Genomic DNA, 57671 nt, shown 5'->3' with positions numbered 1-57671 from the left:
GATTGGTGCCTTCGGCGTTGGGTTCCTCCGGGGTGACGTCGATCTCGGGTTCGTCGTCTTCCACCACCACCTGCCAGGTCGCTTGGCTCGTGTCGCCGTCATTGTCGGTGATGGTATAGAGAATGTCAGCGGTGCCTTCGAAACCGGCCGCCGGGGTAAACGTGACCTGACCATCGGCAGAGAAGCTCAGCGTACCGGCCGCCGGATCCACGAGTTCAGCCGCAGTCAGGCTGCCACCATCGGCCCCGAGAGTGTCGGCGCCTTCGGCGTTGTTGATGACGTTGATCGTCACCGCGACATCATCGGTCGTGTTGGACGTCGGATCGTCCACCGCCTGGGGGGCATCGTCGACGATCAGAATGTCGAGCGACCCGGTCGCGCTGCTGCCATCGACGTCGACCGCCACCACGCTCAGGCTGTCAAGGAATCCGCCATCAGTGGCACCGGCTTGGCTGTCATTATCGACATTGTCATCAAGAACATAGGTATAGGAGACGCTGCCCCCTTGGGCGGTCCCGGAGAACCCGGTCAGCGTCAGCACCCCATGGGCGGTGGCGATGGTCTGAGGGCTGGTCCCCAGGGCATTGAGCTGGGCAAGCGTCAGCTCACGACCACCAACGCTCAGGGTGGCAAGCCCATCGCCGGCGGTAAAACCGAAACTGCCAGAGCGGGTCAGCGAGGCGGCATCGGGCGAACTGCCACCGGAAAGATTGGCTTCGAACAGGGTCTGCTCGGCGCTACTCGCACCGATCGGCAGACCACCGGGGTCTCCTGGGCCACCAGGACCACCAGGGCCGCCGGGGCCGCCGGGGCCACCAGGACCACCGGGGTCTCCCGGACCCTCGAGACCGGTCAAGGTGACACCCTGATCATCGGCGTCAGGATCGGCATCATCGATGGCATCGAATTCACGGAACTCGATGTCCTCGGCGCGCTCAAGGCCGAACTCGAAGGCTAGCGGGTCGACACTCTCGACAATGCGCAAGAGACGCACGAAGGTGCTGCCCTCATCGCCGGCGCCAGCCGCACCGCCGACGCCACCGGCGGCCGGCGCTTCCAGTTCGTCGAGAAGATCACCGCTGCCAGAATCGATGGCCGCCAGCAGATCATTTAACTGCTGATCGCCAAGCACGTTGTCGGCCTGTTCGGCGAGTTCGGCTTGATCGGCGCGAGGAGTACCGCTACCCGCCGGCGCTTCGGTCTCGGAGATGGCAGCCTCGACGGCGTCCATACGCGCATCAAGATCACCTTCACCAGAAGGGAAAAAACTGACCTGACCCGTGCCGCTGAGCACCGCAGGCTCCGTATCTCCACCGAAGTCGATGACCACGCGACCGCCGCTGGACGTCGTCAGACGCTGACCGTCTTCGAGGGTATCGCCGGGTTTGAGCTCGCGCCGCACCCCATCCTCACCCTCCACCCAGGCTTGACCTTCCACCATCATGACCGTCGCGTTCGCCATCTCGTCCTCGCTTCGTCAACTGCGTTGACGTCGTCTATTTCGTCGAATGGGCAAAAAAAGATCCCACCGGCATCTTTGTGATGCCAGAAATAGCGGAGAACTGCGCTGATCAGCATTGTACTGAAGTACATGTAGCGAACCCGAGGCGCGGAAACCGCCTGCATGAGACTACTTTCGACGTCACCTAGTACGACGTACTCCATGCTAATGAGCCGGGAAGTGCAAAAGATCAGTCAGGTTTTTGTGCCAAAACTCTCACCGGAACATCGGTGGCGCATCACTCCGCCTTCTTCCGGGCACCGGCCAGACCATCACCGACGGCGCCCGTTCAAGATCGCCAAGAGTCAGCCAAGTGGATGAAAAAAGGACGGTTGTTGGACGTCGTCAGTGTTTCCTCCGAAGCCCGCCGGCAGCGCGGATGGTTGACTCATACTCCATCCACTAGGCCGGACACGCCGCGCCACTACGCGACGCCTTCAGCGTCATCATGGCCCTGACGCTCGATTCCAGGACTGAGATTTCCCGTACACAAAAAACCGCCAAAGGACTGACCGATGACGCTGACGAAAAAGGCCCGACCAGACAAAAACCCAATAAACATATTTAAAACAATGAATTGCAATAAAACAGCGCCAAGCGTTGTCTATTAGCTACATATAAACACATGATTTATAACAATTTTTTATTATCCCTCTCATACTGTCTCTAAAAGGAGACGTTTTTCTCGCATCGAATGCCCCCCCAGGCCACGGCCATCCTGCCTCAGTCCATACAAAACACTGTTCAAAAACAATTTTTTCCTTGTTGGACTGCATCTTGCGTTAATGCCGTCCTGACATCCCAAGTCAACGACCGACCGTCACTGCCCCAGGTTGGGTAGCGGAAGAGGTCATGCCGTTGGCCCATGAAAAAAACGTGACTGCATCGCAAGGAGATCGACCATGAAGATCACCATTCACGGTTCTGGCTACGTCGGCCTCGTCACCGGTGCCTGCCTAGCGGACGTCGGACATGAGGTCATGTGCGTCGACGTCGACGAGATGAAGGTCGCCCGCCTGAGGCGCGGCGAGGTGCCGATCTACGAGCCCGGGCTCGAAAGCCTGATTCGCCACAATCTCGACAGCGAGCGTCTGCAGTTCAGCGCAGACCCCGAGGAAGGCGTCGCGTTTGGCGTGCTGCAATTCATCGCTGTCGGCACCCCGTCCGATGAGGATGGCAGCGCCGACTTGAGCCACGTGCTCCAGGTCGCCCGGACCATCGGCGAGAACATGACCCAGTATCGCGTCATCGTCGACAAGTCCACGGTACCGGTCGGCACCGCCGACCAGGTCAGCCGGGTGATCGGCGACACCCTCGAGGATCGCGGCCTGGCCCTGGAGTTCGATGTCTGTTCCAACCCTGAGTTCCTCAAGGAAGGCGCCGCCATCGAGGACTTCTCGCGCGGTGCTCGCATCGTCGTCGGCACCGAGAGCGAGCGCGTTCGCCGCCTGATGCGCGAATGCTACGCACCGTACAGCCGCCAGAAGGACAAGCTGATCTTCATGGACGTGCGCAGCGCCGAGCTGACCAAATACGCCGCCAACGCCATGCTGGCGACCAAGATCAGCTTCATCAACGAAATCGCCAACCTGGCCGAGCACCTGGGCGCCGACATCGAGCACGTGCGCCATGGCATCGGCAGCGACCCGCGCATCGGCTATCACTTCATCTACCCGGGCTGCGGCTATGGTGGCTCGTGTTTCCCCAAGGACGTCAAAGCCCTGGCGCGTACCGCCAGCGAGGTCGGAGCGCCAGCGCGCATGCTGCAGGCGGTGGAAACCGTCAATGCCGACCAGAAGTCGCGCCTCTTCGACAAGCTCGAGATGGCGCTGCACGGCAACCTGGAGGGGCGCACCATCGCCCTGTGGGGCCTGGCCTTCAAGCCCAATACCGACGATATGCGTGAAGCCCCGAGCCGTACCCTGATGGAGAAACTGTGGGCCGCCGGTGCCCGGGTCCAGGCCTTCGATCCCGAAGCCGCCGCCGAGTGCCACCGGATCTACGGTGAGCGCCCGGACCTGTGCATTGCCAAGCAGCGAGATGCCGCCCTAGAAGGCGCCGATGCGCTGGTCATCTGCACCGAGTGGAAGGCCTTTCGCACCGTCGACTTCGCGCACATCGCCAGCACCCTGAACCATCCGGTGCTGATCGATGGCCGCAACCTTTACGCCCCCGAAGACGTCCAGGGCGCCGGGCTCGAGTATTACGCCATCGGCCGCGGTGACTCCCTGCACACCGTCACCCCCTGAGGCGCCCCATGTCGACTCTACCCAAGCACACCTCCGTGGCCAGCAAGGCCACGGAGCTGACCACCCTGCTGCTGATGCTGTCGCTGTTGATCGTGCTGCTCAGTGAGTTGCCCTCGGAGGTGTTCTCGCCTGAATCGAAGAGCTTCTTCTTCGCCGTGGGCGCCGTGGGGGCGTGGCGCTATTCGTGGTGGTTCGTCCAGGCCCTGAGGTCGGTGTGGTACAACCGGCGCCTCTTTCCGCGCATGCGCGCCAAGGCCGACGCCCTTGGCGCCGACGGCAAGCCGTCGGAGCTGTACGTGCTGTGCACGTCCTTTCGCATCGACCCCGACGTCTGCTATCGGGTCTATGACGCCCTGGTGCGGGAAACCCGCGACTACGGTGTGCCGACGACCGTGTTTGCCTCGGTCTCGGACCAGACCGACGTGGACATCATTTCACACGTGCTGGAAGACCACGGCTGGCCGTCCAATGTCGAAATGCGCTACATGTTCCAGAAGGGTGACGGCAAGCGCTCGGCCATGGCCGAGGTACTGCGCGCGATCTCCCGTCGCGCGCCGGCTCCCGGCGCCTTGCTGGTGTCCATGGACGGCGACATTCTGCTCGAACCCGGCACTCTCGATCGCTCACTGGGCTTCTTCGCCCTGCGCGATGACCTGGGCGCCCTGACCACCAACAATAGCGCGATCGTCACCGGCAACGACGCCACCAAGGAGTGGTACGACCTGCGCTACGCCCAGCGTCACCTGGTGATGAGCTCGATGTCGGTATCGGAACGCCTGTTGGTCCTCACCGGACGCTACAGCGCCTTTCGGGCCGACCTGGCGACCCACCCCGACTTCATCGAGATGGTCGAGAATGATCACGTTGACCACTGGCGCTTCGGCAACTTCAAGTTCCTCTCCGGTGACGACAAGTCGACCTGGTACTGGCTGCTGAAGAATGGCTGGAAGATGCTGTATCTGCCGGATGTCTACGTGTCCGGCTTCGAGGAGCTGCCCAATCGACACCGCTTCTTCGCCTCCACCACGGATTTGATGCGGCGCTGGTACGGCAACATGCTGCGCACCAGTGGCCGCGCCATCGCCCTCGGGCCGCGCCCCATGGGGCTCTTCACCTGGTGGAGCCTGATCGACCAGCGCCTGTCGATGTGGACGACCCTGATCGGCCCTCTGGTCGCGATTCTGGTCACGCTGTTTATGCGCCCCTCGTTCATCTTCGCCTATGCCCTTTGGATCCTGTTTACCCGTGGCCTGTCGACGCTGATTCTGGCCTGGCAACGCGGTCGCTTCAGCCTCTTGTGGATCCCGCTGATCTACTACAACCAGGTGTTTGGCGCCGTGCTGAAGACCTGGGTCAGCTTTCGCTTCAACCGCCAGTCCTGGTCACGCCAGGGCATTTCCGCCGGGGAGCCGACGTCTGCCAGCGCGGCCCGACGCCAGCGTCGCATGGGCCACGTGCTGCACGCCTTCCATGTCAGCCTGATGGTCTTCGTGCTGATGCTGGCCACCGGCGTGCTCAAGGTGCCCGACGCCACCTCGCTAAAGATCCTCGACATGAGCGGCATCAATCCCGCCGCCGACGAGGTCGATGCCGATGCCAGCCGCTGGCTTTCCAAGCGCATCCGCGACGGCGCTCCGGATGGCCGCATCGAGCTGCCGGCCGGTGCACTGAGCCTCAGCGCCAGCCTGCTCGACGACTTTCACCATCCCGGGCCTGGCGGTGAGGCCGACCGCCGCGATATCGCGACCACGCTCCGTACCGGCACGGTTGCGGGTGCCGACGACACCGACGCGGCAGCGGGTGCCGACGACACCGGCACGGCAGCGGGTGCCGACGACATCGACGCGGTGGCGGGTGCCGACGACACCGGCGTAGTTGCGGGTGCCAACGACGTCGACGCGGTGGCGGGCGCCGACGACACCGGCGTGGTCGCGGGCAGCAACACCACCCTTGCCACCATTCTCAGCGGCAGTCCCCAGGGCGGCACCACCCTCGAGATCGCCCCCGAACTCGGCGCCTACTTCGTTGACTCACGGGGCCGCTCACCGACCGCCACGACGCCGCTGGCCTGTTCGGCCACCCAGGGCTGTGCCCTGACCCTCGGCGATCAACAACTGTCCCTGATCGATCTGCAAATCAGAGTGCGCGAACGCCACGGCTAAGCGCACCGCCGGTACTCCCCCGGCCAGGAGGAAATACGCAATGAGCGACTACTACACCCATGATGACCGTGAGAATCAATCTGGCCATCCATCGGAAACCCCCAGCCAGCAAGGCCCGATGACGCCCTCTAGCGCGGATCAGCGCCGCGAACCCAGCCTGGGCGATGCGGCCCCCGGCCCCACTTCCGACCGAGCGCGCGCCTCTTCCGACGCGTCCTCGGCCCCCGCCTCCTCCGCGGGTGGCCGAACGCCGGCGTCGGCCCAGCCAGGACTGGCCCACGAACGCCGCGATGAGCGGCGCTACATTCGTGTCACCCCGACGTTCGAGGTGCGCTTCGACGACGGCAACCGCTTTCGCGGTATCGACCTGTCCCAGGGCGGCTTCGCCCTGGAAAGCCCGCGCCAGATGCGCGATGGCGCTCGCATCAAGGGCGAGATCGCGATCCAGACCGCTTCCGCCGAGCTGCTGGTACCGGTAAGCGCCGTGTGTCGCCACAGCCAGGCCCTCGCGGGTCGCGGTGGGGTCCACCAGGCCGGCTTCGAGATCACCGATATCAGCCCCTCACATCTTGAACTGCTGCGCCAGGTGGTACGGGCTCACCTGGCCGGGCGCCCGCTGGATGTCGAAGGCATGCTCCAGGGCGAAGACCCGCAGACGCCACGCAAGCGTCGCGGTGCCGGCGGTACTCCGCAGCCGGCGAAACGTCCGCCCAAACCGCTGGGTCGGTACGTCGCGCTGTTCATGGCCTTTGCCGTGCTCGCCGTGGTCGCGGCCGCCACCGCCTACCGCAACTTCATGCTGATCGAACCGAGCTTCGCCGCCGTCACCGCGCCACGCATCGACATTCGTGCGCCGAGCCCCGGCATCCTGATGGCCCACGATCTCAAGGCCGGCGACAAGGTCGAGCGCGATGCGAACCTGACCAGCGTCAAGGACGTCGACCTTGAGTCTGATCTGATCCTGGCCCAGGCCGCCCAGCGCTATAACAGCCAGTTGATCGACAACCTGCAGCAGCACCTCGACAACGCCGATGGGGGCCAGGTCAGCCTGGCCAACTCGGCTCAGCCGGCCAGCGGCGAGACGGTCAGCTTCGAAACGGTATCGCCGGACATCGCCCGGGCGCGTATCGAGCAGTTCGAGACCGCCCGTGACTTTCAGAGCTCCCGGGTCACGGCGCTCGAAGCGCGTCAGTCCCAGAACGAGATCTACAGCCCCTGCAACTGTCTGGTGGCCTGGGCACTGTCCAGCGCCGACGGCACCTACATCAATGAAAGCGAAAAGATCATGACCCTGATTCGCACCGGCGATGACGAGGTCATGGTGGAAGCCCTGGTGCACATGGACGACATCGATCGCATCGAACCCGACCAGCTCGCGTACCTGTCGCTACCCAATGCCTCTGGCCCGGTCAGCGCGCGAGTCCGCAGCGTCGCGCTGGACATCGAGCGCCAGCCCCGCGCCGGCTTCCCGAGCTGGGTGCGCCAACAACAGAACGTCGCCAGCGTGCTGCTGGTGCCGGAAGACCCGCTGCCCACCGAGAGCGTTGGCACCCCGGTGGACGTACGTTTCACCGAGGCCCCGCTGCTCGGTGCCACCGCCGAGTGGGTGTGGCAGAGCGGACGCGCCGTGGTCCAAGGCGTCAGCCATCTGTTGTCGGGCCTGACCGACGACGATGACGAGACCGCCCAGAACGCGGGCTAACGCCGCCCCCTCGAGTCAAGGCAACGACATCAAGGCACGCCATGGCTTCCGGCCCCGCAGGGCCGGGAACCATTCGCCCCAAGGCCCCTCGCGCCGCGATGGGTTCTCGATGGGCCCACAGACGACATCACGGCCCTCAGCCATGAATAAGGAGAGCACAATGCGCAACCCAGGCTCCCTGGCCAAACGCACCTCATGCCCCCGCGACACCCGCTCGGCGAGTCGCCCACGGCTGTCGCCGGCCTGGATCGCCGTGCTGGCAGGACTGCCACTGGCGGCTCAGGCTGTATCTGCACAGGCGGCCTCGGACAAGGACAGCCACCTCGGCGTCCCCAGCGTCGCCGCGTGCTCCGAGCGCTACCCGCTGGTCGCCTCGCCGACCCCAGCCCTCGGCCTTCAAAGTGCCGACGAGGCGATTCGCGAAGGCTTCTCTACCACTCGCACCTGGGGCACCGAGGATAACGTCGAGCTGCTCGGCGGTGGCGCCTCACGCTCCACCGCACTGCGAGTCGGCTACCCGGAAGGCACCTCGTCACCGGGGGATACCGAGGTCGGCGGCGCCGGCTTCTACTCGGCGCCCGAGGGCTTCTCGGGTCGTGATCATGCCTGCCTCAGGTACGCAGTGCGCTTCGAGGACGGCTTCGATTTCGTCAAGGGCGGCAAGCTGCCCGGCCTCTATGGCGGCGAAGCGCCCAGCGGTGGCGACAAGGTCACCGGTGAAAACGGCTTCTCGCTGCGTTACATGTGGCGCGAAAACGGACAGGGCGAGCTCTACGAGTATGTCGCCGACAGCCGCGAGAGCGATGACGACTCGGACTACGGCGACTCCGTCGGCCGTGGCCTGTTCAGCTTTCCCACCGGACAGTGGGTGACCCTCGAACAGGAAGTCATCCTGAACGATCCGGGTCAGGAAAATGGCGTGGTTCGGGTCTGGGTCGACGGCCGCCCGGTGCTCGAACAGCAGGGCATGGTCTACCGCACCAGCGATGACGTGACCATCGACGGCCTGATGTTCTCGACCTTCTTCGGCGGCCACGGCAAGGACTGGCGCACGCCCCATGACCAGCACGCCGACTTCGCCGATTTCCGCTTCTACGCGCCGAGCTCGTAAGGCCCAGCCGTCTATCCACCGCCATCAGCGCGCCCCTCTCCCTGGGGCGCGCCCAAGGAGATTTTTGCGATGCCCCTGACGACCGCGACGTCCCGCGCACCTGATGTCCCCCTCGCCAATTCCCCTGGCGCTGCTGGACTCGGCTCGACGTCTCCCTCGGCGCCAGGGACTGGCCGGTCCCGAGGGCCTGTTCGGCGCTCCGCCGTGGGTCTGTCGCTAGTTCTCGTGGCGAGCCTTGCGTTCGGTACCAGCCCCGCGGCCCAGGCCATGACCCTCGAAGAGCGCGGGGAGCTCGATCTCAGCGCGTATCGCGTCACCGATACCGACGCCTCGTACTTCGATGTCGAGGCGCGCATGTCCGAACTCGGTGGTACCGACAACTCGATCCTGCTTCAGGAGAGGGACAAGCTCGAGAACGGCCCCAGCTGCCAGCAGTTGCTGTCGCTCGCGCCGATCACGACGCGCCTGCGCATTCCCGGCTACTACCCGAGTCCCAAGGAGTGGGAACTCGCCTCCGAGCCGCTGTTTCAGTTCGAGGACAGCGTGTCGATGCTCGCCGGATCCTATGTCGCCACCGGTGACGACTACTACGCCGAGTGTCTGGTGTCGTTTCTCGACCGCTGGGCCCAGGATGACGCCCTCACCGACTTCCACTACGACCCGATGGAACCCCAGGCCTGGTTCGCCACCGAGTCGATGATCTTCGCCGCCGGCATGGCCTACTCCCTGGTCCGTCCGGACATCGACGGCCAGCAGGAAGAACGCCAGCGCATCGAAACCTGGCTCAACGACCTGGCCCACAAGCACGTTGCCATCCCCGGCCAGCCCGGCAACAGCTGCTGCAACAACCACTTCTACCGCCGCGCGCTCTACGCCAGCATCATCGGCGTGGTAACCGAAGACGACGAACTATTCCGCTTCGGCGTCAGCGCGATCTATTCCGCGCTGTCCGACATGACCGACGAAGGCGCCTTTCCGCTGGAAGTCGCCCGTGGTCGACGTGCCACCCACTACCAGAACTACGCCCTGCTCTACCTGATCACCAACATGCAGGTGATCGCCCGCCAGGGGTATTCGATCTTCGATCTAGAGGTCAATGGGCACCGCATCCACGACGCCGTCGACTTCGCGCTGACCATCTTTGAGGACCCGACCCAGCTCGGCGACATGGCGCCCCACGAGCAGTACACCGGCTTTCTCAAGGACAACCAGTACTTCGCCTGGATGGAAATCTACCAACGCCGCTTCGACGAGCCGCGGATCTCGGATTTCCTGGCCCAGGTCAGACCCGTCTACAACCGCAGTGCCGGCGGCTACGCAACCCTCTACTTCATGCAGCCCGACGCCCAGGACCACCTGGTCATGGACGACGAAAAGCGCGAGACCACGGCCTTCAAAGGCCTTGAGGACAACTCACCTTCTGAATAAGAGGCTCGCTTGATCATGCAGACTCCCACCATTGCTCCCCGCTGTGCCCCCGCGCATGACCCACGCCAGCGCTGGGCCAAGGCATTCCCGCTCACCGCCACCACCGCCCTGGCGCTGTGGCTCGGCGGGTGCGCCACCCCCGGCGCCGAATTCGCCGGGCCCGGTGTCGCTCCCCTGCCCGCCCAGTACCAGGACTGGTTCGACGGCGGTCAGCCGCATAACCCCGAGTGGATGCACAAGAACACCATGGACGAGGCCGACCGGCTACTGGCCGAGGGCGACAGCCGCCAGGCCATCCTCGAGCTCCGCGGACTGGCCAACCAGGACATCCCCCAGGCCTACTACGAGCTCGGCAAGATCTACGATCAAGGCAAGGGCGTCGATCCCGATCCGGTCAAGGCCGCCGAGTACTACGAGCAGGCACTCGACGAACCGTCGTACATTCACGGCCATGCGGCCTTGAACCTGGCCAAGCTCTACCTCGAGGACGAGGGCGTCCCTCGTCAGCCGTTGGTCGCCTACTACCTGCTCGAACAGGCCATGAAGGAAAACATCGGGCGTGACGAGGGCCTGGTCATGGCCGGACTGCTGGCCCGTGGCGGCGACGGCGTGCAAGCCGATCCCGACCGCGCCTTGCGGCTCTACACCCACGGCGCCGAACAGGGCAACGGCGAGGCTCAGCTGGCCCTGGCCTATGCCTATGCCGACGGCGGCTGGCTCCCCGCCGACAAGGCCCGTTCGCGCCAATACGCCGAGGACTACGCTCAGGACATCCGCCTGAAGGCCGGTGGTGGCGACGTCTCGGCGATGACCGAGCTCGCCTCGCTGTACGCCGACGACGGCCTGCTCTCCGGCCAGCCCGAACAACGCGTGCACTGGCTGACCCAGGCCGCACAGGCCGGCGATTCGGATGCCCTGTCCAAGGCCGGGCGCGAAATGCTTAAGGGCAGAAACCCTGAACAGGGCGTGGCCATGCTGACCAAGGCCGCCGAGAACGGTGATGTCGACGCCATGGCGCGTCTGGGCAAGGTCCTGCTGCGGGGTGAAGGCGTATCGCCTCGTCCCATCGAGGCCCGCCGCTGGCTCGAGGCCGCCGCCAACGAAGGCAACCTGGACGCTGCCGTGACCCTCGGCCGCGCCCTGGTCGACGGCGACGCCTTGCCGGCGGAGCCACGCCGCGGCATCACCCTGCTGGAACAGGGCGCAGCACAGGACGACGCCCTGGCGCTGACCGCCCTCGGCAAGGTCTATCTCGACGATGCGCTGGTGCCGACCCAGCCTGGCCTGGCCGTTCGTTATCTGGAGCGCGGCCACGAACTCGGCCACCCCTACGCGACCGAGTTGCTCGGCGAGCTGTACCTTTCCGGTCGCGGCGTGGTCGCCAACCCGCGCCGCGGTGAGCGCCTGCTGAGAGACGCCATCGACCAGGGCCAGAGCGGCGCCCTGCGCACCCTCGGTGAGGCCTACCTGGCCGAGGACGGCCCCTTGCCCTACCACCCCTCGGAGGCCAAAACGCTGCTCGAACAGGCCGCCACGGAAGGCGACGCGAGCGCCAAGACGCGTCTCGGCGAGGCCTACCTTGCGGGAGAGTTCGGTGAGGCCCAACCCGAGCGTGGCCGCCAGATGCTCGAGGAAGCGGCCGGTGCGGGCGATGCCTACGCCATGGTCGTGTTGGGCCGAGCCTATCGCGATGGCACCGGCGTCGACCGCGACTTGACCCGCGCCATGGACTGGCTGAACCGCGCTCAGGAGGCCGGCCACCCCTCCGCCGCCGAGGCCCTGGCACGCACCCAGCGTGATCGCGGTCAGGCCGGCAACATCCAGGCGCTGATCGCCTCGGCCCAGAACGGCAATCCCGGCTCCATGGCTGACCTGGGGCGAGCCTACCTCGACGGGCAGGGCGTCCAGCGCAATCCCTCAGAGGCACGCCGCTGGCTCGAACGCGCCGCCCGCCAGGGCCACCCCGGCGCTGCCGCATCGCTCGGCAGGATGTACCTGGAGGGCGACGGGGTCAGCAAGGATCCGGCCAGGGGAGCGGAGTTACTCAAGGTCGCGGTGGCCGCAGGCCACGCCGGCGCCCGCGCCGATCTCGGGCAACTGCTGTTGACCGGCAATGGCGTCGAAGCCGACCCTGAACGAGGCAAGCGCCTGCTCGAAGAGGCGGCGGCGACGGGCAATGATTTTGCCGCCCAGCGCCTCGGCGAGGCGTATCTCGAGGGCCTCGGCGTGAGCGCCGACCCCGCCTCGGCCAAACGCTGGCTGACCCAGGCCAGCGACGCCGGCAACTTGTCTGCCCGCACCCAACTCGGCACCGCTCTGGTCCGCGGCGATCAGGGCATCGCACAGGATACCGCCAGCGGTGAGCGCCTGCTCACCAGTGCCGCCGAAGGCGGCAACGCCGGCGCCCAGGCGAGCCTTGGTCGCGAGTACCTGCGCGGGGAAAACCTCCAGCAAGACCGCACCCAGGGCGCCGACTATCTGCTCGCCGCCGCCCGCCAGGGACATGCCACCGCCCGCCTGGCATTGGCCAAGGCCTACCTCTCGGCCAATGGCCTGGAGAATGCCAATCGCGAACAGGCCCTGCTGTGGCTCGACAGCGTCATGGACGGCGATTCCCAGATGGCCTCCCAGACGCTCCACGACCTACTCTCCAACGACGAGGCCGTCGCCGCGGCCCAGAGCACCACTGCCCAAGGTAGCTGATGCTCGAAGGCCAGGCATCGCCGGCGCAAGAATCGTCGGCGACGCTTGGCCTCTCTATCCTCTCCATCCTCCTATCCTCCTACCCTCCTATCCTCCGTCTTCTGCCTTCTGGCCCGCTGCCTTAGCCTGTTCCAGCGCCTGGCGGCCTGGCGTCTAGCCTTCGGTAATCAACCACACCGTGGCGTAGGCCAGCGCCACATCGTGGTCATCGTACTGCGTCACCTTCGCCACCTCGCCGTCCTCGAAGCAGGTCAACCACCAGTCTAGCCTGACACCGGCGGTCACCGAAAAGCTCACCTCAGGCATGATGTCGTAGTCCCGTTCCCTCATTGCTGACTCCTTGCCGACTCGCGGCTGCCGATACACGCTAGTGAACACACCATTCCCCACCTGCAGGGAGACTCGGCGTTGTCATCCCAGCGTGGAGGGAGACCCGGTGCCCTACCCTTCGCTTCGAGCCATTCGGCACTCTTTCGCAATGCGTTGCTCGGCCGAGCTCAGAGTTCACAGGACAACATGCCGCGCTCAGCGCCATCACGCCGGGCCGAACCGCCGTTGCACCAGCGCGACAAAGGCACTGAGCTTGGCCGACTGGCGCAGCGTCGGCGGATAGATCATATAGATGGTGCGGTCGTCATCGGCATCCTGCTCGAGCAGTGACACCAGCCGACCCTCGGCGATCTCCTGCGCCACCAGGTAATCCGCCACCCGAATAATGCCTCGCCCTTCCAGCGCCATGCGTTTCAGCAGGCGGTGGTCGTTGACCGCCAGCGGTCCGTCGGTAGCCGACTGCCCGCCGCCAAAGGACCACAGATCCCCGTGCCGATAGTGCAAGCAGTCGTGCTCATTGAGCTGATCCGGTCGTTGCGGCGTGCCGCGTCGAGCGAGGTAGTCGGGCGATGCACAGCACCGACTGCGGTAATGCAACAGCGGCCGGGCAATCATGCTGTCCGGCGGCGTGCGGGTAGAACGAAAGGCCAGATCGAAGCGATCGCGGCCGAGGTCATGGCTGGTGTAGCTGACATCCAGATGCAAGCGTAGCTCGGGATGCTCGGTCTGGAATTCATGGCATAGCTCGAGCAGAAAGCACTGCGTGAAGAGCACCGGCGCCGTGATGTACAGCTCCCCCGAGAAGCCCTGATCGGCATGTTCGAGCTCGCGCTCGAGATCCACCAGGGTGCCACGCACCTGGCCCATGCGCCGGCGGATGCGCTCGCCCTCCTCGGTCAAGCGCACACTGCGCGTGGAGCGAATCAGCAGCGCCACGCCCAGCTCACGCTCCAGGCGCTTGACCTGTTCGGACAGATAGCCCTTGGACACCCCCAGCCGTTCGGCCGCCCGCGTGAAACTCAGGGTTTCCGCGACCTCGGCAAAAAGCGCCAGGCTCTCGAGTCGCTTGTGTTCACGCATCATGGCTGAACCACCATTGCTCGGAAATATCGATCAATACTCCCCAGTATTGTTTTCCATGGCAAACGATCTGTTCGTCGCGGCACCTTCACCGTCAGCGGTCATGTCGCTAGAGTGAAGGGCTCGGCTATCCACCAATGCGCCACCAATGCGCCCGCGCGCCCGCGATATCCCGAACCCGTCCGCGATGCCCCTGAAGGAGTCCACGATGAGCTACCGTCCCTGCGATCAGCGCTATGACGCCATGCGTTATCAACGCTGCGGCCGCAGCGGCCTGAAACTACCCGCGCTGTCGCTGGGCCTGTGGCACAACTTCGGCCACAACGCCCACGAGAACAATGCTCGGGCGATCTGCCGCACGGCCTTCGACCACGGCATCACCCACTTCGACCTGGCCAACAACTATGGCCCGCCGCCGGGCAGCGCCGAAGAGATGTTCGGGCGCATACTGAAGACCGATTTCCGCGGCTATCGCGATGAACTGGTCATCTCCACCAAGGCCGGCTATCACATGTGGCCCGGCCCCTACGGCGAGTGGGGCAGCCGCAAGTACCTGCTGTCGAGTCTCGATCAAAGCCTTACGCGCATGGGCCTCGACTACGTCGACATTTTTTACTCGCACCGTTTCGATCCCGAGACGCCGCTGGAGGAGACCATGAGCGCGCTGGACCACGCGGTGCGGTCCGGCAAGGCGCTATACGCCGGCATCTCGTCTTACAGTGCCCAGCGCACCAAGGAGGCGGCGGCGATCCTGCGTGAGCTCGGCACGCCGTGTCTGATCCACCAGCCGAGCTACTCGATGATCAATCGCTGGGTCGAGGACGACGGTCTGCTCGACACCCTCGACGAACAAGGCATGGGCTCGATCGTCTTCTCACCGCTGGCCCAGGGCCTGCTGACCAACAAGTACCTGGGCGGCGTGCCCGACGATAGCCGCCTGGCCCGCGGCGGCGCCATTCGCGAGAGCCACCTGTCCGACGACAACCTGCGCCGCGTACGCGCCCTCAACGAGATCGCCGAACGCCGCGGCCAGACGCTGGCCCAGATGGCCATCGCCTGGGTGTTGCGTGGCGGCCGCGTGACCACCGCCCTGATCGGCGCTAGCCGTCCCGAGCAGGTCAGCGACTGCGTGAAGGCCCTCGACAACCTCGAGTTCAGTGCCGATGAGCTCAGGGAAATCGACCAGTACGCCGTCGATGGCGGCGTCAATCTATGGGCTGCCTCGACCCAAGGCTAATGTCGCTGCCCTTGGCGCTACCACCGTGTTGCCCACCCCAACGCCCCGCCGCTGGGGTGGGAAGCCGATGCATTGGAGCGCCACAGCAACGGCATCCCGGGTAGTCACTGTGGCCCTCTCTCGCCTTCCTTTCCCGCGCCGCTCTTTTTTGCCCCTACCGCGCCGCTCCCGACGGCCGCCCTGCTCCACACGCAGCCCGCTCACGGCCACGTCCAGCGCCATCGGCTGTCTGCGGCCCGGTGGCTTGCGGCTTGCGGCTTGCGGCTTGCGGCTTGCGGCTTGCGGCTTGCGGCTTGCGGCTTGCGGCTTGCGGCTTGCGGCTTGCGATCAGGGTCGGTGAGTCGATACGCTAGATTGTGCAATTTCGTGCACGGCGAGGAAGCCCTCGCCCATCGAAGGAGCCCGATCATGAGTTCATCACCTGGCACCACCGCTCGTGTTTATCGCATGAAGACCGCCGATCATCTCTGCCCTTTCGGCCTGAAAACCCTGGATCTTCTGCGTCGCAAAGGCTTCGATGTCGACGACCACCCCCTGACCAACCGCGACGCCATCGATGCTTTCAAGCAACAGGAAGACGTCGACACCACCCCGCAGGTATACATCGAAGGCGAGAGAATCGGTGGCTACGAAGAACTGCGCCAGCACCTCGGCATCGATTCCACCACGGCGTCGGACACCCGCTATCGGCCGGTACTGGTCATCTTCGCCACCGCCCTGGCGATGGGGCTGGCGGTGACCTGGGCCGCCACCGGCTCCCTGCTGTCGCCGCGGATGCCCGAGTACGCCATCGCTATCGCCATGTGCCTGCTCGGCCTGCAGAAGACCCAGGATGTGGAGAGTTTCAGCTCCATGTTCCTCAACTACGACCTTCTGGCACAGCGCTACGTGCCCTACGCCTATTTCTATCCCTACGCCGAAACCCTTGCCGGCATCCTGATGCTGGCCGGCGCGCTGGTCTGGCTGGCGGCGCCCTTGGCGCTCTTCATCGGCACGGTCGGGACGATCTCGGTCTTCAAGGCCGTCTACATCGATAAGCGTGAACTCAAGTGTGCCTGCGTCGGCGGCGACAGCCAGGTACCCCTCGGCTTCATCTCGCTGAGCGAGAACCTGGCCATGGTCGCCATGGGCCTATGGATGCCACTCCGCATGCTGCTGACCTGAGTCCGGGCGAGGAGCCGGCACCCCAGGCGCTCTCGGCGACGCGGACCGATGCCATGTCACAGCGGGGCCAGCGCGATCATTGTGCTAGGGTAGCAACAAGCCCGCGCGATCTTGCGACGCCGCCTGTCGTGCCGGCCGCGCTTTCGTCTTTCTCTGACCAGCAGGCCCCCCATGGCTGTCTTCCCGCGTACTCTCCTCGTCCGTCCCGCAGCCCTTGCCTGCGCTCCACTCGCCTGCGGTCTGCTGACCACACTGACGCTCACGACGGCGGGCTCGGCATTCGCCGAGACGACGCCCACAGCGCCTCCAATCCCGGTCAAGGTCTTCGTCGCCAGCATGTTCGAGATCGGTGACAACAGCGGCGACCGGGCCGGGGAGTTCCAGCACTGGTATGAGCGCTACTTCGCCAACGCCGACCCCGTCACCGTGCGCGGTGCCGCCCACGACCTTTACTGCAACGACAGTGGTGTCTGTGGCTCGGTGCTGGGCATGGGCAAGGTGGCCTCGTCATCCTCGATGCAGGCCATTCTGCTCGACCCGCGCTACGACTTCTCCGATGCCTACTTTGTTCTCAGCGGCGTCGCCGGCACGCCGCCCTCCAAAGGCACCATCGGCATGGTCAGCTGGGCCACCTGGCTCGTCGACTACGACCTCGGTCATCGCTGGGCCGCCGAGGAAGGCGAGCCCGGCGAGCCGGTGTTCATGCCTCGCTCTGGCTATGAAGACATCCGCGTCTACCCGTTGAATCCCTCGCTGGTGAAGCGCGCCATGGCGCTGAGCGACGATACGGCGCTCGAGGACTCCGAATCCGCCCGGCAGTACCGCCTGCGCTACCCGGATGAGGCCGCACGCCGTGCGCCCTTCGTCGCCACCGGTACCCACATGACCGGCGATACCTTCTTTCATGGTCCGGGGCTTTCGCGCCAAGCGCAGTACATGACCGAGCTGTATGGGGCCGACGACTACCTCATCACCGAGATGGAGGCCGCCGCCATCACCCAGGTCATCGATCGCCTGCATGGCACCGAGCGTATCTTGAGCCTGCGTGGCGCGGTCAACTTCGATCAGGGCAATCCCGACGAAACCACCTTGCAGCACCTGGACCCGGCCCCAGGCGAGACCGCCGGCGGCTTCGCCGAGACCGTCGCCAACATCGAATTGGTGGGCAGTCGCGTGGTCGACGACATGGTCGATCACTGGGACCAATGGCAGCGAGGCGTGCCGGCTAGCGAGTAATCGCCCCATGGCCCTTGTCGATGGCGCGCCTTGTCGATGGCGCGCCTTGCCGATGACGCGCCTCGGCGAGGGCTGAAGCGCCGTTGGCGCCAAGGTGATCAGCGGGAATCGGCGCTGCCCGCGCACCGCACCTCCCAGCCACGGCAATGCCGCACAGGCATCAGTGTTTGAGCACAAACTAAGCCGTAAAAAGCGACAACCGCTTACCTCTTACCCCAGGCGCCGCAGCAAGGCCTGGAGACCCGAACCCCCTCCCCATCGTCACCTCTAACCCCCTGCCGGATAAGCGTCGCCGGACAGCCGCCCTCGGACACGATCCTCGTTGAGCCGTCTTGCGCCACACGAGCCGCGCCTGAGGCCTCGACACCCGCGCTGTCCCATCAAGCGCCCTCTCACCAGTACGGTCCGGATTTGACAGGGAGTAGCGTATGGAAAACCGGCTTCAACAGGCCGTCCTCGCGGCCAACCGCTTCGGCCTCGGCGCCAGGCCGGGCGAGCTTGTGGATATCGCTCATGATCCCAAAGGCTGGGTGCTGGCACAGCTCGAGGCCGCTCCCGATGACGCCTCGAGCCTTCGCGGACTCCCGGGAACCTCCGACTATCTCGCACGGTTCTCCCGGTTTCGCCTCGACCACCGCCGCGCCCGCGAGCGCATCGCCCGCGGCGAACCCGACACCGGCGCCGCGGGCGCCGCCCTGCCTACCCTGATCGAGCGCTTCGGCGCCGACAAGCAGGCCGAAATTGGCCAGCGGGCACGCCAGCAGTGCCTGACGCAAACGCCGGTCGTCGAACGCCTGACGATGTTCTGGAGCAATCACTTCACCGTCTCGGGCGATGGCGGCAGCGTTCAGCTGCTGCCCGGCGCTTTCGAGCGTGAGGCGATTCGCCCCCACATCGGCGACGACTTCGCAACGCTGCTGCTGGCCGCCGAGCAGCACCCGGCCATGTTGTTGTATCTCGACAACGCCAAGTCGATAGGCCCCGACTCTCGGCTCGGCCAACGGCGCAATGCCCGACAACGGCAGGCCACCGCCAAGCCCGCGGGCCTCAATGAGAACCTGGCCCGAGAGATCATGGAGCTGCATACCCTGAGCGTCGATGGCGACTACCAGCAACACGATGTCATCGAACTCGCCCAGGGGCTCACCGGCTGGCGCACTCGGCTGGAAGTGCCAGGCACCCCCAGTGGTAGAAACATGCCGACCCTGACGCCCTACGGCAGCGTCTTTCAACAGATCGCCCATCAGCCGGGACCCCGCACGCTGCTGGGCACCCGCTTCGGGGAGCCCGGCGCCGAACAGGGCCGAGCCATGCTGCGCTTTCTGGCCCGCCAGGACGACACGGCCACGTTTATTGCCAGCAAGCTGGTACGCCATTTCGTCGCCGACACCCCGTCCGGCGAACTGGTGGCGCAACTGGCCCGAACCTTTCGCCAGAACAACGGCCAGTTGTCCGCGGTTTACCGGGCGCTGTTCAGCCACGACGCCGCCTGGCAGGACAGCACGCGAAAATTCCGTCGCCCCGAGGAGTTTCTGATCGCCCTGTATCGCGCCCTCGCGATAGCGCCCGCCCAGGGCGAAACCGCGTGGGGGCAGCAGCTACGCCTGCTGGGACAGCCCCCCTTTCAGGCCGGTGCACCCGACGGCTGGGGCGACACGTCAGCCGACTGGATAGGCGCCGACGCACTGTGGAAGCGCCTATTGATCGCGCAGCGCCATACCGATCGCCTGCCGACGACACGTGACCCCATGGAACTTGCCCAGGATAGCCTCGGGCCGTGGCTCGGCGCCGACACCGCCGTCGCCGTCAGCCTTGCCCCCCGCAGTCAGGCCATCGCGATCGTGTTCGCCAGCCCCGAGTTTCAGTGGCGCTGATACGGCGGTGACAGTGACCTCGTGGCGATGCCCGCCGAACGACATGGCCGCCGCAGCGCGTTGCGCCCCCACCACCAGGAGTCCCCGGCATGTTGAATAGACGTCAGTTCCTCGCTCGACTCGGCGCCAGCGCCAGCCTGTTGCTTTGGCCACCGCTGGCGCTGCTTGCCGCCGAGGGTCAGCCCCCGAGGCCCCAGCGGCTGGCCGTCGTGCTGTTGCGCGGGGCGCTGGACGGCCTCGCCGCCGTGCCAGCCTACGCGGAGCCAACCTTCGCCGCGCTGCGCGGTGAGCTCGATCTTTCCGGCAGCGGCGGCACGGGCCTGCTCAAGCTCGACGGCACCTTTGCCCTGCACCCCGCCCTGGCGTCTTGCCATCGGCTCTTTAGTGACGGCGACTTCGCCGTCGTCCACGCCTGCGGCCTGCCCTATGAAGGGCGATCCCACTTCGATGCCCAGGAATGCCTGGAAAACGGCAGCGACTCCCCGACCGGCAGCCGAACCGGCTGGCTCAACCGTGCCGTGGGCGCCATGCAAGGTAGCCAGGGCCTCGGCATCGCCTCCTCGCGACCGCTGATTATCCGTGGTGATGCGCCGTTCTCGACCTGGTCGCCCACCCCCGGCAGACAAAGCCCCGCCGCCCTGGCCAACCGCGTCGCCGAGCTGTACGCCCGAGACCCCGCTCTGGGGGCCGCCTTCGCCCGGGCCGTCGCCGCCCAGCAAGTCGTCCCGGGAGACCTTGCCGGCGGCGGCCAGCTCGACGATGTCATGGCCGCGGCAGGCGAATTTCTCGCCGATGCCCAGGGCCCCCAGGTGGCCCTGGTCCAGGACGATGGTTGGGATACCCACGCTCAGCAGAACGCGGTGCTGTCACGCAAGCTCGAGCAGCTAGACAGCGGCATGCGGCGTCTGCGCGAGACGCTCGCTCCGCGGTGGCGCGACACGGCGGTAATCGTGGTGACCGAGTTCGGCCGCACGGTACGCATCAACGGCACCCGGGGCACCGATCACGGCACGGCAAGCACCGTCCTGCTGGCCGGAGGCGCCATCCGCGGGGGCAAGGTGCATGGCGAATGGCCGGGGCTTGCGCGGCTCAAGGACGGCCGCGACTTGGTCACCACCCGAGACGTCAGAAGCGTGCTCAAGGGCGTGCTGCGCGATCATATGCACATCGATGAAGGCGCGCTTGGCGATCACGTCTTCCCACGCAGTCGTGGCGTGGCGGCGCTGGATGGCTTGATTGCCTAGCGACGCCGGGCACCCGTCGACGACACCGGACCAAAAGCGACGGGACGACTCGCTGCCGCGTGGCGAGGTGACGAGCACAAGACGAAGGCACGGACCGCGCGCCGGTGCCTTCCGCCGAGAGTGGCAAAGCGCTAGGGTAGGCCTACGCCCCTTCAGCCGCCGACACGGAAGTTCCCATGCCATCGTTGTCACGATTCCGCCATCCCGCCCAGCGCCACGGAATAGCGCTTCTCGTCCTGCTGGCGCTGTTGCTCACTGGCGGATGCCAGTCCTACAGCCACACGCAAACCACCGCCTCCGCCGATACTCGCCAGACCGTCGACCGCCTGCTCGGCCTGATCGACGAGCGCCTGGCCATCGCCGCCGACGTTGCCATGGCGAAGTGGAACTCCGGTGCCCCCATCAATGCCCCCGAGCGCGAAGCACAGATTCTCGCCAGGGTGGTCCAACAGGCCTCGGCAGCCGGTGTCGACTCGCGCTTTGCCGAAGGCTTCTTTCAGGACCAGTTCGACGCCAGCAAGACCATCCAGCAGGCGCTGCATCAGCAGTGGACACAGCAGTCACGGGCGCCGTTTGACGATCCCCCCGACCTTGGCCGCGATGTTCGCCCCCAACTGGATGAGCTGACACCGCGCCTGTTCACCGCGCTGAAGGCCTTTCAAGCCATCGCCGACGCGCCTGGCGCGGGTGACTATCTCACCGCCCGCGGAGAGGCGCTTGCCAAGGGCGCTAGCGAGAGCCAGCATCCGAGCCTCGACGCGGCCTATCGCGTCGCCTGGGGTGACGCCATTCACGTCGCGCTCGAGTCGCTGACCGCCTCCACCGCGCCTCAGTGAATCTTCAGGCGTGGGCCCACGCGACGGCCAAACACATCGCTGATGGCTTCGGCGGTCCCCTTGACGGCGCCCAGCAGAATGAACTGGTGCTGTCGCTGTAGGCCGTTATAGGCCGCCCGGGCCAAACGGCCACGCAACTGCAGGTCGTCGCCGAACAAGCCGCGCACTTCCCCTACGCTGCCGGCATCACCCAGCGATAGCAGGGTTCCCTTGTCCTTGAATTCGAAAGGCTCGAGGCGCTTGTCGGCCAGATATCGCGGCAGTTGCGTGGCGAGGTACTCGGCCTGTTCGCTCGCCGCCTGGGCAGTGGGCGGCGCCGGTTCGTCATCGATATAGCTGCAGTCGCCGAGTACGAAGATCCTCTCCGAGTCGATGCTCTGTAGTGTCGGGCGCACTCGCCACTGACGCTTCTTGTTGGTCGACAGCCCCGCGATCCGATCCGCAATCGGCGGCCCCACGCGTCCCGCCGCCCACACCGTCAGATCCGCGGTAAAGCTATCACCGGCGTCGGTTTCCACCCTATCGCCGGTGACCCGGCTGACCTGCTGATTGACCTCTATCGCGATACCCGCCGTCGCCAGCCGCTTGGCAATCGACTCGCGCACCGCTTCGTCCATGCCCGGCATGAAGGTATCGGTGGCCTCGAGTATCGTGACCTCGATTCTCGGCTGTGACGCCCTTGGCGCCAGATCCGCCCCCGGGGCATCGGTGGCCAACAGCGCACCGAGCTCCACGCCTGTGGCCCCGGAGCCGACGATGACCACCTGGTAAGGGCGTTCGCTCCCGGCCACCGCGTGGGCGAGAAGGCCGGTGGAATAACGCTCGAACAGCCGTTCGGCGTCGCCTTCGTTGTCCAGCATCAGCGCCTGATCGAGAACCCCCTCGACGCCCATGTCCGGTGTCACCCCACCGATGGCGAGCACCAGGGCATCGAAGCCAATCCGGCGCTCGCCAACCGCCGTGCGCCCATCGCGATCGAGAAGCTCGGCCAGGGTCAGCTGCTGCCCGGTGGCATCGATATCGAGAAGCTCACCGCGCTCGAAGGCGAACCCCCAGTGCTCGGCAAGCCCAGCATAATCGAGTTCGTCGACATGACCACGGCGTAGGCCGGCAGCGAGCTCGTGTATTCGTGGCTTCCACACATGGGTCCCGGAACGGTCGATCAGCAGCACGTCCTTGTGCCCCTCTCTCGCCAGCCGAATGGCCAGTTCCAACCCACCGGCTCCCCCACCAACGATAACGACGCCAGCCGAACGTGTTTGCATAAAAGCCTCCTTACCCTCGATCACGCGAAACGGACATCAGCCCTCGCGGCCTCCTGCCAGCCAGGAACAGGCACCGAGCCGCACTGGCATGCAGGAACCGAAGGGCACAACAAGGGTCAAGGTAACACTACGGCACAGTCCTTGAGGACCACAGGGCAGCAAGAGTAGCGTTGTCGTTATGTCGCCAATCAACGTCAGGAGCTTTGTCGATGCAAGCCGATGAGACCGCATTGATGCGAGAGCAGGCCTTTATCGGAGGCCACTGGAAGGAGGCCAGGGACCATGCCACCGAGGCGGTGGAAAACCCGGCGACAGGCGACCCGATCGGGCGGGTCCCTGACCTGTCCGCGGACGCCATCGACGAGGCCATCGATGACGCCTCGGCAAGCTTCGAGCAGTGGCGCTACAGGCCCGCCATCGAGCGTGCCGACAAGCTGATGGCCTGGTACCACGGCATGCAGGACAACGCCGAAGCCCTGGCCCGGTTGATGACCCTGGAACAGGGCAAGCCAATCGCCGAGGCCCGCGGCGAGGTCGAGTACGCGGCGAGCTTCCTGCGCTGGTTCTCCGAGCAGGCCAGGCGCGCCACCGGCGAGACTATTCCGGCCGACGATCCCGCCTTTTCCCTCGGCACCACCCAGGAGCCGGTGGGGGTCGCGGCGGTGATCACCCCCTGGAACTTCCCGCTGGCCATGATCACGCGCAAGGTCGCGGCCGCCCTCGCCGCGGGTTGCACCACCCTGGTCAACCCCGCCCGCCAGACGCCCTTCTGTGCCCTCGCACTGGCCGTTCTCGCCGAGCGTGCCGGCTTCACTCACGGCGAGTTCAACGTGGTGACCTGTTCCGGCAAACGCTTCGCGCAGCAAGTGTGCGCCGATGATCGAGTCCGGGCGCTATCCTTCACCGGATCCACCGAGGTGGGCCGGGAGCTGCTGCGCCAATCCGCCACTACCGTCAAGCGCACGGCCATGGAGCTCGGGGGCAATGCCCCGTTCATCGTCTGTGAGGATGCCGATCTGGAAGCCGCCGTCGACGGCGCACTGGCCGCCAAGTTCCAGACCAGCGGGCAGGATTGTGTCGCCGCCAACCGCATCTACGTGCACCGCTCGCTCTACGCCGCGTTCCTCGATCGCTTCCAGACACGCATGGAGGCCATGGCGGTGGGCAGCGGCTTCGATGAGGCCAATGCCATCGGGCCACTGATCAACGAGAAGGCCGTCGACAAGGCCAAGGCACTGGTGGACGACGCCAGGCAAAAGGGGGCACGGATCCTCGGCGGCGATCAGCAACACGCTCCCGGGCCGCGCTTCTTCATGCCCACCCTGGTGGCCGACTTTGACGCCGGGATGCGAGTGGCCCGAGAAGAAGCCTTCGCCCCGCTGGCCCCCGTCTGCGCCTTCGAGGACGACGATGAGGCCATCGCCGCGGCCAACGACACCATCTACGGCCTCGCCGCCTATGTCTACGCCCGCGACGCGGCGCGCATCCGCAAGTTCCAGCGCCACCTGGAAACCGGCATGGTCGGCATCAACACCATGGACATCACCGGTCCCCATGTCCCCTTCGGTGGCGTCAAGCAGTCGGGCCTCGGCCGCGAAGGTGCGCGGGCCGGCATGGACGAGTTCCTCGAAACGAAATACTACTGCGCGGCCAACGGCTGAGCCGTCGCGGATGTTCCCCTCGCGGCCCCTCGTAGCCGTGCACGGCGGCCGCCTTTGGCACGGCGCCGAGCATCCACCGTTGCCAAGCTCACCAGGCAAGGGCCTGGTGAGGCACTCGACCCGGCCACCGACCGGTGCCGTGCCCTGCCGCTGACAGCTCGAATCCTATCCCGAGCATCAATCGCGCCCGACGCCGCCGACACGCTCAACCCGGTGCTGCGACGTACGCGACACCAACTAGGTGGTTTCTCCGGTTGATCGGAGAATTCTGATTCATTGCGGCCTCTACGATCACGGCACCTCAATCATCGAGCGCAGCCAGCATACGCTGCTGAACATCGCGCCGAACGTGCCCTACTGCCCCTCACTAGCCGCCCGCGAGCCAGCGCCAGGATGCGGCCGCCAGCATGCCAGCGGCGATGGCGGCCAGGGGCAGCTTCAACCACAGGGCCACCGCCGTCGCGACCACCGTCGCCAGGCGCGTGGCACCGTCACCGAAGACCACCATGGGGACGATCACGGCGACCAGAACCGATGACGCCATGGCGTCGAGGAAGCGACGTGCCTGGGGGCCGATAGGCATCCTCGCCATCAGCAGGAACCCGACCACCCGAGCGCCATAGGCGATGGTCGCCATGGCAACGATGGCCACCAGCGATTGTTCCGGGCTCGGCACTACGAGGGCCTTCCTGTTGTTGTCGATAGCATTGACCGCCAGCAAGCGACAATGCCTCCGACCAGAGCGCCCACGACCACATGCATATAGGCAGGCAGCCAGAGGTACGCCGCAAGCGATGCGCATGCTGCCGCCGTCCACGGCACCAGCATGCCGTACTGGGGTCCTTCGCCCCACAGAATCGCCAGCAAGAAGCACAGCATGATTACGTCCAGCCCAAAGCGATCGGGTTGCGTCACCCCACCGCCGAAGCCTACGCCGAGCGCGGTGCCGATCCACCAAGCACCCCACAGGGCGATACCGCTCCCCAAGAGAAGGCCCGCGTCTCGCTCACCACGTCGATAGCCACCCAGTGCCATCGCCCAGCTGGAATCGGTGACCAGCGCCAGCAAGGCCAACTGTTGGCGCCGAGGCAATGGGTGCAGCCACGGATACAGAGCAGCACTCATCACCATGTGACGAGTGTGAATCGCCGCAGTGGTCACCATCAGCGCCACCAGCGGCAGCGGCGACTGCCACAGCTCCAGGGCGGCAAACTGCGAGGGTGCCGCAAACATCAATACACTCATGCTCAAGGCCTGCCAGTCCTCCAGCCCTTGCTGTTGAGCCGCCACACCAAAGGCTAAGCCAAAAGCGACGGTGAACCCCGCCAGCGGCAGCATCTGCCGCAATCCTCGCCAGGTCCCCGCCGCGGTTAGGCACACAGCCTGCGTCGATACCCTCGTCGCTCGGCCTGCGACCCGCCGCTGCCCCACCGCCCTTCCTCGTTCTGCTTCCATCGTCTGCACCGCTCTCTTGGTCTCGATCCCCATGAACCGATGACACCACAAACAAACAGTCTTGCTTGTTTTTAAATAGGCTCTTGTCTACCTTGGTAAGAGTGAGTTCGGCAAGGCCGCGGCTCACCCCGGATGACAGGTATCACAATAGCAATAATTCGCCTCCCGTCACGGCCCTGGAGAATTCCATGACATTCGCTCCCCGACGGTTGACCCTCGCGGTCGCCGCCCTGACTCTGCCTACGCTGGCCGCAAGCGCCTTTGCCGCCACCTCCTTCATTGCCAACTCGTTCTACGATCAACAGCATCCGCATTCCCGCTACGGCTACATCGAGTGGGCCGAGACCCTGCGTGAGCTTTCCGGCGGCGAGCTGGACCCGGAGGTCTACACCGGCACCGTGCTGTTGGCACCGCGCGCGAACCTGCAGGGCATTCAGGACAATATCGTCCAGGTAGCCCACCACGCCGCCGTCTATACGCCATCGGAAATGCCGGTAGCCAACGCGGTACAGGAGCTGGGGTTCAATTTCGACGACCCCCTCGTCGGCATCCTCGCGGTCACCGACTTTAGCCTGAACAATCCCATTCAGCTTCAGGAGTGGGAAGATCTCGGCATCGTCTATCTTGGCGCCTATAACACACCGCCTTATGTCCTGTTCTGCCGAGAGCCAGTACGCAACCTGGCCGAACTCCAGGGTAAACGTATCCGCACCGCCGGCTCCACGGTTTCCAACTGGGTCGAACAGGCCGGGGGTATTCCGGTCAATGTGCCCTCAAGCGAGATGTACACGGGCCTGGATCGTGGCTCGCTAGACTGCGCCTCCAACGCCGCCAACGACCTGATTGATCGATCGCTGTGGGAGGTTGCCGAGTACACCACCCTACTGCCGACAGGCATGTACTGGTCCGGCCCACAGTGGGGCTTCAACCCAGATTTCTGGGCCGGGCTCAGCGACGCCGAGCGTGACATCTTCAAGCAGGCCACGGCCAAGGCCATGACCCGCATGATCGTGCAGTATCTGGCCACCGCAGATGCCGCTTTAGAGGAAGCCATCGCCAAAGGCAACAATGTCTACCAGCCGGAAGACGACCTGATGGCGTCGGTCGAGGCATTTCGCGAACAGGCCCTGACCAGCGTCTATGACACCGCCCAGGACAAGTACGGCGTCGAAGACCCTCATGCGCTGATCGACGATTTTCTCGACACCCAGGCCAAGTGGGTAGCGCTGCTCAAGGACGTGGATCGCAATGACGAACAGGCCCTTGCCGAACTCGCCATGCAGGAAATCTACAGCAAGCTACCGGCGGACTACGGTATCTACTGAGCCCTGAGTGGGGCCTGAGTGGGGTCTGAGAGGGCGGAAGGCAGGACGCCTGCCAGAAGGCGCCGCAAGCCGAGCACCAGTCCTACGGGAGACGACGGCATGACACAGCGACAGACTCAGGAAGAGCGTTCGCGCCAGACCCAGGCCCGGGTCATGCAGGCCACCTTGGTCTGCGTGCTGGAAAAAGGCATTCGCGCGACCTCCACAGTGGATGTCGCGCGCCAGGCCGGCGTCTCCCGTGGGGCTCTGATCCATCACTACCCGACCAAGGAAGCCTTGATGCAGGCGGCGCTGGAGGACTTGCTGGCCCGCGAAGTCGACAGCGTTCGCGATATGGCAGAAGCAGTCAGGTCGGGGCAGATGGATTTCAACAGGCTGCTCGAGGCGCTCCACGAGCACTTCAAGGGTGACCTCTTCATGGTCACGCTCGAATACCTTACGGCGGCCCGCACCGACGACGCTATCCTCTCGGTGCTGGAGCCACTGGCGGCGACCTTCAACCGCAACCTGGAAGCGATCTGGGATCAGTTGGTGTCGAGCACCGAGCACTCATCCCGGGAGAACCGCGTGGCGCTAAACGCCACCCTGTGCATGATGCGCGGCATGGGCGCCCAGAGTATCTGGCGCGACGATCCCGACCTCTATCGCGACATGCTGGTGTTCTGGAAACAGACGCTCCTGGACTCCGGCTTTACGACCGGGGGCTCCCACAATGAGGTCCATGATGGCGACCAAGTCCACACCCCTTGAGCGGGCCAGCGTCCTGCTCAGCCAGGCAACGCTGGCGCTCGGCGGGATCTTTCTGGTCCTGATGGCGCTGCACGTGTCTCTGGATGTCGTGCTGCGCCACCTATTCGGCAATTCCTTTACCGGCACCCTGGAGATCGTCTCTTTCTACTACATGGTTGGGGTGGTGTTTCTGCCGCTGGCCTACGTCGAACTCAAGCGCGAGCACATCAGCGTCGACGTGCTGGTGGGTCGCTTTCCCCAACGCGTGCAATTGGCACTCTACCTGTTTGGCGCAAGCCTCGGGCTGATCTACTTCGGCATGCTCGGCTACCAGGGCGCCATCGACGCCATCGAGGCCACCCAGCGCGCCGAGACCGCCATGGCCAATTTCACCTTCTACCTGTGGCCCAGTCGCTGGGCATTGCCAGTGGGTTTTGCCGCCATCTGCCTCGCCATCCTGGCCAATATGGCCAAGGCGATACGCCTGCGCCAAGCGCTTTAAGGGACTTCCCATGAGCCATCTCGAGATTGGCGTGGCGGGTATCGCCATCGCCCTGACACTGATTGCCCTGCGCGTTCCCATCGGCGTCGCGCTGGGGCTTGTTTCCATCGTCGGCATCAGTGAGCTGACCAACATGCGTGTCGCCTGGGGCATGATCTCCGCGACTCCGTTCGATTTTGCCGGCACCTGGGAATTAACCGCCGCACCGATGTTCCTGTTCATGGGCTACCTGTGTACCACCACCAACATGACACAGGGCCTGTTTCATGCCATGCGGCTGTACCTCGCGCGCCTACCGGGCGGTTTGGCGGTGTCCAGTGTCATGGCCTCGGCGTTTTTTGCCGCCGCCTCGGGATCAAGCGTGGCGACCTCTGCCGCCATGTCGCGTATCGCGGTACCTGAGATGCTCAAGCACGGCTACGACAAGGGCCTCGCTACCGGTACGGTGGCAGCCTCTGGCACCCTCGGTTCGCTGATTCCTCCCAGCGTGTTGCTGGTACTTTACGGCGTCTATGCACAGGTCAGTGTCGGCCAACTATTCATGGCCGGCTTTCTGCCGGGCCTGGCCTCCGCTCTGCTCTACATCCTGATGATTATGGTCCGGGCCAAGCTCAACCCTGCGCTCGCCGGCCACGCCGCGGTGAGCTCCACCGCTCAGGAAAAGTGGGATGCGTTCAAGGACATCTGGCCGCTACCGCTATTGATCGGCGCTGTGCTCGGCGGCATCTTTACCGGGCTATTCTCCCCCACAGAAGCCGGCGCCGTAGGCACGTCCATCGCCGCCTTGATCGCCCTGGCACGCCGCACTCTGACCTGGCCGGCGATTCGCGACGCCATCGTCAATACCGCGGTCAGCACCGCCAGCATCTTCATCATCCTGATAGGCTCACTGTTCTTCACCCGGTTCCTGGCCATGAGCGGAGTTCCGGCCGCCTTCTCCGATCTAATCCTCGGCGTCAGCACCGAGACCTGGTGGATCATCTTCGCCGTCGCCATCATCTACCTGGTGCTCGGCATGTTCATCGACTCCATCGGCCTGATGCTGCTCACCCTACCGCTGATTCTGCCGCTGGTAGAAGGCGCTGACCTGAACCTGGTGTGGTTCGGCATCATCGTCGTCAAGCTCTTGGAGGTCGGTCTCGTTACTCCCCCAATTGGGCTCAACGTCTACGTCATCAAGGGCGCGCTCGGCAACAGCGTGACCCTGCCAGAAGTCTTCCGCGGGGTGAGCTGGTTCATCGTGATGGATATCGTCGCGCTGATGCTTATCGTGCTGGTACCCGCCCTGTCGCTCTATCTTCCCCAACAGATGTTCTGATCACTGCTCGAGGCTCGTCCATGACAACCACAAGAATCATCAACGCCAGCATCATAGATACACGGGCAGGCCAAGTGCTTGCGGGCCACGAGGTGCGCATCGCCGACGGGCGCATTGTCGAGGTAGGCCCCGCTCCTCTGCCGGGAAGCGATGACACCATCCTCGATGCCAAGGGCCATTTCGTGATGCCAGGGCTGGTCGATTCCCACGTCCACGTTACCGCCATCACGCCAAACTTCGCGCTACTCGAGACGCTCTCACCGTTCTACGTTGGGGCCAAATCTAGCGAACTACTTCACGACATGCTGATGCGCGGTTTCACCACCGTGCGCGACGCCGGTGGCGCCGACCATGGGCTCGCCAGCGCCGTCGAGGAGGACAGCCTAATCGGCCCTCGCCTGCTGTACGCAGGCAGAGCGCTGTCCCAGACCGGTGGCCACGGCGACATGCGCGGCCCGGGACAGCAGACCTTCGAAGGCTGCTTCTGTTGTGCTGGCCTTGGCCGCGTCTGCGATGGCGTGAGCGAAGTGCGTCGCGCCGCCCGAGACGAAATTCGCAAGGGTGCTCATCAGATCAAGATCATGGCCTCTGGTGGCGTCGCCTCGCCCACCGATCGCATCGACAGTACTCAGTTTTCGCTTGAGGAAATCGATGCCATCGTCGAGGAAGCCACCGCCGCCAATATCCACACCATGGCCCATGCCTACACCGCCCGCGCCATCAACCGCCTGATCCCTCGCGGGGTCAAAACCATCGAGCATGGCAATCTGATGGATGAAGAAAGTTGCCGCCTGTTCGTCGAGCATGATGCTTACCTGACACCGACGCTCGCCACCTACGATGCCCTAGCCAAGGAAGGGGTGGAAGCTGGCATGGCTGAGCACCTGCAGCGCAAGGTATTCGACGTTCTTGAGGCCGGCGGCAAGGCACTCGAGATGGCCCAGCGTCATGGTGTGAAAATGCTTTACGGCTCCGACCTGCTCGGGCGCATGCAGCGCCATCAACTCAACGAGTTCAACCTGCGCAAGGACGTGGTACCGACGGACGATCTGGTTCGCGCCGCAACCTGCAACGCTGCCGACGCCTTCGGCGCCCGGGGCGATTTCGGCGAGATCATTCCCGGCGCCCGGGGGGATATCATCGTCCTGCGTCATAATCCGCTGGAGGACATCACCACCCTGACCCGCCCAGAGCAGGACCTGCTGATGATCATGAAGGGCGGCAAGGTCTACAAGCAGGCGCTAGAGGGCTGATCCGCTTCTCGCGCTAGAAAAGCGGCGATGAACCGGAAACCCGACCAAAAGACGCCGCCAGTGGCGGCGTCCGGAAGGCTGTAGACGCTTGACGCGCCCGGAGCGATGCAGGGAGGGGGCAGAAAGGGGGTCAGAGGGGATAGTGCCGCGGCCCGAGCTGCAGCGTCATCCAGCGCGTGTCGGTGAATTCCTCGATCCCGGCCTTGCCACCGAAGCGGCCATAGCCGCTGGACTTCACGCCACCAAATGGCATCTGAGGTTCATCATGCACGGTCGCGGAGTTGATGTGGCAGATGCCCGACGCAATCCGTCCCGCCACCCGCATCGCCCGCGCCATGTCTCGACTGAACACCGCGGCGGACAGCCCGTACTCGGTATCGTTGGCCACCTCAATCGCCGCTTCCTCGTCGGCGACACGGATCATCGCCACCAGTGGCCCGAAGGACTCCTCGCCATACAGCCGCATCTCGCTGGTCACGCCATCGATCACGGTGGCCGGCATCACCACGCCCTCGGCTCTCCCTCCCACCGCCAGGCGTGCGCCCTTGGTCAGGGCGTCGTCGATCAGGCCATTGAGCTTGTCGCCCGCCTCGCGGCTGACCAGGGTGCCGAGCGCATTGGCGTCGTCCCTTGGATCGCCGGCATGCAGCGTGGCGGCCTTGCGGGCTAACCGCTCGATGAAATCATCGGCCACCGACGCCGCGACGACCAATCGCTCGGTGGACATGCAGATCTGGCCCTGGTTAAAGAAGGCACCGAAGGCCGCCGCCTCTACCGCGGCATCCAGGTCCGCATCGTCGAGCACCACCAACGGCGCCTTACCCCCCAACTCCAGCAGCAGTGGCTTGAGATTGCGTGCCGCGCGCTCGGCGATGATGCGCCCCACCGGGGTCGAGCCCGTGAAGTTGATACGCCTCACCGCCGCATGATCGATCAGGGTCCCCACTATCTCGGCGGCCCGGTCGGGGCTATTGGTCACCACGTTCACCACGCCATCGCCGAAGCCGGCCTCGATGAGCACCTCGCCGATCAGGTGGTGCGTCGCCGGGCACTGTTCGGAAGCCTTGAGGATGACCGTATTGCCACAGGCCAGCGGCGTTGCAATGGCACGCGTTGCGAGGATGACAGGAGCGTTCCAGGGCGCTATGCCAAGCACCACACCACAGGGCACCCGCACGCCCATGGCCAAGTTGTCGGGCACATTGGACGGGATCACGTCCCCTCCCACTTGGCTGGTGAGCCCCGCCGCCTCGCGCAACATGCCTGCCGCCACCCTGACATTGAACCCCGCCCACCCGGGGGTCGCGCCGGTCTCGTCGACCATGCGCTCGATGAAGTCCTGCTGGCGTGCCTCCATCAGGTCGGCGGCCTTGAGCAACTTGGTGCGCCGCTCGCCAGGCCCGCTGCGGGACCAGCGAACAAACGCTTGCGCAGCGGCATCGGCCGCGCGTGTCGCATCGCTGCAGGAGGCCCCCGCGGCCTCGGTGACGGCGTTCCCACTCAGCGGGTTGTGGCGTGTGAATGTCGTCTTGTCCTGGGCGGCAAAGCGCTGCCCGGCGATCAACAGATCGAGAGTGTTCATGCGGTTGTCCTGTGTCCGGCACTGTGGGGTTATGGCGTCATGGGTCGGCTGGCCCCAGGGCCTCGCCCATGCTCATCGCCTGTACATGGTCACCGACCTGGCTTCCCGGGTACTGTCACGAATCAAGGACACCGGCTGCGCAGGGCCAGCGCCTTGGCATAGACGTCTCGGGCACCCTCTACGCCGCGGTCATCCAGGCGCTCGAGGTAGCGCTGGGTGCCTTCCTTCAGCGGCGGCGCCCAGTCCGGGTCATTCAACGGATCGTCGATCTCGTCAAGACTGTCGCCCTGAGCCAGCGCCTCTTCACGCCCCTCGCGATCCAGCCGATCGAAAACGCGACCGGCGGTGCGTGCCCAGTGCATGCCGCGATTGTCATCGATCACCGCCTTCAGATCCGCCGGCAGCTCATCGTAAGCGTCCTGGTTCATGGTCGCCACAATGGCGCCACTGTAGTACGGCACTTGCAGGTGGTGATTAGTCAACTCGTTGATTCGAAATACCTTCATGGCCTCCCAGGGAAAACTCAGCCCATCCATCACCCCACGTTGCAACGACGTATAGATGTCCGGTGCCGGGAGCCCCAGGGGCCTCGCTCCCATGCTCGATAGCATCTCGCCGGCGACATCACTGGGGCGTCGAATACGCAGGCCCTCCAGATCAGCCGGTGTGCGAATGGCGGTGTCGGTGGTATGCAGGTAGGCGGGCCCTGTGGTGAACAGGAACAGGACGTGGGTATCCGCGTACTCCTCCGCGATATCGCCTTCATCGAACAATGTCTGCACGATACAGGCACCCTGAGATGCGCTGTTCGAGATCCCGGGCAACTGGACGATCTCGGTCAATGGGAAGCGCCCGGCGGTGTACCCCTGCAGCGTGATGGCAACATCGGCGATTCCATCAACCGCGGCGTCGTAGGTTCTATCGGCTTTGCTCAGCGTCTGCGACGGATAGATCTCCACCTTGAGCCTGCCGTCGGAGTCCTCTGTCACTCGCTCGGCCCACGCCTTGAATATCTCCTGATTGACCGCCGATCCCGCCGGCCAGAAGTGGCTCATGCGCAGGGTGGTGTCGGCTGTTGCCGCAGCGCTTGCCGCAAGTGTGGCGGCGGCCAGCAAGCCATGTAACGTGGCGTATCTCATGGGCGTGCTCTCTTGTCTGTACGTTATCGTTATCTTGTCGTCATCGCGGCGTCATGTGCGGTCGCGCCTGTCATTGGCCCGTGGGGCTGAGTCCGGCTCTAGGTACCGGCTATGCCCCTGGGCTATGACCCTGGGCGATGGCATCGGGCGATGGGGCACCGGAAGATTGCGCAGGGCTCGTTGATCGACGGCGAGCGGAAGGCTCGGCATTGGCCGGCTGGGCCTTGCGCCGCCTCCCGGACTGGGCCTCATGGTTCAATCGTCGTGGTCGGCACCTCGATCAGCATCGGTCGCTTGGCCGACAGCGCCTCTACCAGGGCCTTCTCGAAAGCCGTCGTCGTCACACAGCTGACGGCCTCTACGCCATAGCCTCGGGCCAGGGCGCAGAAATCGAGCCCGGGGACATCCAGCCCAGGAGCATCCTCGGCATCGAGCATCCGCGAAAACCAGCGCAGCGCGCCGTAGGTGTCGTTCTTGAGGATGATAAACACCACCGGGACGCCATATTGCGCCGCACTCCACAGGGCGCTGATGGCATAGTTGGCCGAGCCATCGCCGATCACCGCAATGACGCGACGGTCGGGCCTGGCCATTTGCAGGCCCACGGCAGCCGGCAGACCGAAGCCAAGACCACCGGCCGCTGGGAAGAAGTAACTGTCGGGATGGCGCAACACCACCCGCTGCCAGAACGCGGTGACCGTCGACGTGGACTCCTTCACATAGATGGCATCTTCAGGCGCCAGTGCATTCAGCGCGTCGAACACCGCCTCCGGCGTCAGGCGTCCCGGCACCTCAGACGGCAATGCCCGACCGGGACGCACGATGGCCTCCGGCAAGGCCCGGCCACAGTGCCCCAGCTGCCCCAGCAAGGCGTCACACATCGCCTTGATAGCACCGACCAGCGCGTCTCCCATCGGCGCGCGGGCCGCTTCCTGGGCATCACTGGTCAACAGGGTCAAACGGGCACCCTCGGGCAAGTAGCGTCCCGGCGCGTACTGATGGTAGCGGAACACCGGAGCCCCGATCACCAGCACCTCGTCATGGCCCGCCAGGGTCGTACTGATGCCGGCAACCGCGGCGGGCAGTACCCCACGGAAGCAGGCATGGTCGGTAGGAAACGGGCAACGCGAGGCAGAAGGGGCGACCCATACCGGGGCTGACAGCCGCTCGGCGAGTTCAACGGCGAGTTCGTTGGCACGCTCGGCGTCGACCTCGGGCCCCAGCACCAGCACCGGATTGCGCGCCTGCTCGAGGCGTGTCACCAAGGCCTTGACCTGGCAGTCTTGCGGCACGCCGGTGTACTCCACCTGACGCTCGACCACCAGGGCGTCGTCATCCTCGATGCGCTGCGCCCAGTCATCATGCGGGATGGAGACGTAGACCGGCCCACGCGCGGGCAGGTTGGCGAGCTGGATGGCCTGGCTCAGGGTACGCGGCACATCCTGAGCACAGGCCGGTTCAGCGCTCCACTTGACCAGCGGACGCGGCAACGATGGCGCATCGACATTGGCAAGCATGGCCTCGACACCGATCATCTCGCGCGCCTGCTGTCCCGCGGTCAACACCAGTGGCGAGTGGGAATACCAGGCATTGGTCAACGCGCCCATGGCATTGCCGGTGCCGGCCGCGGCATGCAGGTTCACCAGCACCGGACGATGCGAGCCCAGCGCGTAGCCATCCGCCATGCCCACCACGACGCCTTCGTGAAGCCCCAGGACGTAACGGAAGTCATCGGGAAACCCTGTCAGGAAGGGCAGCTCGTTGGACCCCGGGTTACCGAACACGGTGGTGAGGCCCTGGCGACGCAGCAACTGGTAGGTAATCGAGTGGACCGTGGGCATGCGAAGGCTCCTGAAGGCGGCATGCCCTAACGCTAGCCAGACTGATACCATCTATCAAATCAATATATTTTCTACTAAAAATAGAGAGTATCTATAGAATGACCAGCATCGACCTCAACCTGATTCGCGCCTTTATCGTTCTGTTCGAGGCACGCAGCGTCACCCAGGCCGCCGATCGCCTGAACGTGACCCAACCATCGGTCAGCTACGCCCTCGCGCGGCTGAGGGATCGCTTCAACGACCGCCTCTTCGTGCGCTCGGGAGCTGGCATGGAGCCAACGCTGACGGCCAGCCAGATGTACCCGGCCCTGCGCCAGGCATTGGCCCAGATCGAGGGGGTGGTGGAAGACAACCGAGAGTTCGTCGCCGCGCGCTCCCACAAGTGCTTTCGGCTCGCCATGACCGACCTCGGCGAGATGGCCCTGCTGCCTCGCATACTGGCCCAGCTGCACGCGAGCGCACCCAACGTCGAACTCGAAGTCGTGCCGCTGGAAATCGACAAGGTCGCCAATTGGCTAAACGCCGACAAGGTCAATGCCGCCATCTGCAGCCGTCCCATCCGGGCCACCGGAATCGCCCGCCGAGTGCTGTTCGAAGAACGCTATGTGTGCCTGCTCAACCGCGACCATGAAGGCATCGGCGACCACCTCAGCCTTGAGCAGTTCACCCGGGCACGCCATGCCGTTGTGGCAGCCTCCAGCGGACACGGACTGGCCGAAGATGTACTCAACGAACGCGGGCTGGAGCGCAAGATCAGCCTCAGAGTGCCACATTTTTCGGTGCTGCCACCGCTGCTTCAGCAAAGCGACCTGCTGGCCATCGTGCCGCAGCAGATCGCCGAAGCCTTCACCCGCTCGGCGGCGCTGAAGATACTGGACCTGCCCTTCGAGGTCCCTCCCTTCGATGTGGCGCTGCATTGGCATGGCACGGCGGCCGCCTCTGCCGCACAGCGCTGGTTGCACGAACAGATCGTCGCGGCCATTTCGACGACGTAACCCCCAATAGCAAAGGTCCGCGTGCGGCTACCGCTGCCCCGCTCCGTCACAGCGTGCCGGCCGAACGCCAGACAAAAGGCGTATGATGCTGGACTGACTCCTTCGACAACGACCGATCGCATGCATAATCTCCTGATTCCCGGCGCCATGATCGTGATCACCAGCGTCGTCTTCATCGGCGCTCAGATCCTCTCCGTCGGCGGCCTCGACGAGGACATCCAGCGCTCGATTGCCACGTCCCTCGACACCGACGACATGGTCACCCTTGAGGCCATGCAAGAGGTCAACAAGGGCTATGGCGTGTGCGGCCAATACCGTGTGGCCGACGCCCCCAACTCCCCCGAGCCGTTCTTCTATAGCAAGGTCGACGCAAGCGTCGAACTCGACTCGGACTCGCGCCGCTACCGGGCAAGCTGCGAGTAACGACACCACACCACTCTCTGCTGGCCCCCGCCCGCCCCATGGATGTCCAAGCGGCCCTGTCCGCTCCATCGTCTAAGCACCCGCGCCCTGCCGCCGCATGTCCCCAGCATCTTCGCGATCTCTTGCGGGGATCTGGACAGGCTCAACGCTCTACGCCGCACATGTCGTCCCCGGCCGAACGGCGATCGGTGGCTTGTTAAGCGACCTCGCGTCAGCGCAATCGTCGAGAGTTCCCGCCACGGTCGTCGCTGCTCCTCAAGCGCTATTGCTCGGCGTATCTCTGCACGCTCGCCTCTAGACTCTGCACGCTCGCCTCTAGACTCTGCACGCTCGCCTCTAGACTTTGGTCCAAGTCTCGCGTGGTCAGCCTAGACGCGATGCGTCTACAGCCCCCGCCGCATCGGGCTTTCTGAGGCCGCCGCAGAGGCTTACCGCCATGACGAACTTGCGGGATCGTTCATCACGCCTTCACAAAGCACTTTGAAGATTGTATAAAATATAAAACCTACCGAGATAAACCAAGGTGCCCCATGAAACGTGTACATGTCATCGATTCCCACACCGCGGGCGAGCCGACGCGACTGGTCATGGGAGGCTTCCCCAACCTTGCCGGCAGCACCCTGGCCGAGAAGCGCGATGCCCTGCGTGACCAGCACGACGAGTGGCGCCGCACCAGCATGCTCGAGCCACGCGGCAATGACGTGCTGGTCGGCGCACTGTACTGCGAGCCGGAAACCGCGGATGCCAGCTGTGGTGTGATCTTCTTCAACAACACGGGGTATCTTGGCATGTGCGGCCACGGCACCATCGGGCTGGTCGCCTCTCTGCACCACCTCGGGCGCATGGCTCCGGGCTGTCACAAGATCGACACCCCCGTGGGGCCCGTCACCGCCACCCTGCACGACGATGGCACAGTGACGGTACGCAACGTCCTCTCCTACCGCTTTCGTCAACGGGTGCCCGTCGAGGTGCCGGGCTACGGCGTCGTTCACGGTGACATCGCCTGGGGCGGCAACTGGTTCTTCCTGGTCGGCGAGCACGACCTGGCGATCGAGCTTCACAACGTCGAAACGCTCACCGCCTTCACCTGGGCCATTCGCCAGGCGCTGGAGGCCCAGTCGATCACCGGCGACGACGGCGCCATCATCGATCATGTCGAGCTGTTCTCGGACGACAGCGAGGCCGACAGCCGCAACTTCGTGCTGTGTCCCGGGAAGGCTTACGATCGCTCGCCTTGTGGCACCGGTACCAGCGCCAAGCTCGCTTGCCTGGCCGCCGATGGCAAGCTCGCACCCGGCGAGCCATGGATCCAGGCAGGCATCTGCGGCGGCCGCTTCGAAGGCGCCTACGAATGGGAAGGCGATCGCATTCGCCCCTCCATCACGGGGCGCGCCTTCGTGAGTGCAGACGCCACGCTGCTGATCGATGAGCAGGACCCCTTCGCCTGGGGCATCACCCACCAATAATCCCCTTTCTCCGCCTCGCCGCCGGCCATCTTCCCGATGGCCAGCGTGCGGCATCCTTTGCCTGACAATCGCCAACACCACCAAGGAACCACGATGAACGACAACATTTTTACCGGCTGTATTCCCGCGCTGATGACCCCTTGCAATGCCGACCGTCAGCCCGATTTCGAGGCGCTGATCGCCAAGGGCCGCGAGCTTCTTGAGCAGGGCATGAGCGGCGTGGTGTACTGCGGCTCCATGGGCGACTGGCCGCTTCTGACCGAGGCCCAGCGACAGGAAGGCGTCGCACGCCTGGTTGCGGCCGGCATCCCGACCATCGTCGGTACCGGCGCGGTCAACTCCCGAGAAGCCGTGTCCCACGCCGCCCATGCGGCCAAGGTCGGCGCCCAGGGCCTGATGGTGATTCCTCGCGTGCTGTCTCGCGGCGCCTCCATCACCGCTCAAAAGGCACACTTCACCGCCATTCTCGACGCCGCGCCCGACCTGCCCGCGGTGATCTACAACAGCCCCTACTACGGCTTCGCCACCCGGGCGGACTTGTTCTTCGAGCTGCGCGCCAAGCACGCCAACCTGATCGGGTTCAAGGAATTCGGCGGCGCCGATGACCTGCGCTACGCGGCCGAGAACATTACCTCCCAGGACGATGACGTGACCCTGATGGTCGGCGTCGATACCACCGTCTATCACGGTTTCGTCAACTGCGGCGCGACCGGCGCGATCACCGGTATCGGCAACGCCCTGCCGCGAGAAGTGCTGCAGCTGGTCGCGTTGAGCAAGAAGGCCGCCAAGGGCGACGTCACGGCGCGGCGCCTGGCCCAGGAACTGGAAGAGGCCCTCGGCGTGCTGTCGTCCTTCGACGAAGGCGCCGATCTGGTGCTCTATTACAAGCATCTGATGGTGCTCAACGGGGATAGCGAGTACGGACTGCACTTCAACGAGACCGATGCCTTGAGCGACGCTCAGCGTCGCTACATCGAGACCCAATACGACCTGTTTCGTCGCTGGTATGCCCAGTGGTCGGCCAGCCTCGACAACGCCTGACCGGCACCCGTGGGATCGAGACCCGGGCCGACGTCGACGCGGCCCGACCGCCCCTCCCGATGAGTTACCCACACACGCAGGCCTGCATCAGGGGCTCAAGGTGCTGTCCTGAACCACGGACAGCGCCTTGAGCCCCACATCACACGACCACCACCGACCCCAACCAAGGAGACGAGCATGACACTGGAAGGCAAGATGCTGATCGGTCAGCAAGCCATCCTGGGCAGCCGTGAGCCGATCCATGCGCTCAACCCGGCCACCAACGAGCGCCTCGAGCCCGCCTACCTCGGCGGCTCCCGGGAGGATGTCGAACGCGCCTGCACGCTGTCCTGGCAGGCTTTCGATCGCTACCGCGACACATCGCTGGAAGCCCGTGCCACCTTCCTCGAGACCATCGCCGACGAAATCGAGGCCCTCGGTGACGATCTGATCGCGCGCGCCGTGGCGGAATCAGGTCTGCCGCAGGTGCGCATCGAGGGGGAACGCGGACGAACCTGCGGCCAGCTACGCATGTTTGCCAGGACCGTGCGCGCCGGCGAGTGGCTGGATGCGCGCATCGACCCGGCCCTCCCCGAGCGCCAGCCCATGCCCCGGGCCGACCTGCGCCAGCGCCATGTGGCGCTGGGGCCGGTGGCGGTCTTCGGCGCCAGCAACTTCCCACTGGCCTTCTCGGTGGCCGGCGGCGATACCGCGTCGGCGCTTGCCGCCGGCTGTCCGGTGATCGTCAAGGCGCACTCCGCCCACCCGGGAACCAGTGAACTCGTCGGCCGTGCGATTCAGGCTGCGGTGCGTCGCTGCGAACTGCCAGAGGGCGTGTTCTCGCTGATCTTCGGCTCCGGTCGTGAGGTGGGGCAGGCGCTGGTCGCGGATGCTCGCATCAAGGCGGCGGGATTCACCGGATCGCGCAGCGGCGGCCTGGCATTGCTAAAGACCGCCCAGGCACGCCCCGAACCGATACCCTTCTACGCCGAGATGAGCTCCATCAACCCCGTCTTTGTGCTGCCAGCGGCGCTCAAGGCTCGCGGCGAGGCCCTGGGCGAGGCCTTCATCGCCTCACTGAACATGGGCGCCGGCCAGTTCTGCACCAACCCCGGGCTGGTCATCGCGATCCAGGGGCCAGAGCTCGACGCCTTCATCGAAGCGGCGCGCCAGGCCGTGGCAGGCAGCACCAGCCAGACCATGCTCACCCCAGGCATCTTCGAGGCCTATGAAAGCGGCGTGGCTGGACTCGCCGGCAGCGACAAGGCCAGAGAAGTCGCACGCGCAGGCCAAGGCGAGGGCGTCAACCAGTGTCGAAGCGGCCTGTTCGTCACCTCCGGCGACGCCTTCCTCGACGACCCGGCGCTGCAGGCAGAAGTCTTCGGCGCCACCTCGCTGGTGGTGGAATGCGTGGACCAGGCCCAGGTCGAGCGACTCGCTGAACGCCTGGAGGGCCAACTGACCGCTACGCTGCAGATGGATGATGCCGACCTGGACACCGCGCGAGAACTGCTGCCACTGCTGGAGCGCAAGGTCGGACGCATTCTGGTCAATGGCTGGCCCACCGGCGTCGAGGTCTGCGACGCCATGGTTCACGGCGGCCCCTTCCCGGCGACCTCCGACCCCCGCACGACGTCCGTGGGCACCGCGGCCATCGCGCGTTTTCTGCGCCCGGTGTGCTATCAGGATATGCCCGATGCCTTGCTGCCCGCGGCGCTCAAGAAGGCCAACCCCTTGGCCCTCAAGCGCCTGGTGGACGGCAAGCGGGAGGCCTGATCGCTCAGGCCTTCGAACGCTCGATGCCTCACCCCGAGCCGCCCCGCCCCGAGCCACCCCGAGCCACCCCGAGCCGCCCCGAGCCGCCCCGTAACGGGCGGCTCGGGGCTTGTTCGCCTGTGGCTCAAGTGAGACGGCCCCTTCATCCTTGCCACGCCCCCAGCAGAGCTCGGTCCCGGGGCGCGGCCATGTCGGCGCTCATGACGGGCCGGCATGGACATTCATTGCAGTTTGTATACAGTGTGCAAAACGACTCTTTCGGCAGATGCTGGCTATGGCGACTTACAAGACACGAGCGCAATTCGTCGCAGACGACCTGCGTGGACGGATTCTGAGTGGTGAATTCAAGGGCGGCACCCAACTGCGCCAGGATGCCCTGGCCAAGGACTACGATGTCAGCCGTATTCCCGTCAGAGAGGCCTTGCTGACGCTGGAGTCCGAAGGACTGGTGGAGTTTCACGCCCACCGCGGAGCCTTCACCACGGAGTTGTCGGTGGCCAAGATCCGTGAGCTCTTCGACCTGCGCGTCCTGCTCGAGACCTACGTGCTGCGCCATGCCATCACCGAGCTTACCGACGCAGACTTGAACAAGGCCGAGGGCATTCTGCGCAAGTACGACGAGGCACTGAACGCCCGCGGCGACATCGATAACTGGAGCGAGTACAACTTCGCCTTCCATCAGGCCCTGTATGCTCCTGCCAAGCTGCCCGAGACCTTGGCGCTGATCAGCCAGCTGAACACCAAGTCCGATCGCTACATTCGCATGCAGCTGCTCTACACCCAGGAAATCGAGAAGGCCGAGCGCGAGCACCATGGCCTGCTGGACCTGGCCCGCCAGGGAGACGCCGACAAGGCCTGCGAGCTATTGAAGACACACATTCAGGAAGCCTGCCAAGGCATCGTTGCCTTGCTCGAAGAGCGTGCACAACACCCCGAAACACTCTAACGCCGTCCGCGCTGCGAGACTCGCCAGGCGGCCCCAGCACCACGCCACGCTTCCTCCGGGACGCGGCAGGCGACCGCGCCGCCCTAGGCCCCGCGCCGGGGGTACGCTGTGCACTTCACCTCCGCCGCCCCCTCATCCGCGGCGCCAGAACCACCGGCAGCAAGCTTCTGCCAACACACCATACGGCGAACGCCATTCAGGGACAGGGCGCCGCCCTGGCCCCGGCTCGTCGTTGGGGCCCTGACCTCCCGCTGCCAGGGGCTCTTCATCCAAGTGCCTCCTTCATCCAGTCGCCTAGATCCAGGTGTCTAGGTCCACGCGTCTAGCACTATGTCTCTAGCGCTAGGTGTCGACCGGCGGCGTCCAAATCCTGCGCCTTCTTTCCCGCCCGGTTCGCCTGCGCCGCTCGCAACAATACTCCCGCCCCCGCCAGACTTTGGTCGAAAAGCGTATTGCGCCTTCCTTTGGTGTATCTTATATTTTATACAATCGACAAGATAACAACGCTCCGCCGACCAAGGAATCTTTATGGGCTCACACCACCAGGCCTCCCAGGACGTCAGTCGCCAGACCGATGTTACCGTCGTCGGGGCCGGGATCGTTGGCATCGCAAGCGCCCTCGCGCTGAGTCGGCAAGGCCTGCGAGTGCGGGTGGTGGACAAGCAGCCGCCCGGCATGGGGGCGTCGTTCGGCAATGCAGGACACATGGCGACCGAGCAGGTCTTCCCCATCGCCGATGCCTCGATTCTCAAGCGCCTACCCACCATGCTGATGGACCCCACGGGACCGCTGCGCCTGGACTGGCGCCACTTTCCGAAGGCCCTGCCCTGGTTCACCCGACTGCTGTGGAACCTGCGCGAAGCGCCCTACCAGGCCAGCGTAAGCGGCATCCGAGCCCTCAACGAGGCTAGCCTCGGGGCCTGGCACCGGCTGCTTGGCTCGATTGCGGCCAACCACCTGCTGCAGGAAGACGGCTCGTTTCTGGTCTACGAAAAGGACAGCTCACTCGCCGACCTGCAGGCGCTACATGAGCGCATGGCGGCCCATGGCGTCGCGGTCGAGGCCTGGCAGGGCAGCGCCATTCGCGACGCCGCCCCCGAGCTTTCCCAGGCGATTCAAGGCGGGCTGTTCTTCCCCGCCACTGGTCACGTTGTCGACCCGCTCGCGGTGGTCCAGGCCCTGGTCAAGGCGGCCAAGGCCGAAGGCGTCGAATTTCGCCAGGACGACGTCGTCTCAGGCCGGGTCCATCACCAGGGCGTCACCCTCGAGACCACGGGCACGACCCGACTGCATTCGGCCAAGGTGCTCATCGCCTGCGGCGCACATTCGGCCCCGCTGACCGTGGCTCTCACTGGCATCCGGGTGCCGCTGGATACCGAGCGCGGCTATCACCTGATGCTTCCCCGAGAACAGGCGCGCCTGCCGGTGGCGGTAACCTCGCTGGAGCGCCGTTTCATCATGACGCCCATGGCCAACGGGCTGCGCCTGGCCGGCACCGTCGAGTTCGCCGGACTCGAGCGCCCGGCCAACATGCAAAGGGCCTGGCAGCTCCAACGCTTGAGTCAGGGGCTATTCAAGACGCCACTCGACGCCACCGACGCCACGCCCTGGATGGGCTTTCGCCCTTCACTTCCCGATTCGCTGCCGATTATCGACAGCGCACAAGACGGCAAGGTGCTGCTGGCTTTCGGCCATCACCACCTTGGCCTCACCCAAGCCGCCGCCACCGCCGAACTGGTGGCCTGCCTGGCACGCCAGGACCAGGTGCCGGCTCGTGCACTCTCGTGCGGTCCAGCGCTGGCCGAGGTTGGCGCCTATCGGCTCGGCCGCTTCTGACCCACTCACCCTCGCCTCTCACCCGTCAACAACAAGACCAAAGGAGACACCATGTCCTCATCCTCGGCCCCCATCCGGCTGCCCAGCATGACCGAGGTGCTTGCCGTCATGGTCGGCTTCATCGCCATCATGTTCCTTAGCATCAACGTGCTCGGGCTGCCCATTCAACTTGCGCTCTTTGCTTCCTGGTTTCTGGTCATGGCCCTCGGGCTGAAACTCAAGATGTCCTATGCCAGCATGCAGGAAGGCCTTATCGACGGCATCCACAACGGCATGGAAGCGGTGCTGGTACTGACCACCGTCGGCGCCTTGATCGGCACCTGGATCGCAGGTGGCATCGTGCCCAGCATCATCTACTACGGTCTGACGGTGATGAACCCGCAGATTTTCCTGTTCGCCGCCTTTGTCATCTGCGCCCTGACGTCGCTGGCCACCGGCACCTCCTTCGGTACCGCAGGCACCGCCGGTGTCGCCATGATGGGCATCGGCCATAGCTTCGGAATTCCGCTGCCGCTGGTCGCCGGCGCCGTCATCTCTGGCGCCTACGTCGGCGACAAGATGTCGCCGCTGTCCGACACCACGGTCATGACCGCGTCGCTGTGCAAGGTCAACCTGATCGACCACATTCGCTCGATGATGCTGGTCAGCGCCCCGGCGATCCTGATCGCCTCGATTCTGTTCCTGGTCGTTGGCTTCTTCTACATCAGCGGCGACGTGGATACGTCTCGCACCACGCTTGCCATGCAGGCACTCGACACCCACTTCGCCATCAGCCCGTGGCTGTTGCTGCCCGCGGTGATCGTGATCGGGTTGCTGACCCGCCGCTTCCCGGCCATTCCGGTGATCACCTTCGGCGCGGTACTGGGGAGCCTTTGCGCCTGGTGGGCCCAGGGCGTGGGACCGGTCGATGCCATTCGCATCGCCTACGTGGGCAACGCCATGCAGTCCGACGTGGAGTTCCTCAACACCCTGCTCAACCGTGGCGGAATCGAATCGATGCTCGGCGTCGTGGCCCTCATTCTATTCGCCCTGGGTCTGGGGGGGCTGATGGACCGCGTGGGAATCCTCAAGGCGATCAGCAACGGCTTCTTGCGCTGGGCCAATAACCCGGGTCGCCTGACGGTCTCGACCATGTTAGGAGGGTTCTTCGGCAACTTCTTCGGCGGTGCGGCCTATGTCTCGCTGATCACGGCGAGCACCATCACCGAGAAAAACTACGATGATCAGGGCGTCGACCGCCGCGTGCTGTCGCGCAACGCCGAAGCCGGCGGCACCATCACCACCCCGATGGTGCCCTGGACCGATGGCGGCGTGTTCATGGCCACGACCCTGGGCGTCTCGACCATGGCGTACCTGCCCTTCCTCTGGTACCACATGCTGGTCATCGCCATCTCGATCTTCTACGGCTACGCCAACATCGCCATCTGGCGAACGCAGCCGACCCGCGAGGGTCACGCCGATACGACGGCCAGGCCAGACCTCCAGGCCTCTTGATCCCCGGCCAAGCGCCCTGTGAACGCCGAAAAGCCCCGCCAAGTGCGGGGCTTTTCACTTCCTGCGATGTCCATCGACAAGCGACCAGCCCAGATGCCCCCGTGACAAGCCGACAGCGCAGATGGCCCCGTGACGAGCCGGCAGCCCCGCAGAGACAAACCATGGCCGCAAAGGGAGGCGAATCACCGCTCGCAAAACGGCAAACGGCGACGCCCTGGGGCCTCGCCGTTGCCGTATTGCCTGGTCATGCCATCAGCCCGGGTCGTCGATGAGAGCCCATCCCTCCGGTCCCTCGAGCCGACGACGCGGGCGGGCTAGGAGAGACGCTGCTCGAAGTCCTCGAAGCCGAACTCCCGCACCACCTCGAGCGCATCGGTCTCGGAGTTCCACACCGCGATGGAGGGAAGCCGAATGCCATTGAAGGTCGACGTCTTGACCATGGTGTAGTGGGCCATGTCCTGGAACACCAGGCGCTGACCGGGCATGAGCTCTTCGGCGAAGCTATAGTCTCCGATCACATCGCCGGCCAGGCAAGTCATGCCGCCCAGACGATAGTCATGGCCAAGCTCGCCGGGTTCCCCCGCCCCGAGCACGCCAGGGCGATACGGCATTTCCAGCACGTCCGGCATATGACAGGTCGCCGAGGTATCGAGAATCGCCTGGTTCATCTGGTTCCAACTGGTGTCCAACACCGTGGTCACCAGCACGCCGGTGCCGATGGCCACCGCTTCACCCGGCTCCAGATACACCTGCACCCGATGACGGTCGGCGAAGTCGCGAATGCAGGCCACCAGGTCATCACGCTGGTAGTCCGGGCGCGTGATGTGGTGACCACCGCCAAAGTTGACCCAATCCATGCCGGCCAGCAGATGCCCGAAGCGCTCTTCCACCGCCTCGAGGGTACGCGCAAGCGGCGGAAAGTCCTGCTCGCACAGGGTGTGGAAATGCAGCCCCGAGATCCCCTCGAGCATCGACTCGTCGAGCTGTGACAGAGGAATCCCGAGCCTCGAACCCGGCGCGCAAGGATCATAGATCGGCACATCGCCTTCGGAATGCTCCGGATTGATGCGCAACCCGAAGCGCAGCTGCGGACGTTCGGCCAGCGCCGCGCGCACCAACGGCTGGGCACGTTGCCACTGCCCGCAGCTGTTGAACACGACGTGGTCGGCAATGCGCAGGATCTCGGCCAGATCCGCGTCGCTGTAGGCGGCACCAAAGACGTGAACTTCACCGCCATAGTGCTGACGACCGAGCAGGGCTTCGTGCAGGCCACTGGCGCAGGTGCCGCTAAGATAGCGCGACACCATGGGCGCGAAGTGCCACATGCTGAAGGCCTTGAGGGCCGACAGGACCTTCGCCCCGCTAGCCTCGGCGACGTCAGCCAGAAGGCGCAGGTTGCGCTCCACCGCGACCTCGTCCACGACGAAACACGGTGACGGCAGGCGCTCGGTCGACAGCCGCGAGAAATCGCTGAACTGATGGATCTCCACGGCCTAGAGGTCCTGACCTTTCTGCACGTCCAGGCGGAACGACGGATCCAGCTCGACGACCTTCCACGGCAGGCCGTACTCGTTCATGTCGGCCATGAACGGATCCGGATCGCACTGCTCCATGTTCCACACCCCAGGACGCTTCCAGTGCCCCTCGAGGATCATCTTGGCGCCGATCATCGCCGGCACACCGGTGGTATAGGAGATCGCCTGCGACTGCACTTCGGCGAAGCACTGCTCGTGATCGCAGATGTTGTACAGGTACATCAGCTTCTCTTGGCCATCCTTCTTGCCGCGCACGATGGTACCGATGCAGGTCTTGCCCTTGGTGCGAGGACCAAGGGTGGACGGGTCTGGCAGCAGCTTGGCCAGGAACTGGATCGGCACGATCTTCTGGCCGTTGTAGTCGATCGCCTCGATGCCGGTCATGCCGACGTTCTCCAGCACCTCGAGGTGCTTGAGGTAGCTGTCGCCGAAGCTCATCCAGAACTGGGCACGCTTCAAGCTCGGGAAGTGCGTTGACAGCGACTCGAGCTCTTCGTGGTACATGCGATAGATGTTGTAGCTGCCGACCTGATCCGGGCACTCGAAGCGCGCCATCTTCGACATCGCCGGCGTCGTGACGAAGTCACCACCTTCCAAGTGGCGACACTCGGCGCTCACTTCGCGGATATTGATTTCCGGATTGAAGTTGGTGGCAAACGGATAGCCGTGATCGCCGCCGTTGACGTCGATGATGTCGAGTTCTTCGATCTCATCGAAATAATGCTTGGCGAGATAGGCGGTAAACATGTTGGTGGCGCCGGGATCGAACCCGCTGCCGAGCAGCGCGGTAAGCCCGGCTGCCTTGAACTTGTCCTGGTAGGCCCACTGCCAGCTGTACTCGAACTTGGCGGTATCCAGCGGCTCGTAGTTGGCGGTATCGAGGTAGTTCACCCCAGCCGCCAGGCACGCATCCATGATGCTCAGGTCCTGATACGGCAAGGCCACGTTGATGACCAGCTCGGGCTTCTCGGCTTGCAGCAACGCGGTCAGCTCGGCGACGTTGTCGGCGTCGACCTGCGCGGTGCGAACCGGGCGCGGCAGTTGTGCGGCGATAGCCTTGCACTTGGACTCAGTACGGCTGGCCAACAGGATATCGGTAAACACCGACTCGAGCTGCGCGCACTTGTGGGCCACGACACTGCCGACACCGCCGGCTCCAATGATGATCACTTTCGACATGAAGGTTCTCCCCCACCTCTGCTGTAACAGTTGCCCGTCAAGATGTATGAGCCCGGCTGCAATACCGGCTGCAATAGATGCCCGCCTTTGCGCCTCGTCGCCAACGTGCTCGCCGGTGGTTGCTCCAAGCGGCACATGATTGATCGGGACGCCCGTAGTCTAGCGCAACTCGTGCGACTATCTACCTGGGTACCGGACGGCGCATGCTAACGAGGATTCGCCTCCCTTGCTACGGCTTTTATCGACTTTTGTCGACGTCCCTGCCGGCGTAAGTTGCACCACCGCCCACATCGATCGCCGGCGCCTGCTGACGCCTACCTCATCCCCGATGAACGGCACTGCCTGAACACGTATCGGCGAACACCGATCGGTGCCCCGTACGCCGTGACCATCGTCCCGTGCTCCATGCGCATCTCCTATAGAAGAGATCACCGCGCGTTTCACAACAGTCACCGGCGTCCTTCGGCTAAGCGATTGTCTATGCTTGGACTTACCCGCGATCCTCTGGGCTGTTACCTCCTCGAGGGCGCTTGTCGTCCAGCCTGTCCGCCGAGGCCAGATGGCCCGATACAGGCACGCCGACGCGGCCAGGATCGCCGGGTAGCCGCCATCAGGAGATACCTCTATCGACGCACGACTGACGCTACGCATATCGCTACGCGGGTCGATGCATGGCCCGGTACAGGAGTCGGTACAGGAGCCGATGCATGGCCCGGTACAGGCGCCACCCGATGACGGCGCCCATCTCGGTTGAGTGTGGACAACGAACACTGCGTTGGGCCCACCTGGGATCTCACCGAACCTCCGTTTCCTCCGTGTCGCGACCAATCATCTCAGGTGACCTATGAACAAACGATTACTGTTGGGCGTCGTCTTGCTGTCGGCATCGCTTTGCGCCAATGCCAAGGACATTACCGGCGGCGTCTACGTTGCAACCAACAACGCCGAGGAAAACTCCATCGTCGCCTACACCCAGTACGATGACGGCACCCTGTCGATGATCGGCGAGTTCCCGACCGGCGGCGCCGGCAACGGCATGGACGGCGGCCTGGACCCACTCGGCTCGGCCTATGGCCTGTGGCGTTCCTGGGACGACAAGTACGTGCTGGTCGCCAACATCGGTGATGGCACGGTGTCATCGCTAAGCGTGCAGGACGACCTCTCGCTTGAGGTGAACAACGTCATTGAGGCGGGCGGCGCCAAGCCGAAGGCCATCGATGCCTTCGAGGACCTGGTCTACGTCGCCAGCAGCGAAGGAAACAACGACGCGCCCGGGGTGCTCAAGGGCTTCAGGATCGATGACACCGGCAGGCTCAGCGAGATTCCAGACTCCCTGCGCTCGCTTGGCGACTCGCCGGTCAGCCTCGAATTCACCGAGGATGGCAAGTTCCTCGCGGTCGTCGAGTTCATCACCGGCATGGTGCACACCTACGCCGTGCAGGACGATGGCCTGCTGTCCGAGGACGCCGTCTCCAGCATCGACTCACCGCTGCCCACCAAGGACCGTTTCCTCGCCATTCCCATCGGCACCAAGTTGATTACCCGCCCCGACGGCAACAGCACGCTGCTGGTGACCGAGACCCGCTATATCACCCAGCAATACAGCTTCCATCCATCGTCGGAGGCGAGCAAGGAAAAGTACCCGTTCCTGAAGGAGTACGAGGGCCAGACGGGCTCGATGTCGTCCTATGACATCGACGCCAATGGGCAACTCACCCTGGTGTCGGGAGATGTCCTGGCCGGGGACGACTACTGGGGCGGCGAACAGGCCGTGTGCTGGGTCACGACCTCACCGGATGGAACATTCGCCTGGACCACCAACGCCCACACCTCGAGCATTTCGACCTATAGCGTCGACCCGGCCGATGGCCGCATCGCACTCACCGAAAAGATTGCGTTTCAGCCAAGCGACTACAACGAGTACTTCGCCGACATGGACATGAGCGCCGACGGCAACTTCGTCAACGTCATCAGCGGCAACACCGGCAAGACCTGGGTGTTCAAGGCGGATCACGAGACCGGAGAGCTCACCTTGGTCGACTCCTATGAAGGCAGTGCCGAAGTACACTCCTACGGCCTGGTGACCATTCCGGCCAAAACCGGCGACTGAACCCGGGCAGCATTTCGACCCCGGCAGTGGACGGCCAATGGTGCCGCCATGACGACACCCGCGGGGCAGTCAGTCGGCCCCGCAGCGCACGAAGCGTCGCAAGGTGTGCCGACACACGGCCACGCTGACGCAGCGTCACTCCCCGGCGCCCGCAGAGCGGCACGTATCTCGCGTCCGCCCTGCGGGCGCCGACCTGCCAAGCCAGAGCCAGAGCCAGAGCCAGAGCCAGAGCCAAGCGCTCGAAACCAGCAGCCCAGCGTCACGGCAGAGCCCAGAGCCCAGAGCCCAGAGCCCAGTCTCGCGTCACGATTGCGCGTCATGTCGTGGCTTGCCAGTGCGTGTCGCAGAGGCCATTTTTTCCAGCTCCTCTTCACTCATGGAGTCGTACATCGACTTGGCAGCCCCCTCCAGCTCGCTGACCTTCTGTTCACCGCGCTTAGCCGCCAGAGCCGCTCCCGCTGCCATCTGCTGCGCCTTGGATTTTGCTGGCATGTTTGCTTCCTCCGTGGGGACAGGACCACCGCCGTGTGGGTGGCGGTGGCGGTGTGTGAACATATGTTCTCGACGACGGAGGCGAGGGACCGGCCGCGTCAACCTCCTGGCGACTTTCCAGCATCGTCACGGCCGGTGGTCACCTCGATGCGCGGCCGTGGCCTGCGCCGTCGCCACTACCGACGGCCTATTCCAGGCGCCCACTCCAGCGGCCTACCTGCGGGAGTAATGGCAACCGGTGACGCCCTTGCATGTGCCACCCGGGTCTGGCGATGGCACCAGACGGCCAACATGGCCTGGGGGGGGCCGGCAACGGCCGTCGGCGTGTTGCGCCTCACAGCCATTTTGCCGCCACCTGCTTCATGGACTGGCGAATCATATGCTTGGAACCAGGGTCTCCTTGAACCATCGAACTCATGAAGTTCTTGGCCTGTTCGAGGCTGATATGGGGTGGAATCGGCGCGACTTCCGGGTCCGTATAGGCATTGATGACGACCGGACGATCCGCCGCCAGCGCCTCCTCCAGGACCTTGTCTATCTGCTCGGCACTATCGATCCGCAGGCCTTTCAAGCCAAGCATGTCAGCATACTGATCGTAGGCGAAGTCCGGCAGATCCTGGGAGGTCTCGAACTTCGGGTCGCCTTCCATCACGCGCTGCTCCCACGTGACCTGGTTGAGGTCCCGGTTATTGAGCACGACCACGATAGCCGTCGGGTTACTCCACTCCCGCCAATACTTGGCAAGGCCGATCAAGCCTTGGTTCCCCAGCATCTGCATCGCCCCGTCACCGACCATGGCGATGCCGGGACGATCCGGAAAGGCAAACTTGCCGGCCATGAGATAGGGCACGCCGTTACCCATGGATGCCAGTCCCCCGGAAACCGAACCGAGCATGCCGCGCCTTATCTTGAGATAGCGTGCATACCAGTTGGTCCCGGAGCCCACGTCACATGCCAACAGGACATTATCGGGCAAGCGTGAAGACAAGCCCGCGAACAACGCCTGCGGGTTGACCGGGTTGGCCTCGACGTCGGCTCTCGAGGCCATCAGCTCCCACCAGTCACGGGTTTTCTCGATCAGAGTGGCCTGCCACTCGCGATCTTCCTTGCGGGTTACCCGTTCCGTCAGTGCCGCCACCGTTGCCTTCGCCTCCCCCGCCAAGTTGACCTCAGTGGGATAGCGCAGGCCAAGCGCCTCGCCGTCGATATCGATCTGAATTGCCTTGGCCTGGCCTTCTTCCGGCAGGAATTCAGCATACGGAAAGCGCGTCCCCACCATCAGCAAGGTGTCACACCCGGCCATCATGTCGGCACTCGGCTCCGTGCCAAGCAGCCCGACGGTTCCAGTCACGTAGTCGACGTCGTCAGGAATCATGGTCTTGGCGAGTATCGCCTTGGCGACGCCTGCCCCAAGCTTGTCGGCCAGGGCAAGCACTTCGTCGACGGCCTCCTTGCAGCCCGCTCCGGCAAGAATGGCTACCTTCTTGCCTTCGTCCAGCACAGCGGCGGCGGCATCCAGGTCGCCGCTATCGGGCACCAGATGCCCGGGGCGATACCCCGTTCCCGAGAACACCGCCCCGTGCGCGCGCGGCGGATCGGCCATCTCCAGGTCCTGGATATCGTTGGGCACGATGATGGCCGTCACCGTGCGTCGAGCGAGGGCGATACGCACAGCCTGGTCGATAAGGTGCCGTGCCTGTGGCGCATCCGTGACCATGTGCACGTAATCGCCGGCCACGTCCTTGTACAACGAGACCAGGTCGATCTCCTGTTGGTAGTCAGTGCCCAGGCTCATGCGAGCCTGTTGGCCGACGATCGCCACCACCGGCATGTGGTCTTTCTTGGCGTCGTAGAGGCCATTGAGCAGATGCACGGCCCCCGGCCCAGACGTGGCGATACAGACGCCCGGAGTGCCGGTGAACTTGGCGTGAGCGCTCGCCATGAAGGCAGCGAGTTCCTCATGGCGAGGCTGAATCATGCGCGGTCCCGCCGGTGCCCGACGCAAAGCCGCCATGACACCATTGATACCATCGCCGGAGTACCCATATACCCGCTCGATGCCCCATTCGTGCAACCGCTGAATGATGAAGTCGCTAACCGTTTTTGCCATTGGCTACTCCTTTGGACAACCCGGAAAATTCACCGGGATCCCGTGGCCGAGACGGCGCGCCTGGACCACGCCAAGCACACACTCACGTCCCCGACTAGAACCTATGGGCACTCGCCCTGTGCCAGTCAGAGCGGTACTCCTTGGGCACCTCGTCGCGCAGAAAGGCGCCTGACTCGACCCTCGGGTGAAGCTGCGCGTAGGTGCGAGCAGGCCCGTAGGCAGGACGATGGTAGATGTGTTCCGGACCAAGCTGGTCGGGGCTATCGAGGCCGAGAGCGCCGACGATGTCTAGGAACGAGGACAGGGTGGCAGCGTGATAGTTCCTCACACGCAGCGCCTTCTCATCGACATCGAGCGACCTGGTACGGGCCGGGTCCTGGGTCGCAACTCCCGTCGGGCACGTGTTGGTATGGCAGCGTTGGGCCTGTATGCAGCCCACGGAGAACATGAACGTACGCGCCGCATTGCACATGTCGGCGCCTAGCGCGACCTTCTCGACCATATCGAAGCCAAGCGCGACCTTGCCACTGGCGATCACCACGATCTCGTTGCGCTTACCGACACCGTTCAGGCAGTTGTGAACGAATGGCAATGCATCGTTGATGTAGGTACCGACGAAATCGGAAAACTCGGCCGGCGCAGCTCCGGTGCCCCCTTCTGCCCCGTCCACGGTGATGAAATCCGGCTGGATCCCGGTGTCGACCATCGCCTTGCACACGCCCATGAACTCGGCACGCTGCCCCAGACACAGCTTGAAGCCCACCGGCTTGCCGCCACTCAGCTGGCGAAGACGATCGACAAATCGCAGCAACCCGACGGGTGTATCGAACTCGGGATGCATGGGCGGCGAGAGACAATCTTCACCCACGGGAATCTCGCGGGTAGACGCGATTTCACGATTGACCTTGGAACCGGGCAGTAGGCCGCCGTGCCCCGGCTTGGCACCCTGAGATAGCTTTATCTCGATCATCTTGACCTGCTCGGTGCAGGCCTTGGTCCTGAACTCATCTGGGTCGAAGGAACCGTCCGGAAGTCGACAGCCGAAGTAGGCGCTGGCAATTTCCCAGATGATGTCGCCACCATGCGCACGATGGTAGGGACTGATGGCCCCTTCCCCCGTGTCTTGGGCGAAGGCTCCGAGCTTGGCCCCCTTGTTCATGGCCGCCACGGCATTACCGGAGAGAGCGCCGAAACTCATCGCCGAAATATTCAACCGCGACGAATCGTAAGGCACGCGGCATTGAGGACCACCGATGGAAAGCCTCGCATAGCGCGGATCCACGGTCTTGGGAGCCATCGAGTGCTGCACGAAATCGAAGCCAGCACCGTCCACGTCACGCCGAGTACCGAACGGAGACGCATCCAGCCCGCCATCGGCGCGCGAATTCACCAGGTCACGTTGCTCGCGATTGAACGGCCGTCCGCTGGTCTCGGATTCGAAGAAGTACTGGCGCAGCTCCGGACGCACGAACTCCAGCATGTAACGCATATGCCCCAGAATCGGGTAGTTACGCAGGATATTGTGGTGCGAACACAGGTCCCAGGCTCCGACCACCGCAAGCACCAGCATGACCCACCAGACCCAGAGCCAGACGGGCGCCCACAGCGCCAACACCCCTCCGACCAGAAGTGTAAGGATAACGTAGCCAGCGAAGATCACGCGCGGATAGCCGAACATGTATTCCCTCATCGTGGTGACAGAATTCCATGCTATGCCGGCCCACAATGCGGTTCAACTAGCGAACTACGGTGGCGATCCCCAAGGAGAATGCACCACATTCAACTTAGCCCACAGAACAGACTTAATGCTACTTCCCACCTCCGCTTTCACTACATACCGCAAGCGCATCCCCGCGCGACTCGGTCGATGATCCCCGGGCCTTCTCGACGGCCTTCCCGATGATCTTTTGGGCGAAATGTCGTTCAGCACCGGAAGGCATCGACTAGCTAGACGTGTCCTGTGGTGGATAACTACCAAAACCATTTCTTGATGATACAGAGAGCAAGGATGGGTTAATAAACGTTACAATATGTATCGATTAAATAGCACATACAACACGTCGTACCGCTCAAAAGATTCCCTTCGGTTAGTCGAGGCCTGCCTCGCCACGCGGGCCAATGAAAGACGAAAACGTCGGGACATCGAGTGCGCGCCGCCATTTCACCTTGGTGGCAGTAGTTCAATATCTGGCTTCCTAAAATCGCCCCCTACAAGTAAAGTTCGAGTCTCAAACGCCCTCCTGGAAGGCGTTTGAGGCTCCCTTGGCTTTCGGGTACGGTTATCCTCGCAGACCAATGGAGGAAGTCACCATGCGAGACACGCAAGATCTTTTTCCGACTCGACTGGAACGCAAACTGGGGATGTTCGAACGCATTGACCCGGTGATCCATTGCGACGACAAGCAGCGTGCGAATGGGCCGTTAAGCGCCGAAGAGCTTGATGAATTCGATCGAAAGGGTTTCCTTTCTTTCGAGGATTTTTTCGACCAAGAAGAAATGCAGGCCTTTATCCATGAGCTTCGCGAGTACGAAGATGATGAGGATCTAAAGCTATCCGAAGGCACCATACTCGAGCCGGGAAAGCAGGAAATTCGCTCAATCTTCGGCATTCACCAGGTCTCCGATCGCTTCAGCCGCCTGACACGAGACCCTCGCCTATTGGCCATGGTGCAACAGATACTCGGCAGCGATGTCTATATCCATCAGTCACGCATCAACTATAAGCCAGGATTTAAAGGTAAGGGCTTCGATTGGCACTCCGATTTCGAGACCTGGCACAGCGAAGATGGCATGCCACGCATGCGCTCTTTGAGCTGTTCAATCATCTTGACGGACAATGGCGAGTTCAATGGTCCTCTGATGTTGATCCCCGGCTCACATAAGCACTTTATTCCTTGTGTCGGCCGCACGCCGGAAGATAACTACAAGGAATCTCTGAAGAGCCAGGAAATCGGTGTGCCGGACGCGGCCAGCCTGAAAACACTCATGCTTGAGAACGACATCGAGGCCCCTAAAGGTGCCTCGGGCTCGCTAGTCATGTTCGAGTGCAACACGCTCCATGGCTCCAACATGAACATGTCCTGCTGGCCAAGGAGCAACCTGTTCTTCGTCTACAATAGCGTGGAGAACTGCCTCCACGCCCCCTATTGTGGCAACAAGCCTCGCCCTGATTTTCTCGCTGCACGGAAGGACTGGAACCCCCTCACGCCGGTAGACGAGAAGTAACAGCAGTAGCAACCAACGGAGAAACGTATCAGCATCGTTCCTCGGTTTGCGTACAGCTTGTCGCCCGATGAGATGGGTAGCCCCCATGTTATCGGGCATCTTTCCGCCATACCGATCAGATCTGTCGATCTGCTGATCCGCGCCAACACCAAGAAACCGGCATAGGTGCTGGGTGTCTTCGAACACGTCTCCCCTGCCATTCGTGCATTGCGCTTCTTGTACCGTGGACATCACGCCACCGCCGGCAAAGTTGACGGACATGCCGATCGTCTATGCGCCTGCGCAGTGGCGCAAGGCTAGCTGCTCTGCCCTACTGCGAAAATCGGCAAGGCTGCCAGGTGGAGATCCTGGCGTGGCCCGGTAACCGAACTCAACTTTGAAACTCCGGGCAGAGGTGGTGTCAAACGAAGCGCTAATCACTGTCTTGAGCGTGATCAATGAAGGAGTGTTTGCACATGGCAGAACGTAAACAACCCCGCCAACAGCAAGAACAGCAGCCTGGCAAGGAACACGCCATGGAGCCGGAGCCCGAATTCATCCGCGACAGCTACCGAGGCAGCGCCAAGCTCCACGACAAGGTCGCAGTCATCACAGGCGGTGACAGCGGTATAGGACGTGCCGTCGCACTACACTACGCTCGCGAGGGGGCCGACAGCGTGCTCGCCTATCTCAACGAGGCTCGCGATGCCGAGAGAACCCGCGAGCTGGTAGAAGCCGAAGGTCGGCGCTGCCTACTGCTGGAGGGCGACGTCGGGGACGCAGCGTTTTGCCGCGAGGTCGTCGAGAAAGCACTCGGGCACTTTGGCAAGCTCAACATCCTGATCAACAATGCCGCCGAGCAGCACGACTGGAATGACGCCACCCAGATTCCCGACGCGCAACTGCAGCGGACCTTCCAGACCAATATTTTCAGCCACTTCTACATGGTCAAGGCAGCCCTGCCGCATATGCACAAGGGCGATAGCATCATTGCAACGTCGTCCATCAATGCCTTCAAGGGCAACGATACCTGATCTTACCCAGCAATCGTGGACACCGATCTAAGCGATCATTCGAACCTCGAAGGCCTCAGGGCTGATCATCCCAATCGCACTGTGTCGGCGCTGCCGGTTGTAGTCGACCTCGATATACTCGAAT

General features: G+C 64.1%; 44 protein-coding genes (1 of these 44 running past the window's edge). 29 read left to right on the top strand and 15 right to left on the bottom strand.

Features of this window, described 5'->3' with window-relative positions; all coding sequences use genetic code 11:
• On the bottom strand, window positions 1–1462 hold part of the coding region annotated (locus ACUN9Y_RS21280; RefSeq protein WP_445462746.1) for a retention module-containing protein (this coding region is incomplete at its 3' end). The annotated region extends 354 nt beyond the left edge of the window; 1462 of 1816 annotated nt are visible.
• A gap of 941 nt (window positions 1463–2403) precedes the next feature.
• On the opposite strand from ACUN9Y_RS21280, the gene ACUN9Y_RS21275 reads away from it, so the two are divergent.
• The 6 genes from ACUN9Y_RS21275 to ACUN9Y_RS21250 all read left to right on the top strand — a co-directional run bounded on the left by ACUN9Y_RS21275 (window position 2404) and on the right by ACUN9Y_RS21250 (window position 12856).
• Window positions 2404–3750, top strand: coding sequence for a UDP-glucose dehydrogenase family protein (locus tag ACUN9Y_RS21275; RefSeq protein ID WP_445462745.1), 1347 nt, complete (start codon window positions 2404–2406; stop codon window positions 3748–3750).
• Between the two features lie 8 nt (window positions 3751–3758).
• Window positions 3759–5912 carry a glycosyltransferase gene (locus tag ACUN9Y_RS21270; RefSeq protein ID WP_445462744.1) on the top strand — a complete coding sequence of 718 codons (2154 nt, stop codon included), beginning with the start codon at window positions 3759–3761 and terminating at the stop codon, window positions 5910–5912.
• A gap of 40 nt (window positions 5913–5952) precedes the next feature.
• Window positions 5953–7614: a PilZ domain-containing protein gene (locus tag ACUN9Y_RS21265; RefSeq protein WP_445462743.1), complete on the top strand. Its 1662-nt coding sequence runs from the start codon at window positions 5953–5955 to the stop codon at window positions 7612–7614.
• 160 nt (window positions 7615–7774) lie between these two features.
• Window positions 7775–8725, top strand: a complete 951-nt coding sequence (locus ACUN9Y_RS21260) for a polysaccharide lyase (RefSeq protein ID WP_445462742.1) — start codon at window positions 7775–7777, stop codon at window positions 8723–8725.
• Between the two features lie 204 nt (window positions 8726–8929).
• The gene (locus ACUN9Y_RS21255; RefSeq protein ID WP_445462741.1) at window positions 8930–10153 is read left to right on the top strand and encodes an alginate lyase family protein; all 1224 of its coding nucleotides are present in this window, start codon (window positions 8930–8932) and stop codon (window positions 10151–10153) included.
• 15 nt (window positions 10154–10168) lie between these two features.
• A complete protein-coding gene (locus tag ACUN9Y_RS21250; RefSeq protein ID WP_445462740.1) occupies window positions 10169–12856 on the top strand; it encodes a tetratricopeptide repeat protein in 2688 nt (895 codons plus the stop codon).
• A gap of 153 nt (window positions 12857–13009) precedes the next feature.
• Here the strand turns inward: ACUN9Y_RS21250 and ACUN9Y_RS21245 are convergent, their stop codons facing one another.
• Both ACUN9Y_RS21245 and ACUN9Y_RS21240 read right to left on the bottom strand, forming a co-directional pair.
• Window positions 13010–13186, bottom strand: coding sequence for a hypothetical protein (locus tag ACUN9Y_RS21245; protein WP_445462739.1), 177 nt, complete (start codon window positions 13184–13186; stop codon window positions 13010–13012).
• Between the two features lie 204 nt (window positions 13187–13390).
• Entirely contained in the window at window positions 13391–14269 is an 879-nt protein-coding gene (locus tag ACUN9Y_RS21240) for a LysR family transcriptional regulator (protein ID WP_445462738.1), read from the bottom strand.
• Window positions 14270–14474: 205 nt separating this feature from the next.
• Here ACUN9Y_RS21240 and mgrA point away from each other — a divergent pair, with 205 nt between their 5' ends.
• From mgrA to aroQ, 6 genes are all read left to right on the top strand, one after another.
• Window positions 14475–15503, top strand: a complete 1029-nt coding sequence (gene mgrA, locus ACUN9Y_RS21235; protein WP_445462737.1) for an L-glyceraldehyde 3-phosphate reductase — start codon at window positions 14475–14477, stop codon at window positions 15501–15503.
• 408 nt (window positions 15504–15911) lie between these two features.
• Complete coding sequence (locus tag ACUN9Y_RS21230) at window positions 15912–16667, top strand: MauE/DoxX family redox-associated membrane protein (RefSeq protein ID WP_445462736.1); 756 nt, start codon at window positions 15912–15914, stop codon at window positions 16665–16667.
• 171 nt (window positions 16668–16838) lie between these two features.
• Window positions 16839–17903 carry a purine-nucleoside phosphorylase gene (locus ACUN9Y_RS21225; protein WP_445462735.1) on the top strand — a complete coding sequence of 355 codons (1065 nt, stop codon included), beginning with the start codon at window positions 16839–16841 and terminating at the stop codon, window positions 17901–17903.
• 428 nt (window positions 17904–18331) lie between these two features.
• Entirely contained in the window at window positions 18332–19777 is a 1446-nt protein-coding gene (locus ACUN9Y_RS21220; RefSeq protein ID WP_445462734.1) for a DUF1800 domain-containing protein, read from the top strand.
• Between the two features lie 89 nt (window positions 19778–19866).
• A complete protein-coding gene (locus ACUN9Y_RS21215; protein WP_445462733.1) occupies window positions 19867–21021 on the top strand; it encodes a DUF1501 domain-containing protein in 1155 nt (384 codons plus the stop codon).
• A gap of 176 nt (window positions 21022–21197) precedes the next feature.
• Window positions 21198–21857 (top strand): gamma subclass chorismate mutase AroQ, encoded by a 660-nt coding sequence (gene aroQ, locus ACUN9Y_RS21210; protein ID WP_445462732.1) that lies wholly within the window; start codon window positions 21198–21200, stop codon window positions 21855–21857.
• Here aroQ and ACUN9Y_RS21205 read toward each other — a convergent pair.
• On the bottom strand, window positions 21851–23122 hold the full coding sequence (locus ACUN9Y_RS21205; RefSeq protein WP_445462731.1) for an NAD(P)/FAD-dependent oxidoreductase: 1272 nt from the start codon (window positions 23120–23122) through the stop codon (window positions 21851–21853). The two genes, aroQ and ACUN9Y_RS21205, sit on opposite strands and share 7 nt — an antisense overlap.
• Window positions 23123–23331: 209 nt before the next feature.
• On the opposite strand from ACUN9Y_RS21205, the gene ACUN9Y_RS21200 reads away from it, so the two are divergent.
• On the top strand, window positions 23332–24783 hold the full coding sequence (locus ACUN9Y_RS21200; RefSeq protein WP_445462730.1) for an NAD-dependent succinate-semialdehyde dehydrogenase: 1452 nt from the start codon (window positions 23332–23334) through the stop codon (window positions 24781–24783).
• Window positions 24784–25150: 367 nt separating this feature from the next.
• On the opposite strand, the gene ACUN9Y_RS21195 is transcribed toward ACUN9Y_RS21200, so the two are convergent.
• Window positions 25151–25459, bottom strand: a complete 309-nt coding sequence (locus ACUN9Y_RS21195; protein ID WP_445462729.1) for an AzlD domain-containing protein — start codon at window positions 25457–25459, stop codon at window positions 25151–25153.
• Window positions 25459–26121, bottom strand: a complete 663-nt coding sequence (locus tag ACUN9Y_RS21190) for an AzlC family ABC transporter permease (protein ID WP_445462728.1) — start codon at window positions 26119–26121, stop codon at window positions 25459–25461. Before ACUN9Y_RS21190 ends, ACUN9Y_RS21195 begins: the two co-directional genes overlap by 1 nt.
• Window positions 26122–26426: 305 nt before the next feature.
• Between ACUN9Y_RS21190 and ACUN9Y_RS21185 the strand changes: the two genes are divergently transcribed.
• From ACUN9Y_RS21185 to ACUN9Y_RS21165, 5 genes are all read left to right on the top strand, one after another.
• Window positions 26427–27563, top strand: coding sequence for a C4-dicarboxylate TRAP transporter substrate-binding protein (locus ACUN9Y_RS21185; protein WP_445462727.1), 1137 nt, complete (start codon window positions 26427–26429; stop codon window positions 27561–27563).
• A gap of 99 nt (window positions 27564–27662) precedes the next feature.
• Window positions 27663–28313: a TetR/AcrR family transcriptional regulator gene (locus tag ACUN9Y_RS21180; protein ID WP_445462726.1), complete on the top strand. Its 651-nt coding sequence runs from the start codon at window positions 27663–27665 to the stop codon at window positions 28311–28313.
• On the top strand, window positions 28288–28794 hold the full coding sequence (locus tag ACUN9Y_RS21175; RefSeq protein ID WP_445462725.1) for a TRAP transporter small permease: 507 nt from the start codon (window positions 28288–28290) through the stop codon (window positions 28792–28794). The genes ACUN9Y_RS21180 and ACUN9Y_RS21175 overlap by 26 nt, the downstream gene beginning before the upstream one ends.
• 10 nt (window positions 28795–28804) lie before the next feature.
• Window positions 28805–30112, top strand: coding sequence for a TRAP transporter large permease (locus tag ACUN9Y_RS21170; protein ID WP_445462724.1), 1308 nt, complete (start codon window positions 28805–28807; stop codon window positions 30110–30112).
• A gap of 20 nt (window positions 30113–30132) precedes the next feature.
• A complete protein-coding gene (locus tag ACUN9Y_RS21165; protein ID WP_445462723.1) occupies window positions 30133–31365 on the top strand; it encodes an amidohydrolase family protein in 1233 nt (410 codons plus the stop codon).
• 130 nt (window positions 31366–31495) lie between these two features.
• On the opposite strand, the gene ACUN9Y_RS21160 is transcribed toward ACUN9Y_RS21165, so the two are convergent.
• The 3 genes from ACUN9Y_RS21160 to mdlC form a co-directional block, all read right to left on the bottom strand.
• Window positions 31496–32947, bottom strand: a complete 1452-nt coding sequence (locus tag ACUN9Y_RS21160; protein ID WP_445462722.1) for an aldehyde dehydrogenase — start codon at window positions 32945–32947, stop codon at window positions 31496–31498.
• A 122-nt stretch (window positions 32948–33069) separates the two neighbouring features.
• On the bottom strand, window positions 33070–34086 hold the full coding sequence (locus ACUN9Y_RS21155) for a TRAP transporter substrate-binding protein (RefSeq protein ID WP_445462721.1): 1017 nt from the start codon (window positions 34084–34086) through the stop codon (window positions 33070–33072).
• A gap of 248 nt (window positions 34087–34334) precedes the next feature.
• Entirely contained in the window at window positions 34335–35927 is a 1593-nt protein-coding gene (gene mdlC, locus ACUN9Y_RS21150) for a benzoylformate decarboxylase (protein WP_445462720.1), read from the bottom strand.
• 98 nt (window positions 35928–36025) lie between these two features.
• Here mdlC and ACUN9Y_RS21145 point away from each other — a divergent pair, with 98 nt between their 5' ends.
• The 8 genes from ACUN9Y_RS21145 to nhaC all read left to right on the top strand — a co-directional run bounded on the left by ACUN9Y_RS21145 (window position 36026) and on the right by nhaC (window position 45883).
• Window positions 36026–36922 carry a LysR family transcriptional regulator gene (locus tag ACUN9Y_RS21145; protein WP_445462719.1) on the top strand — a complete coding sequence of 299 codons (897 nt, stop codon included), beginning with the start codon at window positions 36026–36028 and terminating at the stop codon, window positions 36920–36922.
• Between the two features lie 120 nt (window positions 36923–37042).
• Window positions 37043–37345 carry a hypothetical protein gene (locus ACUN9Y_RS21140; protein ID WP_445462718.1) on the top strand — a complete coding sequence of 101 codons (303 nt, stop codon included), beginning with the start codon at window positions 37043–37045 and terminating at the stop codon, window positions 37343–37345.
• Window positions 37346–37875: 530 nt separating this feature from the next.
• Window positions 37876–38811 carry a 4-hydroxyproline epimerase gene (locus ACUN9Y_RS21135; protein WP_445462717.1) on the top strand — a complete coding sequence of 312 codons (936 nt, stop codon included), beginning with the start codon at window positions 37876–37878 and terminating at the stop codon, window positions 38809–38811.
• A 93-nt stretch (window positions 38812–38904) separates the two neighbouring features.
• The gene (locus ACUN9Y_RS21130) at window positions 38905–39852 is read left to right on the top strand and encodes a dihydrodipicolinate synthase family protein (RefSeq protein WP_445462716.1); all 948 of its coding nucleotides are present in this window, start codon (window positions 38905–38907) and stop codon (window positions 39850–39852) included.
• A gap of 177 nt (window positions 39853–40029) precedes the next feature.
• Window positions 40030–41607, top strand: coding sequence for an aldehyde dehydrogenase (NADP(+)) (locus ACUN9Y_RS21125; protein ID WP_445462715.1), 1578 nt, complete (start codon window positions 40030–40032; stop codon window positions 41605–41607).
• Between the two features lie 274 nt (window positions 41608–41881).
• Window positions 41882–42553, top strand: a complete 672-nt coding sequence (locus ACUN9Y_RS21120) for a GntR family transcriptional regulator (protein ID WP_445462714.1) — start codon at window positions 41882–41884, stop codon at window positions 42551–42553.
• A 528-nt stretch (window positions 42554–43081) separates the two neighbouring features.
• Window positions 43082–44389 carry an NAD(P)/FAD-dependent oxidoreductase gene (locus ACUN9Y_RS21115; RefSeq protein ID WP_445462713.1) on the top strand — a complete coding sequence of 436 codons (1308 nt, stop codon included), beginning with the start codon at window positions 43082–43084 and terminating at the stop codon, window positions 44387–44389.
• A gap of 51 nt (window positions 44390–44440) precedes the next feature.
• Window positions 44441–45883, top strand: coding sequence for a Na+/H+ antiporter NhaC (nhaC, locus tag ACUN9Y_RS21110; RefSeq protein ID WP_445462712.1), 1443 nt, complete (start codon window positions 44441–44443; stop codon window positions 45881–45883).
• A 314-nt stretch (window positions 45884–46197) separates the two neighbouring features.
• Here the strand turns inward: nhaC and nspC are convergent, their stop codons facing one another.
• Together nspC and ACUN9Y_RS21100 are read right to left on the bottom strand one after the other, a co-directional pair.
• On the bottom strand, window positions 46198–47373 hold the full coding sequence (gene nspC / locus ACUN9Y_RS21105) for a carboxynorspermidine decarboxylase (protein ID WP_445462711.1): 1176 nt from the start codon (window positions 47371–47373) through the stop codon (window positions 46198–46200).
• Between the two features lie 3 nt (window positions 47374–47376).
• Entirely contained in the window at window positions 47377–48597 is a 1221-nt protein-coding gene (locus ACUN9Y_RS21100; RefSeq protein ID WP_445462710.1) for a saccharopine dehydrogenase C-terminal domain-containing protein, read from the bottom strand.
• Between the two features lie 844 nt (window positions 48598–49441).
• Here ACUN9Y_RS21100 and ACUN9Y_RS21095 point away from each other — a divergent pair.
• On the top strand, window positions 49442–50707 hold the full coding sequence (locus ACUN9Y_RS21095) for a lactonase family protein (protein WP_445462709.1): 1266 nt from the start codon (window positions 49442–49444) through the stop codon (window positions 50705–50707).
• 303 nt (window positions 50708–51010) lie between these two features.
• Here ACUN9Y_RS21095 and ACUN9Y_RS21090 read toward each other — a convergent pair whose 3' ends face one another.
• The 3 genes from ACUN9Y_RS21090 to ACUN9Y_RS21080 form a co-directional block, all read right to left on the bottom strand.
• Entirely contained in the window at window positions 51011–51199 is a 189-nt protein-coding gene (locus ACUN9Y_RS21090; protein WP_445462708.1) for a DUF3008 family protein, read from the bottom strand.
• Window positions 51200–51533: 334 nt separating this feature from the next.
• The gene (locus tag ACUN9Y_RS21085) at window positions 51534–53309 is read right to left on the bottom strand and encodes a thiamine pyrophosphate-requiring protein (protein WP_445462707.1); all 1776 of its coding nucleotides are present in this window, start codon (window positions 53307–53309) and stop codon (window positions 51534–51536) included.
• A gap of 94 nt (window positions 53310–53403) precedes the next feature.
• Window positions 53404–54987, bottom strand: a complete 1584-nt coding sequence (locus ACUN9Y_RS21080; protein ID WP_445462706.1) for an FMN-binding glutamate synthase family protein — start codon at window positions 54985–54987, stop codon at window positions 53404–53406.
• Between the two features lie 632 nt (window positions 54988–55619).
• Between ACUN9Y_RS21080 and thpD the strand changes: the two genes are divergently transcribed.
• Complete coding sequence (gene thpD, locus ACUN9Y_RS21075; RefSeq protein WP_445462705.1) at window positions 55620–56534, top strand: ectoine hydroxylase; 915 nt, start codon at window positions 55620–55622, stop codon at window positions 56532–56534.
• Window positions 56535–56989: 455 nt separating this feature from the next.
• Window positions 56990–57547: an SDR family NAD(P)-dependent oxidoreductase gene (locus ACUN9Y_RS21070; protein ID WP_445462704.1), complete on the top strand. Its 558-nt coding sequence runs from the start codon at window positions 56990–56992 to the stop codon at window positions 57545–57547.
• A gap of 27 nt (window positions 57548–57574) precedes the next feature.
• Here ACUN9Y_RS21070 and ACUN9Y_RS21065 read toward each other — a convergent pair.
• The coding region (locus ACUN9Y_RS21065; RefSeq protein ID WP_445460375.1) for an IS3 family transposase at window positions 57575–57671 on the bottom strand (97 nt) is incomplete at its 5' end.

This window comes from Halomonas sp. V046, assembly GCF_052645355.1.
The sequence above is the reverse complement of the archived record's forward strand: the minus strand, read 5'-3'. Positions and strand labels throughout refer to the sequence as shown.

Bases quoted from the DNA above. Each gene is read 5' to 3' on its own strand.
- ACUN9Y_RS21275 (WP_445462745.1), top strand. From the start codon at position 2,404: ATGAAGATCACCATTCACGGTTCTGGCTACGTCGGCCTCGTCACCGGT.
- ACUN9Y_RS21270 (WP_445462744.1), top strand. From the start codon at position 3,759: ATGTCGACTCTACCCAAGCACACCTCCGTGGCCAGCAAGGCCACGGAG.
- ACUN9Y_RS21265 (WP_445462743.1), top strand. From the start codon at position 5,953: ATGAGCGACTACTACACCCATGATGACCGTGAGAATCAATCTGGCCAT.
- ACUN9Y_RS21260 (WP_445462742.1), top strand. From the start codon at position 7,775: ATGCGCAACCCAGGCTCCCTGGCCAAACGCACCTCATGCCCCCGCGAC.
- ACUN9Y_RS21250 (WP_445462740.1), top strand. From the start codon at position 10,169: ATGCAGACTCCCACCATTGCTCCCCGCTGTGCCCCCGCGCATGACCCA.
- ACUN9Y_RS21245 (WP_445462739.1), bottom strand. From the start codon at position 13,186: ATGAGGGAACGGGACTACGACATCATGCCTGAGGTGAGCTTTTCGGTG.
- ACUN9Y_RS21240 (WP_445462738.1), bottom strand. From the start codon at position 14,269: ATGATGCGTGAACACAAGCGACTCGAGAGCCTGGCGCTTTTTGCCGAG.
- mgrA (WP_445462737.1), top strand. From the start codon at position 14,475: ATGAGCTACCGTCCCTGCGATCAGCGCTATGACGCCATGCGTTATCAA.
- ACUN9Y_RS21230 (WP_445462736.1), top strand. From the start codon at position 15,912: ATGAGTTCATCACCTGGCACCACCGCTCGTGTTTATCGCATGAAGACC.
- ACUN9Y_RS21225 (WP_445462735.1), top strand. From the start codon at position 16,839: ATGGCTGTCTTCCCGCGTACTCTCCTCGTCCGTCCCGCAGCCCTTGCC.
- ACUN9Y_RS21220 (WP_445462734.1), top strand. From the start codon at position 18,332: ATGGAAAACCGGCTTCAACAGGCCGTCCTCGCGGCCAACCGCTTCGGC.
- ACUN9Y_RS21215 (WP_445462733.1), top strand. From the start codon at position 19,867: ATGTTGAATAGACGTCAGTTCCTCGCTCGACTCGGCGCCAGCGCCAGC.
- aroQ (WP_445462732.1), top strand. From the start codon at position 21,198: ATGCCATCGTTGTCACGATTCCGCCATCCCGCCCAGCGCCACGGAATA.
- ACUN9Y_RS21205 (WP_445462731.1), bottom strand. From the start codon at position 23,122: ATGCAAACACGTTCGGCTGGCGTCGTTATCGTTGGTGGGGGAGCCGGT.
- ACUN9Y_RS21200 (WP_445462730.1), top strand. From the start codon at position 23,332: ATGCAAGCCGATGAGACCGCATTGATGCGAGAGCAGGCCTTTATCGGA.
- ACUN9Y_RS21190 (WP_445462728.1), bottom strand. From the start codon at position 26,121: ATGCTGCCGCTGGCGGGGTTCACCGTCGCTTTTGGCTTAGCCTTTGGT.
- ACUN9Y_RS21185 (WP_445462727.1), top strand. From the start codon at position 26,427: ATGACATTCGCTCCCCGACGGTTGACCCTCGCGGTCGCCGCCCTGACT.
- ACUN9Y_RS21180 (WP_445462726.1), top strand. From the start codon at position 27,663: ATGACACAGCGACAGACTCAGGAAGAGCGTTCGCGCCAGACCCAGGCC.
- ACUN9Y_RS21175 (WP_445462725.1), top strand. From the start codon at position 28,288: ATGGCGACCAAGTCCACACCCCTTGAGCGGGCCAGCGTCCTGCTCAGC.
- ACUN9Y_RS21170 (WP_445462724.1), top strand. From the start codon at position 28,805: ATGAGCCATCTCGAGATTGGCGTGGCGGGTATCGCCATCGCCCTGACA.
- ACUN9Y_RS21165 (WP_445462723.1), top strand. From the start codon at position 30,133: ATGACAACCACAAGAATCATCAACGCCAGCATCATAGATACACGGGCA.
- ACUN9Y_RS21160 (WP_445462722.1), bottom strand. From the start codon at position 32,947: ATGAACACTCTCGATCTGTTGATCGCCGGGCAGCGCTTTGCCGCCCAG.
- ACUN9Y_RS21155 (WP_445462721.1), bottom strand. From the start codon at position 34,086: ATGAGATACGCCACGTTACATGGCTTGCTGGCCGCCGCCACACTTGCG.
- mdlC (WP_445462720.1), bottom strand. From the start codon at position 35,927: ATGCCCACGGTCCACTCGATTACCTACCAGTTGCTGCGTCGCCAGGGC.
- ACUN9Y_RS21145 (WP_445462719.1), top strand. From the start codon at position 36,026: ATGACCAGCATCGACCTCAACCTGATTCGCGCCTTTATCGTTCTGTTC.
- ACUN9Y_RS21140 (WP_445462718.1), top strand. From the start codon at position 37,043: ATGCATAATCTCCTGATTCCCGGCGCCATGATCGTGATCACCAGCGTC.
- ACUN9Y_RS21135 (WP_445462717.1), top strand. From the start codon at position 37,876: ATGAAACGTGTACATGTCATCGATTCCCACACCGCGGGCGAGCCGACG.
- ACUN9Y_RS21130 (WP_445462716.1), top strand. From the start codon at position 38,905: ATGAACGACAACATTTTTACCGGCTGTATTCCCGCGCTGATGACCCCT.
- ACUN9Y_RS21125 (WP_445462715.1), top strand. From the start codon at position 40,030: ATGACACTGGAAGGCAAGATGCTGATCGGTCAGCAAGCCATCCTGGGC.
- ACUN9Y_RS21120 (WP_445462714.1), top strand. From the start codon at position 41,882: ATGGCGACTTACAAGACACGAGCGCAATTCGTCGCAGACGACCTGCGT.
- ACUN9Y_RS21115 (WP_445462713.1), top strand. From the start codon at position 43,082: ATGGGCTCACACCACCAGGCCTCCCAGGACGTCAGTCGCCAGACCGAT.
- nhaC (WP_445462712.1), top strand. From the start codon at position 44,441: ATGTCCTCATCCTCGGCCCCCATCCGGCTGCCCAGCATGACCGAGGTG.
- ACUN9Y_RS21100 (WP_445462710.1), bottom strand. From the start codon at position 48,597: ATGTCGAAAGTGATCATCATTGGAGCCGGCGGTGTCGGCAGTGTCGTG.
- ACUN9Y_RS21095 (WP_445462709.1), top strand. From the start codon at position 49,442: ATGAACAAACGATTACTGTTGGGCGTCGTCTTGCTGTCGGCATCGCTT.
- ACUN9Y_RS21090 (WP_445462708.1), bottom strand. From the start codon at position 51,199: ATGCCAGCAAAATCCAAGGCGCAGCAGATGGCAGCGGGAGCGGCTCTG.
- ACUN9Y_RS21085 (WP_445462707.1), bottom strand. From the start codon at position 53,309: ATGGCAAAAACGGTTAGCGACTTCATCATTCAGCGGTTGCACGAATGG.
- ACUN9Y_RS21080 (WP_445462706.1), bottom strand. From the start codon at position 54,987: ATGTTCGGCTATCCGCGCGTGATCTTCGCTGGCTACGTTATCCTTACA.
- thpD (WP_445462705.1), top strand. From the start codon at position 55,620: ATGCGAGACACGCAAGATCTTTTTCCGACTCGACTGGAACGCAAACTG.
- ACUN9Y_RS21070 (WP_445462704.1), top strand. From the start codon at position 56,990: ATGGCAGAACGTAAACAACCCCGCCAACAGCAAGAACAGCAGCCTGGC.